Annotated in this window: 51 protein-coding genes (1 of these 51 running past the window's edge); 21 read left to right on the top strand and 30 right to left on the bottom strand. The window is 57.8% G+C overall.

Annotated features, from left to right (window positions below):
* On the bottom strand, window positions 1–316 hold the start of the coding sequence (locus KEHDKFFH_RS07745) for an alpha/beta family hydrolase (RefSeq protein WP_104321549.1). 332 nt of this gene lie to the left of the window's left edge; 316 of the gene's 648 nt are visible here — the first part of the coding sequence; it begins with the start codon at window positions 314–316; its stop codon lies beyond the left edge, outside the window.
* Between the two features lie 220 nt (window positions 317–536).
* Here KEHDKFFH_RS07745 and ccoN point away from each other — a divergent pair, with 220 nt between their 5' ends.
* The 9 genes from ccoN to KEHDKFFH_RS07700 all read left to right on the top strand — a co-directional run bounded on the left by ccoN (window position 537) and on the right by KEHDKFFH_RS07700 (window position 9,215).
* The gene (gene ccoN, locus KEHDKFFH_RS07740; RefSeq protein WP_104321391.1) at window positions 537–1,967 is read left to right on the top strand and encodes a cytochrome-c oxidase, cbb3-type subunit I; all 1,431 of its coding nucleotides are present in this window, start codon (window positions 537–539) and stop codon (window positions 1,965–1,967) included.
* A 15-nt stretch (window positions 1,968–1,982) separates the two neighbouring features.
* Window positions 1,983–2,591: a cytochrome-c oxidase, cbb3-type subunit II gene (gene ccoO / locus KEHDKFFH_RS07735; RefSeq protein WP_104321390.1), complete on the top strand. Its 609-nt coding sequence runs from the start codon at window positions 1,983–1,985 to the stop codon at window positions 2,589–2,591.
* A gap of 4 nt (window positions 2,592–2,595) precedes the next feature.
* Complete coding sequence (locus tag KEHDKFFH_RS07730; protein WP_064230202.1) at window positions 2,596–2,781, top strand: CcoQ/FixQ family Cbb3-type cytochrome c oxidase assembly chaperone; 186 nt, start codon at window positions 2,596–2,598, stop codon at window positions 2,779–2,781.
* On the top strand, window positions 2,778–3,668 hold the full coding sequence (ccoP, locus tag KEHDKFFH_RS07725) for a cytochrome-c oxidase, cbb3-type subunit III (RefSeq protein ID WP_104321389.1): 891 nt from the start codon (window positions 2,778–2,780) through the stop codon (window positions 3,666–3,668). Before KEHDKFFH_RS07730 ends, ccoP begins: the two co-directional genes overlap by 4 nt.
* 128 nt (window positions 3,669–3,796) lie before the next feature.
* Window positions 3,797–5,227, top strand: a complete 1,431-nt coding sequence (ccoG, locus tag KEHDKFFH_RS07720) for a cytochrome c oxidase accessory protein CcoG (RefSeq protein WP_104321388.1) — start codon at window positions 3,797–3,799, stop codon at window positions 5,225–5,227.
* Between the two features lie 44 nt (window positions 5,228–5,271).
* Entirely contained in the window at window positions 5,272–5,787 is a 516-nt protein-coding gene (locus tag KEHDKFFH_RS07715; RefSeq protein ID WP_104321387.1) for a FixH family protein, read from the top strand.
* On the top strand, window positions 5,784–8,231 hold the full coding sequence (locus tag KEHDKFFH_RS07710) for a heavy metal translocating P-type ATPase (protein WP_104321386.1): 2,448 nt from the start codon (window positions 5,784–5,786) through the stop codon (window positions 8,229–8,231). Before KEHDKFFH_RS07715 ends, KEHDKFFH_RS07710 begins: the two co-directional genes overlap by 4 nt.
* 49 nt (window positions 8,232–8,280) lie before the next feature.
* Window positions 8,281–8,529: a cbb3-type cytochrome oxidase assembly protein CcoS gene (gene ccoS / locus KEHDKFFH_RS07705; protein WP_422385689.1), complete on the top strand. Its 249-nt coding sequence runs from the start codon at window positions 8,281–8,283 to the stop codon at window positions 8,527–8,529.
* On the top strand, window positions 8,526–9,215 hold the full coding sequence (locus tag KEHDKFFH_RS07700) for a sulfite exporter TauE/SafE family protein (protein ID WP_104321384.1): 690 nt from the start codon (window positions 8,526–8,528) through the stop codon (window positions 9,213–9,215). Before ccoS ends, KEHDKFFH_RS07700 begins: the two co-directional genes overlap by 4 nt.
* Window positions 9,216–9,219: 4 nt before the next feature.
* On the opposite strand, the gene ttcA is transcribed toward KEHDKFFH_RS07700, so the two are convergent.
* A complete protein-coding gene (gene ttcA / locus KEHDKFFH_RS07695; RefSeq protein WP_104321383.1) occupies window positions 9,220–10,134 on the bottom strand; it encodes a tRNA 2-thiocytidine(32) synthetase TtcA in 915 nt (304 codons plus the stop codon).
* 72 nt (window positions 10,135–10,206) lie between these two features.
* On the opposite strand from ttcA, the gene KEHDKFFH_RS07690 reads away from it, so the two are divergent.
* The 3 genes from KEHDKFFH_RS07690 to KEHDKFFH_RS07680 are packed head-to-tail and all read left to right on the top strand — an operon-like array spanning window position 10,207 to window position 12,622.
* Window positions 10,207–10,851, top strand: a complete 645-nt coding sequence (locus tag KEHDKFFH_RS07690) for a TetR/AcrR family transcriptional regulator (protein ID WP_104321382.1) — start codon at window positions 10,207–10,209, stop codon at window positions 10,849–10,851.
* Window positions 10,852–10,879: 28 nt separating this feature from the next.
* Window positions 10,880–11,545 (top strand): DNA-J related domain-containing protein, encoded by a 666-nt coding sequence (locus tag KEHDKFFH_RS07685; protein WP_104321548.1) that lies wholly within the window; start codon window positions 10,880–10,882, stop codon window positions 11,543–11,545.
* Window positions 11,546–11,590: 45 nt separating this feature from the next.
* On the top strand, window positions 11,591–12,622 hold the full coding sequence (locus KEHDKFFH_RS07680) for a polysaccharide deacetylase family protein (protein ID WP_104321381.1): 1,032 nt from the start codon (window positions 11,591–11,593) through the stop codon (window positions 12,620–12,622).
* 4 nt (window positions 12,623–12,626) lie between these two features.
* Here the strand turns inward: KEHDKFFH_RS07680 and KEHDKFFH_RS07675 are convergent, their stop codons facing one another.
* From KEHDKFFH_RS07675 to KEHDKFFH_RS07660, 4 genes are all read right to left on the bottom strand, one after another.
* Entirely contained in the window at window positions 12,627–13,691 is a 1,065-nt protein-coding gene (locus tag KEHDKFFH_RS07675) for a MalM family protein (protein WP_104321380.1), read from the bottom strand.
* A gap of 63 nt (window positions 13,692–13,754) precedes the next feature.
* Window positions 13,755–15,380 (bottom strand): OmpP1/FadL family transporter, encoded by a 1,626-nt coding sequence (locus KEHDKFFH_RS07670; protein WP_104321379.1) that lies wholly within the window; start codon window positions 15,378–15,380, stop codon window positions 13,755–13,757.
* 38 nt (window positions 15,381–15,418) lie between these two features.
* Window positions 15,419–16,429, bottom strand: coding sequence for a hypothetical protein (locus KEHDKFFH_RS07665; RefSeq protein ID WP_064228978.1), 1,011 nt, complete (start codon window positions 16,427–16,429; stop codon window positions 15,419–15,421).
* A gap of 54 nt (window positions 16,430–16,483) precedes the next feature.
* Window positions 16,484–17,284 carry a C39 family peptidase gene (locus KEHDKFFH_RS07660; RefSeq protein ID WP_104321378.1) on the bottom strand — a complete coding sequence of 267 codons (801 nt, stop codon included), beginning with the start codon at window positions 17,282–17,284 and terminating at the stop codon, window positions 16,484–16,486.
* 249 nt (window positions 17,285–17,533) lie between these two features.
* Here KEHDKFFH_RS07660 and malT point away from each other — a divergent pair, with 249 nt between their 5' ends.
* Complete coding sequence (gene malT / locus KEHDKFFH_RS07655) at window positions 17,534–20,290, top strand: HTH-type transcriptional regulator MalT (protein WP_104321377.1); 2,757 nt, start codon at window positions 17,534–17,536, stop codon at window positions 20,288–20,290.
* Between the two features lie 12 nt (window positions 20,291–20,302).
* Here the strand turns inward: malT and KEHDKFFH_RS07650 are convergent, their stop codons facing one another.
* The 7 genes from KEHDKFFH_RS07650 to KEHDKFFH_RS07620 all read right to left on the bottom strand — a co-directional run bounded on the left by KEHDKFFH_RS07650 (window position 20,303) and on the right by KEHDKFFH_RS07620 (window position 28,993).
* Complete coding sequence (locus KEHDKFFH_RS07650; protein ID WP_104321376.1) at window positions 20,303–21,769, bottom strand: SLC13 family permease; 1,467 nt, start codon at window positions 21,767–21,769, stop codon at window positions 20,303–20,305.
* Window positions 21,770–21,820: 51 nt separating this feature from the next.
* Window positions 21,821–22,426: a DUF2238 domain-containing protein gene (locus KEHDKFFH_RS07645; protein WP_104321375.1), complete on the bottom strand. Its 606-nt coding sequence runs from the start codon at window positions 22,424–22,426 to the stop codon at window positions 21,821–21,823.
* 20 nt (window positions 22,427–22,446) lie between these two features.
* Window positions 22,447–24,195, bottom strand: coding sequence for an N-acyl-D-amino-acid deacylase family protein (locus KEHDKFFH_RS07640; RefSeq protein ID WP_104321374.1), 1,749 nt, complete (start codon window positions 24,193–24,195; stop codon window positions 22,447–22,449).
* 98 nt (window positions 24,196–24,293) lie between these two features.
* The gene (locus tag KEHDKFFH_RS07635; protein WP_104321373.1) at window positions 24,294–25,499 is read right to left on the bottom strand and encodes an efflux RND transporter periplasmic adaptor subunit; all 1,206 of its coding nucleotides are present in this window, start codon (window positions 25,497–25,499) and stop codon (window positions 24,294–24,296) included.
* Window positions 25,500–25,531: 32 nt separating this feature from the next.
* Window positions 25,532–27,913, bottom strand: a complete 2,382-nt coding sequence (locus tag KEHDKFFH_RS07630) for an ABC transporter permease (protein WP_104321372.1) — start codon at window positions 27,911–27,913, stop codon at window positions 25,532–25,534.
* Window positions 27,914–27,933: 20 nt separating this feature from the next.
* The gene (locus tag KEHDKFFH_RS07625) at window positions 27,934–28,665 is read right to left on the bottom strand and encodes an ABC transporter ATP-binding protein (RefSeq protein WP_104321371.1); all 732 of its coding nucleotides are present in this window, start codon (window positions 28,663–28,665) and stop codon (window positions 27,934–27,936) included.
* A gap of 7 nt (window positions 28,666–28,672) precedes the next feature.
* Complete coding sequence (locus tag KEHDKFFH_RS07620; protein WP_104321370.1) at window positions 28,673–28,993, bottom strand: TraR/DksA family transcriptional regulator; 321 nt, start codon at window positions 28,991–28,993, stop codon at window positions 28,673–28,675.
* Between the two features lie 143 nt (window positions 28,994–29,136).
* Here KEHDKFFH_RS07620 and KEHDKFFH_RS07615 point away from each other — a divergent pair, with 143 nt between their 5' ends.
* The 3 genes from KEHDKFFH_RS07615 (at window position 29,137) to KEHDKFFH_RS07605 (ending at window position 32,745) form a co-directional block, all read left to right on the top strand.
* On the top strand, window positions 29,137–29,469 hold the full coding sequence (locus tag KEHDKFFH_RS07615) for a phasin family protein (protein ID WP_064228968.1): 333 nt from the start codon (window positions 29,137–29,139) through the stop codon (window positions 29,467–29,469).
* Window positions 29,470–29,478: 9 nt separating this feature from the next.
* Complete coding sequence (locus tag KEHDKFFH_RS07610; RefSeq protein ID WP_104321369.1) at window positions 29,479–31,281, top strand: PHA/PHB synthase family protein; 1,803 nt, start codon at window positions 29,479–29,481, stop codon at window positions 31,279–31,281.
* A 99-nt stretch (window positions 31,282–31,380) separates the two neighbouring features.
* Window positions 31,381–32,745 carry a sodium:solute symporter family transporter gene (locus tag KEHDKFFH_RS07605; RefSeq protein WP_104321368.1) on the top strand — a complete coding sequence of 455 codons (1,365 nt, stop codon included), beginning with the start codon at window positions 31,381–31,383 and terminating at the stop codon, window positions 32,743–32,745.
* Between the two features lie 24 nt (window positions 32,746–32,769).
* On the opposite strand, the gene KEHDKFFH_RS07600 is transcribed toward KEHDKFFH_RS07605, so the two are convergent.
* From KEHDKFFH_RS07600 to KEHDKFFH_RS07530, 15 genes are all read right to left on the bottom strand, one after another.
* Complete coding sequence (locus KEHDKFFH_RS07600) at window positions 32,770–33,774, bottom strand: AgmX/PglI C-terminal domain-containing protein (RefSeq protein WP_192875759.1); 1,005 nt, start codon at window positions 33,772–33,774, stop codon at window positions 32,770–32,772.
* Between the two features lie 5 nt (window positions 33,775–33,779).
* Entirely contained in the window at window positions 33,780–34,280 is a 501-nt protein-coding gene (locus tag KEHDKFFH_RS07595; protein ID WP_104321366.1) for an ExbD/TolR family protein, read from the bottom strand.
* A complete protein-coding gene (locus KEHDKFFH_RS07590) occupies window positions 34,277–34,789 on the bottom strand; it encodes an ExbD/TolR family protein (RefSeq protein ID WP_104321365.1) in 513 nt (170 codons plus the stop codon). The genes KEHDKFFH_RS07595 and KEHDKFFH_RS07590 overlap by 4 nt, the downstream gene beginning before the upstream one ends.
* Window positions 34,790–34,814: 25 nt before the next feature.
* Window positions 34,815–35,522, bottom strand: coding sequence for a MotA/TolQ/ExbB proton channel family protein (locus KEHDKFFH_RS07585; RefSeq protein WP_104321364.1), 708 nt, complete (start codon window positions 35,520–35,522; stop codon window positions 34,815–34,817).
* Window positions 35,523–35,661: 139 nt separating this feature from the next.
* A complete protein-coding gene (locus KEHDKFFH_RS07580; RefSeq protein ID WP_104321363.1) occupies window positions 35,662–35,967 on the bottom strand; it encodes a hypothetical protein in 306 nt (101 codons plus the stop codon).
* Between the two features lie 15 nt (window positions 35,968–35,982).
* Window positions 35,983–36,462, bottom strand: coding sequence for a tetratricopeptide repeat protein (locus KEHDKFFH_RS07575; RefSeq protein ID WP_241956457.1), 480 nt, complete (start codon window positions 36,460–36,462; stop codon window positions 35,983–35,985).
* A 76-nt stretch (window positions 36,463–36,538) separates the two neighbouring features.
* Complete coding sequence (locus tag KEHDKFFH_RS07570) at window positions 36,539–39,424, bottom strand: tetratricopeptide repeat protein (protein ID WP_104321361.1); 2,886 nt, start codon at window positions 39,422–39,424, stop codon at window positions 36,539–36,541.
* Window positions 39,417–41,351: a coiled-coil domain-containing protein gene (locus tag KEHDKFFH_RS07565; RefSeq protein ID WP_241956456.1), complete on the bottom strand. Its 1,935-nt coding sequence runs from the start codon at window positions 41,349–41,351 to the stop codon at window positions 39,417–39,419. The genes KEHDKFFH_RS07570 and KEHDKFFH_RS07565 overlap by 8 nt, the downstream gene beginning before the upstream one ends.
* A gap of 20 nt (window positions 41,352–41,371) precedes the next feature.
* Complete coding sequence (locus tag KEHDKFFH_RS07560; RefSeq protein ID WP_104321359.1) at window positions 41,372–41,923, bottom strand: AraC family transcriptional regulator; 552 nt, start codon at window positions 41,921–41,923, stop codon at window positions 41,372–41,374.
* A 19-nt stretch (window positions 41,924–41,942) separates the two neighbouring features.
* Window positions 41,943–43,106, bottom strand: coding sequence for a DUF3570 domain-containing protein (locus tag KEHDKFFH_RS07555; RefSeq protein WP_479684616.1), 1,164 nt, complete (start codon window positions 43,104–43,106; stop codon window positions 41,943–41,945).
* Window positions 43,093–43,329, bottom strand: coding sequence for a DUF4266 domain-containing protein (locus KEHDKFFH_RS07550; RefSeq protein WP_104321357.1), 237 nt, complete (start codon window positions 43,327–43,329; stop codon window positions 43,093–43,095). The genes KEHDKFFH_RS07555 and KEHDKFFH_RS07550 overlap by 14 nt, the downstream gene beginning before the upstream one ends.
* An 18-nt stretch (window positions 43,330–43,347) precedes the next feature.
* Window positions 43,348–43,845, bottom strand: a complete 498-nt coding sequence (locus KEHDKFFH_RS07545) for a TlpA family protein disulfide reductase (RefSeq protein WP_104321356.1) — start codon at window positions 43,843–43,845, stop codon at window positions 43,348–43,350.
* Window positions 43,846–43,862: 17 nt separating this feature from the next.
* Window positions 43,863–44,507 (bottom strand): outer membrane beta-barrel domain-containing protein, encoded by a 645-nt coding sequence (locus KEHDKFFH_RS07540; protein ID WP_104321355.1) that lies wholly within the window; start codon window positions 44,505–44,507, stop codon window positions 43,863–43,865.
* Complete coding sequence (locus KEHDKFFH_RS07535; protein ID WP_104321354.1) at window positions 44,477–45,229, bottom strand: SH3 domain-containing protein; 753 nt, start codon at window positions 45,227–45,229, stop codon at window positions 44,477–44,479. The genes KEHDKFFH_RS07540 and KEHDKFFH_RS07535 overlap by 31 nt, the downstream gene beginning before the upstream one ends.
* A gap of 22 nt (window positions 45,230–45,251) precedes the next feature.
* Window positions 45,252–47,927: an HzsA-related protein gene (locus tag KEHDKFFH_RS07530; protein ID WP_479684615.1), complete on the bottom strand. Its 2,676-nt coding sequence runs from the start codon at window positions 47,925–47,927 to the stop codon at window positions 45,252–45,254.
* Window positions 47,928–48,124: 197 nt separating this feature from the next.
* Here KEHDKFFH_RS07530 and KEHDKFFH_RS07525 point away from each other — a divergent pair, with 197 nt between their 5' ends.
* The 3 genes from KEHDKFFH_RS07525 to KEHDKFFH_RS07515 are packed head-to-tail and all read left to right on the top strand — an operon-like array spanning window position 48,125 to window position 53,429.
* Window positions 48,125–49,360, top strand: a complete 1,236-nt coding sequence (locus KEHDKFFH_RS07525; protein WP_104321352.1) for a hypothetical protein — start codon at window positions 48,125–48,127, stop codon at window positions 49,358–49,360.
* A gap of 31 nt (window positions 49,361–49,391) precedes the next feature.
* Complete coding sequence (locus KEHDKFFH_RS07520) at window positions 49,392–51,857, top strand: LamG domain-containing protein (RefSeq protein WP_192875758.1); 2,466 nt, start codon at window positions 49,392–49,394, stop codon at window positions 51,855–51,857.
* A 12-nt stretch (window positions 51,858–51,869) separates the two neighbouring features.
* Window positions 51,870–53,429, top strand: coding sequence for a general secretion pathway protein GspF (locus KEHDKFFH_RS07515; RefSeq protein ID WP_104321350.1), 1,560 nt, complete (start codon window positions 51,870–51,872; stop codon window positions 53,427–53,429).
* A gap of 21 nt (window positions 53,430–53,450) precedes the next feature.
* Here KEHDKFFH_RS07515 and KEHDKFFH_RS07510 read toward each other — a convergent pair whose 3' ends face one another.
* A complete protein-coding gene (locus KEHDKFFH_RS07510; RefSeq protein WP_241956455.1) occupies window positions 53,451–54,464 on the bottom strand; it encodes an FAD:protein FMN transferase in 1,014 nt (337 codons plus the stop codon).
* A gap of 217 nt (window positions 54,465–54,681) precedes the next feature.
* Here KEHDKFFH_RS07510 and KEHDKFFH_RS07505 point away from each other — a divergent pair, with 217 nt between their 5' ends.
* Window positions 54,682–56,295, top strand: a complete 1,614-nt coding sequence (locus KEHDKFFH_RS07505) for an alpha-glucosidase family protein (protein ID WP_104321349.1) — start codon at window positions 54,682–54,684, stop codon at window positions 56,293–56,295.
* Between the two features lie 31 nt (window positions 56,296–56,326).
* The gene (gene malK / locus KEHDKFFH_RS07500; protein WP_104321348.1) at window positions 56,327–57,442 is read left to right on the top strand and encodes a maltose/maltodextrin ABC transporter ATP-binding protein MalK; all 1,116 of its coding nucleotides are present in this window, start codon (window positions 56,327–56,329) and stop codon (window positions 57,440–57,442) included.
* Between the two features lie 116 nt (window positions 57,443–57,558).
* Here malK and KEHDKFFH_RS07495 read toward each other — a convergent pair.
* Window positions 57,559–57,671, bottom strand: a 113-nt coding sequence (locus tag KEHDKFFH_RS07495) for a transposase (RefSeq protein ID WP_146084194.1), incomplete at its 5' end; no start/stop codon positions are given.

Genomic DNA, 57,671 nt, shown 5'->3' with positions numbered 1-57,671 from the left:
TCGCCATGCGGCCGCCCATGGACTTGCCTCCAACCAGGATCATGCTTGTGCTCCCAAGCTCTGCACGAACCTGGTCAATTACCCGGGAAAAATACTCCAGCAATACCGGTTCCCGGTCGGGTGGACGTTTCTTTCCATCCAGGCGTCGTTTCTGCATGTAAGGGAACTCAAAACGAACCGTTCCAATACCCTCACGCTCAAGCGCCACAGACAGCTCTTCCATGAACGGCGAGTCGGCCGGCGCGCCCGCACCGTGCGCCAGAATCAGTACGACTTCCGAATGACTTTCATAGCCTTTGGTCTTAATCAACTCCACGGAATTCACCTCATCCAATTAAGCGACTATCATTGCATTCAGGCAACACACATTCCCTGCGCTGAAACAACTCCAAGAACGGCACTAAAAAGGAAGCCATGTTGCTGATTTCGGCGCATTTGACGGATGTCAGGAGTTGACCTGAGTCATTGCAAACAGCTAATCGTTTCTCCATACTTGCGCCCGCATATTTCCCCACTTTAAACCCATTGGTAAGGCTATGAGCACAGTAAATGCAAACCTGACATACAACTACAAGGTGGTGAGACAATTCGCCATCATGACAGTGGTATGGGGTATTGTAGGTATGGCGCTGGGTGTGCTGATTGCAGCACAGCTGGTCTGGCCGTCCCTCAACCTCGACCTGCCCTTTACCCACTTCGGCCGTCTCAGGCCGCTGCATACCAATGCCGTTATCTTCGGCTTTGGTGGAAGTGCCTTGTTCGCCACCTCCTACTACGTGGTGCAGCGCACCTGTCAGGCCCGTCTGATCTCCGATGGCCTGGCGTCGTTCACCTTCTGGGGCTGGCAGGCGATCATTGTCTCGGCAGCTATTACCCTGCCGCTCGGCCTTACCTCTTCCAAGGAATATGCCGAACTTGAATGGCCAATCGATATCGCTATCGCCATTGTCTGGGTGACTTACGCGCTGGTGTTCTTCGGAACCGTAATGAAGCGCAGCACTCCCCACATCTATGTAGCCAACTGGTTCTACGGCGCCTTCATCATCACGGTTGCCTGCCTGCACATCGGGAACAATATGGCGCTGCCCGCCAGTGCTTTCAAGTCCTACTCCGCCTACGCGGGCGTCACTGACGCCATGATGCAGTGGTGGTACGGCCATAACGCGGTAGGCTTCTTCCTGACCGCCGGGTTCCTGGGCATGATGTACTACTTCGTTCCCAAGCAGGCCAACCGTCCCGTTTACTCCTATCGTCTGTCGATCGTTCACTTCTGGGCCCTGATCGCAACCTACGTCTGGGCCGGCGGTCATCACCTGCACTACTCCGCACTTCCGGACTGGGCGCAGACCGCAGGCATGGTTATGTCCCTGATTCTGCTTGCACCGTCCTGGGGCGGCATGATCAACGGCATGATGACCCTGTCGGGCGCATGGCACAAGCTGCGCACTGACCCCATTCTGCGCTTCCTGGTGGTTTCACTGTCGTTCTACGGCATGTCCACCTTCGAAGGTCCGATGATGTCCATCAAGACTGTGAACGCGCTTTCCCACAACACCGACTGGACCATCGGCCACGTTCACTCTGGTGCCCTTGGCTGGGTTGCCATGATCAGTATCGGCGCGGTTTACCACCTGATTCCCAAGCTGTGGGGTGTTCAGGCCATGTTCAGCACCGCCCTGATCAATGCGCACTTCTGGCTCGCAACCGTTGGCACCGTGCTGTACATCGTTGCCATGTGGGTAAACGGCATCATGCAAGGCCTGATGTGGCGTGCGGTCAACCAGGACGGCACCCTGACCTACAGCTTTGTTGAAGCTCTGGAGGCCTCCTACCCGGGCTACTTTGTCCGGTTCCTTGGTGGGGTTATCTTCCTGTCCGGCATGCTCATCATGGCTTACAACGTGTACATGACTGTTCGCCAGAAAGATGCGGTTGCGCAGGACAACGCGGCAACACAGCCGGCGTAACGGGAGAGAGATCAGATGAAACACGAAATAGTTGAAAAGAACCTTGGTCTGATGATCGTACTGATTGTCCTGACCATCAGCGGTGGTTTTCTTGCCGAGGTAGTGCCCCTGTTCTTCCTGAAAGAGACCAATGAGCCGGTTGAGGGCCTCGAGCCCCTGTCGGCACTTGAGCTGGAAGGCCGGGACATCTACATCCGTGAAGGCTGCCATGTATGCCATACCCAGCAGATCCGTCCGTTCCGGGCGGAGACCGAGCGGTATGGTCACTACTCCGTTGCGGGCGAGTTCGTGTACGACCGTCCATTCCTTTGGGGTTCCAAGCGCACCGGCCCGGATCTGGCCCGCGTAGGCGGTCGTTACTCTGATGCCTGGCAGCGCCAGCACCTGTACGATCCGCGTAGCGTTGTGCCCGAGTCGAACATGCCGGCCTTCCCGTGGCTGTTCGAAGACCGGGTAGATCACTCCAAGACTGCCGCAAAGATGGAGACCCTCCAGACGCTGGGCGTGCCCTATACCGATGAGCAGATTGCAGAGGCTTCTGCCCAGGTAGAAGGCAAATTCGAAATCGAGGCTCTGGTCGCGTACCTGCAACAGCTGGGTACAGTGATTTCAGACAAACGGTGAACCCATGGATATTAATGAGTTACGCGGTATTCACACACTTCTGGTAATGGCGGTTTTCCTGGGAATCGTCTGGTGGGCCTACAGCGCCCACCGCAAGAAGGCCAACGACGAGGCAGCTCACCTGCCCTTCGACGATGACGACGTGGAAAAGCGTACGCTCGAACAGGAAAAAACGGAGAAAAAAGAATGAGTACCTTTTGGAGCATCTGGATCAGCGTGATCGTGCTCGGTACCGTGTTCGGCTGCTGGTGGCTGCTTTGGGCAACCCGCAAGAGCCAGACGACCGATACCGAAACCGACCGCACCATGGGCCATTCCTTTGATGGCATTGAGGAGTACGATAACCCGCTGCCCAAGTGGTGGTTCTATCTGTTCCTCGCTACCTGTGTTTTCGCGCTTGGCTATCTTGCGCTTTATCCGGGCTTGGGCAACTGGAAAGGCCTCTTGGGCTGGACTGCAGTCAATCAGTGGGAAGCGGAGGTCGCTGAAGCTGAAGAGAAATACGGCCCGATCTACGCCCAATATGGCCAGACCCCGGTTCCGGAATTGGCGGAAAACAGCGATGCCATGAAAATCGGCCAGCGTCTGTTTGCCAACAACTGTGCGGTTTGCCATGGCTCGGCAGCTCGTGGCCAGGTTGGCTTCCCCAACCTGACTGACGACGACTGGCTCTGGGGCGGAACACCTGAAGCAATCCTGGAGACCCTGCATAATGGTCGTATGGGTAACATGCCCGCCAAGGGCACCATGCCCAGCATGACCAACGAGCAGGTAGACCAGGTTGTGAACTATGTCCTGAGCTTCAGTGGTCGGGAAAAAGACGCCGAAGCTGCCAAGGCAGGCGAACAGGTCTTCGCGCAGGCGTGTGTGGCCTGCCATGGCCCTGAGGGCAAAGGTATGCAGGCTTTGGGCGCCCCCAACCTGACTGACAATACCTGGCTCTATGGCTCGACCTATGAGTGGATCAAGGAGACCGTTATGAACGGTCGCCAGAACCAGATGCCTGCCCAGGATCGTCTGCTTTCCGACGATCAGATTCAGATTCTTGCGGCTTACGTCTATAGCCTCTCAAACTGAGTCAACCGGCCGGGGGCAAGCCCCGGCCCGGTCTTTTCAACCCTGTGTCTGCACTGCGGGCACAGGCTTGAAAAGATCAGCAGCCTAAAAGCCTGTTGCCCCGCATCATCATTTTTCTGGAGGTAACGATGAGCAGTGAGATTCCGGTCAAACAGGTTGACCCATCCTCTGGCCCCTCCGACAACAACAATAAATCCGGAACCGTCGAACTATACGCCAGCCGTAAGAAGATTTACGTCAAGGAAGTCAAAGGCTTCTTTCAGCGCATCCGTAATGTCAGCCTGACACTGCTGATGGGCATGTACTTTGCCTTTGTCTGGTTCACCCTGGACGGACAGCCACTGATTCATTTTGATCTCCCTGCCCGTGAGTTCCATTTGTACGGAGCCACGTTTTACCCGAAAGATTTCATCCTGCTCTCGGGAATGCTGATTATCTGTGCCTTTGGCCTGTTCTTCATTACCACGCTATTTGGCCGGGTCTGGTGTGGCTACACCTGCCCCCAGACTGTCTGGACCTTCATTTTCATGTGGGTTGAAGAGCGCATTGAAGGCAGCCGCAACAAGCGGATGAAGCTGGACAAGGCTCCGAGCTCCGCTAACAAGATTGCCAAGAAATCCGCCAAGCATGGGGTCTGGCTCCTTATTGCCCTGGCTACCGGTCTCACCTTTGTCGGGTACTTCTATCCGATCCGGGAACTGATCGCAGATCTGTTCACCTTGCAAGCCAATGGCTGGGCCTATTTCTGGGTTGCCTTCTTTACCGTCGCCACCTACCTCAACGCAGGCTGGATGCGCGAGCAGGTTTGTCTGTACATGTGCCCCTATGCCCGCTTCCAGTCGGTCATGTTCGATCCCAATACCCGTGTGGTCTCCTACGATCCCAACCGGGGCGAGCCACGGGGTGGCCGCAAAAAAGGTGTGGATCCGGCGGAGGCCGGGCTGGGTGACTGCATCGACTGCGGCCAGTGTGTCCAGGTATGTCCAACGGGCATTGATATCAGGGACGGCCTTCAGTACGAATGTATTGGCTGCGCCCTGTGTATTGATGCCTGTGACGAGATCATGGACAAGATGAATTACCCAAGGGGGCTGATTCGTTACACCACAGAGAATGAACTGGAAGGCAAGACCTCGAAGCTCCTGCGTCCACGAACCTTTGGCTATGGTGCGGTCCTGTCGTTGATGATTGCGGCGATTATTTTCACGATCGCCACGCGAGTGCCGGCCCAGATGGACGCCCTTCGAGATCGCGGCGCCCTGTATAGCTTCAATGGCGAAGGGCGGATTGAGAACTCCTACACGCTGAAAATTGCCAATATGACAGAGGTTCCCCAGACCTTCACTCTGGCAGTCACCGGCCTGGAGGGGATCCGGATTCTGACCGACACCTCGGTAACCGTTGAAAGCGGTGAAAACCGCTCACTGCCGACCGTCGTCGACGTACCGCCGGAATCCATTGCCGAATCCAATTACGATATCGTGTTCAGGGCACAATCCGAGACAGATTCTTCGCTGAGCCTTGAAACTGAAAGCCGATTTGTCGGTCCAACGCGCTGATTTTCGATAGCGCGAATCTGGCCGTTAATACGAGACATTGATTTATGACAACTGAAACACCCGTAGCACCCTGGTACCGCCAGCCCTGGTTCTGGTTCCTGCTGATATTTCCGGGCGCATCCATCATTTACTGCGCCGTCGCAATTACCATCGCGATCAACACTGAAAATGCGATGGTAACAGACGACTGGTCCAAGGAGGGCCGTGGAATCAACATGTCCATCGCCAGGGACCAGAAAGCAGCAGACCTTGGCATGGTGGCTCAGATTGACTTTCAAAACAGAAACGTCACGGTCAACCTTGATACCTTAGAGGGTCCGGCTGACTTCCCATACCTGATTCTCAACCTGTTCCATCCAACACTTTCGGACAAAGACCGCACTGTCCAGTTCCAGCAGATCGCCCCGGGACGATTTGCCGGGAAACTTCACAGCGACATCGATGGCCGTTGGTACTACGACCTCCGTGGTCCGGCCAACGAGTGGCGGCTCAAGGGCGAAGCCTGGTTACCCTCTGAAAGCGGTATAACGGTCAAGGCCGGGGAGTCTGCCCAAGGTTGACCAGCCTGGATTGCTTCCACTGCGGTGAACCGGCAGACGGTGAGCCGCCCATTACCCTTGAGCTCGATGGCACAACTCGCCACTTCTGCTGCCAGGGCTGCAAGGCGGTTTGCCAGACCATCCACAGTGAGGGTCTGACCGGTTTTTACGATTTCCGGACCAAACCGGCTGTCACACCGAAGCAACTGACGACCGCCGAAGTAAATCGCCTGAGGGAGCTTGACCATCCCCTGGTTCAGGAAACCTTTGTTGTCCCGGTCAAAGGCGCACAGGAAGCTCAGTTGCTGATCGGTGGGATCACCTGCGCAGCCTGTATCTGGCTTCTTGAAAACCACATGAAGCAGCAGCCGGGTGTCGTGTCCTTCTCGGTGAATCACACCACACAGCGGGCCCGGCTGGTCTGGTCCCAGGATCAGGCGCCCCTGAGCGACCTTCTGATTGCCATCCATGAACTTGGGTATACAGCGCGCCCCTATCAGGCAGACGAAGCAGAGCAGGCCCTCAAGGCCGAGCACCGATCCATGCTTATCAGGGTCGCCATCGCAGGCATAGGCTCATTCCAGAGCATGATGCTGGCATTTCCCCTGTACTTCGAACTGGTTAACGATTTGTCACCGGAATTTGTCAGCTTTTTCCGCTGGTTCAGCCTTCTGGTGGCCACCCCTGTAGTTCTCTATAGTGCTGCTCCCTTTTTCCGTAACGCCCGCCGGGATATCCAGAGTCGACACCTGACCATGGATGTGCCGGTTGCCATTGCAATCGGGCTGGCCTACCTCGCAAGTGCCTGGGTAACCATTTTTGGCGGCGAGGAAGTCTACTTCGAGTCCGTGTGCATGTTTACATTCTTCCTGCTCCTGGGTCGATATATCGAAGTGCAGGCCCGCTACCGTGCGGGCCTGACCGGTAACGCCCTTGCAGGGTTCCAGCCGACCGTTGCCACACTGGTGAACGGTGATGATACGGACATTGTTCCGGCCCACCAGATTCGGCCCGGTAATATCGTTCGGGTTCGGCCCGGTGAGACTCTGCCAGTGGATGGAGAGATCGTCCGGGGCGAGTCCACCCTTAACGAGGCGGCGTTGACGGGCGAGTATCTGCCCGAAACCCGCCGCCCAGGGGACACGGTTCATGCTGGCAGCGTAAACGGCGAGAACCCGCTCGATGTCCGGGTCGTCAAGGCAGGCGCACAAACCCGCCTTTCGGGCATTCTCCGGGTGTTGGACCGGGTGCAATCCGAAAAGCCCGAGGTCGCGATGATGGCCGACCGGATGGCGGGCAAATTCGTCGGACGGGTACTCATACTGGCACCGGTGGTCTGGATTGGCTGGTGGCTTGCCGGCGCCGACAATGCCTTCGACATCACCCTGTCGGTGCTGGTGGTAACCTGCCCCTGCGCACTGTCGCTGGCAACCCCGACCGCCATCACATCGGCGACAGTCAGGCTTCGTCGCCTTGGGTTTCTGCCGACTCGGGGCCATACCCTGGAATCAATGAACACCATCGATACCGTGGTGTTCGATAAAACCGGAACATTGACCCGCGGAGAACTCAGTCTCACTGGTACGAATGTTATCGGCAGTATGGATAAAGAGACCTGCCTGAAGCTCGCCGCCGGCCTCGAGAAGTATTCCGAGCATCCGATTGCCAAGGTATTCCACCGGCGAACCACTGCTGCTGTTGAACATGTGGAAAATCATATCGGCGGGGGACTTTCAGGGCAGTTTGGCGACATGCGGCTTTTTATCGGTCACCGGGGGTTTGTAGAGAAGCACACCGCTGCGCCAGCCCCACAGGCAGAACATCATCAGGGCATGGAGATCTGGCTTGCCTCAGATCGCGAATGGCTGGCCGGCTTCAGCCTCGACGACCAACCTCGGGACGACGCCCTGGCGGCCATCAAGTCTCTTCAGGAAGCTGGCATTCGCACTATACTGCTGAGCGGGGACCGCTCCGGACATGTTGAGCAGGTGGCCGGCATGTTGGGCATTGATGAAGCAATCGGACAGGCCTCTCCGGAAGAAAAACTGGCAGTGCTGCAGAAGCTGGAATCCGAAGGCCGGCATATCATGATGGTTGGCGACGGGCTGAACGACCTGCCCTCCATGGCCGGTGCCGGAATCTCGGTTGCCATGGGCACAGCTGCAGACCTGACACAATTGAAGGCCGATGCGGTTCTATTGAACGGCCAGCTACTGCAACTGGTCGAAGCCCTGAAAGCCAGCCGTCAGACACGGCGCATCATCCGGCAGAATCTCTGGTGGGCACTTGCCTACAATGTCTGCGCGTTGCCCCTCGCGGCGGCAGGCATGGTGCCGCCCTGGCTGGCAGCGATTGGCATGTCTCTCAGTTCCCTGGTTGTTGTGTTAAACGCGCTGAGACTCGGCAAGGCCCCAAAGCAACCGAGTCAGCACAACCCGGCGGTTGGCGCCCAGGCCCTGTCCTGATACCGTAACCCTATACTTTTTTCTGCGAGGTTTCGCCGTGCAAATCGTAATGTTCCTGGTACCGGTGATGCTTATCCTGGTGGCCCTGGGCATCGTGTTGTTTTCGTGGGCGGTCAAGAACGGTCAGTACGATGATCTCGAAGGCCCGGCACATCGGATACTCTACGACGATGACAAGGACATGATCCCGGACGACGCCCGCACCGATAAACCGGCTTCAGAGGAACAAACCTCAGAGCAAACAGCTGAAGTCAGCAAGACCGCCAATCCGGATGAGGATAAGTCCCAGAAAGGATGAATCCGGAACTCTACCTCAGTTACCCGAGCGCCTTCCTGATCGGACTGCTCGGCAGCACGCACTGCCTCGGCATGTGCGGCGGCATCAGCGCTTCCCTCTCCATGGCCCTGCCCGTGGGCCGGGGATTCCGTTTCCGGCAAACGGTCATGCTCCTGGCCTTCAACTTCGGGCGAATCGGCAGCTATGTGCTGATCGCCACGCTGGTTGCGCTGGCCAGCACCTCGGCCGCCAGCCAGTGGACCGCCGTGGGCCTTGTGCTTCGCACCCTGGCGGGGATTCTGCTGATTTTCATGGGGTTGTCCATGGGGCAATGGTGGCAGGGAATTCGCTACGTAGAACGGATCGGAGCTCCAATCTGGACACGCCTTTCACCCCTGACCCGTCGCTTCCTGCCAGTGAATCACGGCGGACAGGCACTTGCGCTTGGTGCGCTCTGGGGCTGGCTGCCCTGCGGATTGGTTTACAGCACATTGGGCTGGGCGGCATTGCAGCCTACGGTGGGCTCTGCCGCCCTCACCATGCTGTTTTTCGGGCTCGGCACCCTGCCCTCCATGCTGGCCACAGGGTTCGCGGCCAACTGGATCCGCGGCTTGCAGAGCCACCAGTTGTTCCGCAAAGTCACTGGCGGCCTGCTTATCCTGTTCGGCCTCTGGACACTGCCCTTCCTGCATCTCGCCGGACACTAACCGGCTAGATATTCAGTACATCCAGACGCCCGAAGTCAGTTGCTGTCTCGGGTTCTGCCGTCTGAACGGCCTGGCGCTTGCCACCGAGGCGCTTGCCTTCCTTGAAATCGTAGAGATTGGTATCTGCCAGGTGCGAGGGCTCCACATTGCACATGGCGCGGAACATGGTCTCCAGCCGACCGGGGTGCTGTTTATCCCAGGTCTGGAACATGTCCTTGATCACCTGGCGCTGAAGATTCTCCTGGGAACCACACAGATTGCACGGGATGATGGGAAACTCCCGAAGACCCGCATAGCGGGCTATGTCTTTTTCCCGGCTGTAAGCCAGCGGCCGGATAACCGTGTTGCGGCCATCGTCACTGTGCAAAACCGGAGGCATGGACTTCAGCTTGCCTCCGTAGAACATGTTCAGGAACAGGGTTTCCAGCAGGTCGTCCCGGTGGTGGCCAAGGGCTATCTTGGTAACCCCGTGCTCCTCCGCAAAATTATAGAGAATTCCGCGTCGTAGCCGGCTGCACAGACCGCAGGTAGTCTTCCCTTCCGGGACTTTTTCCTTAACAATACTGTAGGTGTCCTTCTCGATGATGTGATACTCGATACCCATGGAGGACAGGTATTCGGGCAACACCTCTTCCGGAAAGCCGGGTTGCTTCTGGTCAAGGTTGACGGCAATCAGCTCGAAAGAAACCGGGGCGCTCTTCTGCAGGTTGAGCAGAATATCGAGCATGGCGTAGGAGTCTTTGCCACCGCTAAGGCAGCACATGACTTTGTCGCCGGCTTCAATCATCGAGAAATCGGCAATCGCCTGCCCGACTTCACGGCGCAGACGTTTCTGCAGCTTGTTCAACTCCAGTTTCTGGCGGCGCTCCCGCTCTGGGTTGAAGGACTGTTGGGAACTGGCGATCATTGCTTCGGACATACCAACTACGTTCATAAGGCAAGTGGACGTGGGATTATACGCGTCACATGGATTCAGGGACAGGATACCGACATGGATATGTTGCAATCGAGTGAAGAGGTCGCGGGCAAACGGGAACAGAACCGGATCCGTAACCGCAGGGCGATCCTGACTGCCGCCCGAGAGTGCTTTCGAGAGCAGGGCTACGAAAACTCGACCATCCGCGACATCGTTCGCCGCACGGGCCTTGCCGCCGGTACTTTTTACAATTATTTTTCCAGCAAACAAGACATCTTTGCAGCCCTGCTCACCGATTTCCTGACCAACCTGAACGACAATCTCACGCGCCATCGGCGCTCGGCCAATACCACCGAGGATTTCATCCACTACGCCTATCTGGCCCTTTTCACCGTGACCGCCAGGGATCCATTGGTTTATGAGCTGGCGCATCGCAATGATCGCGCGCTTCGGGAACTGTTCGGTTCGGATATTCTCGGTTTGACCATGCTATCCCTGGAGGACGATGTCCGCGAGGCGATGGAGCGAGGACTGCTTCCCCGGATTGATCACGAATACCTGTGCGCCGCTTTTTTCGGCGTCGCCTACGAGACCAGCCTGACGCTGGCAAAACGCGCGCACAGCAACCCGGAGTCGGCGGATGCTGAAGCGTTGACCGCAACCCGGTTTTCGAGCGCTCTGTTCATGGGCGGCCTTCCCGGGCTGGCTGCACTTCCCTGATGGCCGGGAGTGACCTAACATGGGCTCTATGACAGACAGCCATTCCCCGATAAATACCTCTTACCCCGGAGCAGCGAATGAAGATGACTGCCTGGAGCAGCAAATTCAGCACCTGCTGGTAGCCGTTGAGCATGAACTCCGGTCAGCACCGGCAGGCATGAATGAATTATCGCTGATCAAGGCGCTTCAGAAACCGCCATGGAAACTGCTTGGCGACGTTGTTTTCAACGAACCAGAAAAGCTCTACCCGGTTCATTTTCTGTTGTTCCATGTACTTTACCGTCTCCGGGACCAGTTGTCCGAGGCCGGAGAGAGCCTCACGATTTCGCCTCTCATCATACGTATCGAAGCGCAGACTGTGGTCAGTGGCGAGGGGGTGCCCGACAGTGTCGACGCACTTCGCCATTTCTATCTGGACCTCTCTCAGTACCGCCTACCAGAGGAAGCTATTCAACAGATGATGAATGATTTCTGGGCAGGTGCCCCTGGCCAGGCACCTGCCCAGTCCGAAACAAGGGAAGCAGCGGAAGCACTGGGCTTCAAGTCTGTTCCCACCGACTTTCCAACGGTCAAGAAGCGTTTCCGCCGGGCAGTGATGCACGCCCACCCTGACCGCGGCGGCAAGACCGAAACCATTCAGCATCTCAATCAGGCCTTCGCGGTACTGAAAGCCCATTTCCGCCAGGGCATCTGACCGGTCTGTTCGAGCTGGCCGGGGAACACAAACACAGGAGACGATATGCCGTTCAACGCATTCCTGAAATTTTCCGTGCTCGTCGCTGTTATGACGACGGCCATCTCAGCCCGCGCAGACCTGGTTGTCCTGCAGTACCACCATGTCAGTGATTCAACGCCGCCTGCCACCAGCACATCGGTGTCTCTGTTTGAAGGGCAACTGGACATGATCTCGGATCTGCAGCTGGAAGTTGTGGATCTGCAGAAAGGCACCGAAAGAACACTGGCTGGCACCGATGGACAAGGTAATCGCATCGCCATTACCTTCGATGACGCCTACGACTCCGTCTACCGCACGGCGGCGCCGCTGCTGGCTGACAAAGCCTACCCCTACACGATTTTTGTAAACACCGAAGCCGTTGGCCGAAACGGCTACATGACCTGGGATCAGATTCGAGAGTTGGCCGAACGTCCCGGCGTAACAATTGCCAATCACAGCGCGGACCATGGGCACCTGGCTCGGAAGCCAAACGAAAGCGAAAGTGACTGGCAGGCCCGGGTTACCAACAGCCTGGACTCGGCCCAGGAGGCCCTTGCCCGGAAGCTGGACGCGCCGGCGCCCATGTTCGCGTATCCTTACGGAGAATTTGACGAAGCCCTCGAGCGCAAAGTTGCCGAGCGTGGCTGGTACGGGTTCGGTCAGCAGTCCGGCGCCATCGGCCAAACAACAGGGAAAACCCGATTGCCTCGCTTCCCGATGGCGAACGCCTATGGCCAGCTGGGGAGCCTTAAAAACAAACTACGCAGCAAAGCCTTCCCTGTTGATTCCGGCAAACTTCCAGACGGCGTGATCTCGGAGAATCCGCCCACCCTGATGTTCCCGCTCGTTGACCCCATTGATGCTGACCGGCTGACGTGCTTCGCCTCCGGTCAGGGACGTATCGACTTTGACGTGATTAACGGCAACGTGGAGGTGCAGGCACCAGAAACCTTCAACAGCCGACGATTCCGCTACAACTGCACCCACCCTGCCGGCGATGGCAGTTTTTACTGGCTCTCCCAGCAGTGGCTGGATCTGAGCAAACCTGAGGACTGAGGCCTCATTCCTCGACCTGCATCAGGCCAATTTCACCGCGCGTGATGTGAGGGGTTTTCTGGGGGCCATCGCCGGATTCCATTACCGTCTGGCCCTCCAGATCCTGCTCCCGGGTAAACAGCACCAGCCAACGCTCCCCCTGGCGCGGAAACGCGGGAACCCATGCTTCCAGGTAACCGCGCCGGTGCCAGTTCTCCGGGGTGAAATCCATAACCAGGTCTGTTACCAGCCTTAACGGTGCCATCGTCTCATCCAGAAACACCAGGGAGGGCAAGAACACTCCGTCTTTGGCATAGGAGCGCAGGCGTATGACCAGACTGGCGTGCTTATCCGCGTCCGGGAGCGCAATCAGTTGATAGGGGCTGGTTCCCGTAAGAAACGGATGGGTTACTGAACCGTCCGAAAGGGTGACGCCGAACTCTCGTCCCGATTGCCACTTTTGCCGACCGCGCATATCCATTGACTCGCAACAGGTGGCTGAAAACCGGGTAAAGAAGTCATCGGTTGGAGCCTCGATGCCAAGGATGGCGAAGGCGTCCGGGTCATAACCCTCTACCGGAGTCTGGTCTGCTCCATCGGGCCCCGCATGATAAACGCTGGCTTCGGTGATCTGTACAGGGGGCGCAACCAGCCCTTTCTCAAGGTCAGAGCGGGTATCCGGCCGGTAATAGCTGACCCGTACATTACCTTCGGCGTCGCGCCAGGTGAAATAGGGCTGCCGCTCCCCAGGCCGAACGTAGCCATCTTTCTCAAGCTCGCCGGCATCCGGATAGTTTTCGAGTGTGTACTCGGTGTTTTCCTGCGGTCCTGACTCCAGGCTCGCCCCATTATCTGCCTGCGCCGGGTGTTCCTCGGATTCCGGATCGCGCTGCTCTTCAGCTACGTCTTTAGCTACCTCTTCAACTACCTCTGCAGACTCACGATTCAAGTCTTTCTTCTCGGCTCCGGTGATCGGTGAGTATCGAACCCTGCCCTGCTCGTCTACCCAGGTGAAATAGCCTTCCCGTTCCGACACCGTAGACCCGCCAATCTGGCAGCCTCCGAGAACTGCCGCCAGAGAAAGGCACAAGGCTGATTTCCGTAAAGAGCCGTTAATCACTGCGAATGACTACCCTCTGGTTAATGGCACCACTCAGAACTTGGTCCGGAAACTGAGGCCCGCCATCACAACCCGTAGCGAGGTTTTGACATCCAGGCCTGCATAGGGGTTGTAGATAATGTTAGTGATGTTATCGCAGTTCAGGTTACAGCTGGTGTCCGCGGGAATCGACTCCACCGAATGAAGATAACTGAGATTCATGTCGATTTCGGTGTCCTTGTCCCACTGGTACCCCATACCGATGCTGTAGAGATTTGCGCCACCGAATGGCGCCATAACCTGTCGCTGATCATCCGGGATAACGGAATCCCGTATTTCCACGCCAGCACGCAGGTCCAGACGGGAAGACGCATGAAACTCCATGCCAAACGCCCAGTTCCACTGGCTCTTGAAACCCAGGGGCAACCTCAGGGTATTCGGCGTGGCATTGTCCGGCGACAGGATCCTGGCCGCATTGAGAAACTCCAGGTTGCGGTCAAACCGGAAAACGAAGGCATCCCACTGTTTGTAATCAGTCCAGCCAATGTCGGCGTTGAGGGTCAGTTTCGGGTGCACGTCGACACTGATACCGGTCTGGAAGTGCTGGGGGTACACCAGATCCATACTGACATTACCGGATTCCTTTGGCGCACCGGAAGGCAGACTGAGGATAGCCGAGGTGATAGCACCCAGAACGGATCCGTTGACGCTCTGCCAGAAGCCTGACCAGTCGTCGGTGTACTGGATCTCGAAGGTGCCCTTCATGTTCATCTCGGCTTCCGAGGTGTAGCTTGCACCCCAGCTGAACCAGTCCGTCGGCTCCCACATCACACCCAGAGTATAGGTGGGTGACAGGGTTTCCTGAACATTGATGTTCAGGGCGCCAATGTCATCCCAGGGACCGACGTTACCACCACAAAGCGCCAGCCAGGGCTGAAGGGGCTCATCGCCACTCTCACAGTTGAACGCATCCTGCAGAACTTCCGCCACCCCCAGCAGCATATTGGGCGCGCGCATGTACTGGTCCGCCGCGATGCCCATGTGAGACAGGTGTATGCCTGCCCCTACAGACCAGTCATCGTTGATCTCGTAACCGACCGTTGGTGAAAGATAGGTGGTGCGCTGCAGCGCCGTGGCTTGGGGCTGGTAACGGCCTGGATCGTCCTTGTCGCGGTAAAAACCGGCCGCCAGCGGCAGGTAAAAAGCATTACCGAAGGTCAGTTTGGAACCAGGCGGATTGATGCTGATCCCCGCTGAAGGCGCAAGGGCCGGCCCGGGCGGCGCACGCAGAATACCGTATCCTGGCAAATACAGAGCCACATTGTTGGTGTGACTGTGGGTATTGGCAACGGGGTCCCGCTGCTTCCCCGTCTGAGGATCAATCTCCAGCCCGTCAATGCCGAAAATCTCATAGCCTTCCGGTGCGGTGAAGTCCGCATCAATGTCCAGATAGACGCTCATCAGGTTCACTTCCAGCTGGCGCCCGTCCAGTTTGGTCAGGCCCGCAGGATTGTAGTGAATCGCCATGATCCCTGGCGGATCGGCGGTCACGGCGTTACCGAGCGCCAGTGCCTTGGGATGAATGGTCAAATTCTGCGCCAGCTGGGCCTGCGCACCACAGGAGATGGTCGTGGCGATCAGTGCCGCGATAATCTGACGGTTGTGGCTTTGCTGTCCCATGAAGTTCGTCCCTTCCCGTAGATCGTCAACGACACCAATCACTCTTTAAGACCGGAGAAGTTTATGGGCAGGGAGACCCCTAGGGAGAAGTCCGGCGCATCCTCGGTCAGGCCAATACCCAGGCTGGTGTTGACGATGGTGGTGTCGCTGACACGGGTGCCCAGTGACATGCTCAGGAAACCGGTCATCTGGTCCTGGGCAACGGCCTGGTCGCCATTGGAGAAGGTCAGAATGGTTTCATCGCTGTAGCTGAGCTGAGCTGAGATGCTCAATGAAATATCGTAGGAAAGCGAGTAGGCAAATCCAGCGGAACCGGACAACCCGAAACCGGGGTCCACTTCGGTCAGCAAACGTGCCCCCCGAACCTGCTGAAGGTCTTCCGCTGGCAGGTTGTAGGTGGCACTCACTGAACCGAACACCACCACCGGATCCAGAACCTTCGAAAGACTCGCCCCACCCCCGATGGAGTAGTAGCCGCTGCCAGTGGACAGCTGCTCATTGATGTCTATCTCGTAGGGGCTGACACCGGTCTTGGTGGACAGGGTTCCGAACAGAGTGGTCGACATCTTGCCCGGAACGTAGGCAAATGGCTGCCAGCGTCCGGTGAAAGAGATATCGCCAAAATCATAAACGTTGAGCTCGTCCTGGGTATCGTATTTAACCACCAGCGGAATACGGGTACCCACCGTCAGGTTGTCCAGCAGACCATAATCGTAGGAGAAGGAATTGGTAAAGCTGTGGGTTGCCGACGGCACTACGTCCAGGTTTCTCACTGATCCATTGGTGATGGCCAGGTCCAGTCGCTGGTCTGCGGTGTAGGAATAGTCGAAAGAATAATTCAGGGAGTGGGAACCCTTCTTCTGCAACGAATAGTTCTTCTCTGCAGCCTGGAACACTTCTTCAAGCTGTTGTGAAGCGTCCTCGTCCCCTTCCTGTTTAGCCAGCGCTTCCCGCGCCTGGTCCACACTCCCTTCCTGCGCCAGGGCCATGCCCGGAAGCAGACCTGCCGTGGAAACAAGGATAAAACCTCGCACAAACCAACGATTCATCCTGACTCCCTTATTTTATTTGTAGTGTTCCTGATCCGGGGACTGCCCGGCGAATTAGTTACGACGGTAGTGCAACTGCTTTCGAGTGTTTTCTACACTGCCATCGGGATTGTTTTTCTGGCGTTCCAGCAGATTCTGGATCCGCCTCTGGGTGGACTCGTGAAACGCCGGTATCCGTTCCAGCGCCAGAAGGGTCATTGTCTGATCATCCACGAAGCGAAGGTCTTCCTCCTTCAGCTCGAGGTTGTCCAGTGGCTTGTCACTGCCTGGGAAGACAATAAAGAGCACGTTGTCGTCCCATTTCTCCTCGAACTGGGCGAGGGTGAAGGAGATATTGCCGACCGAAGGATCTGCCAGGTAGGCCCGCCCGTCCCGGATCGTCCGTAACACCACGAAATGCTTGAAGCCCGCGTGATGGATCGGCACGATTGCCGGGTGATCAAGGTCCTTGAGGTCATCAATGGTGGCCCGGAAGCCACCTGACGGGTAGCCGAGTGCCGTAACCAGTCGCTTCATGTCGAGCATGGAAAAAGCGCGGCGCTCAACAATTCGCTCGCTCTCGCCGTAATGGAGCAACCCCTCCATGACCTGTCGCTCTGACAAAGTCCGCCCCAGGTAGAAGTTCAGTACGGTAGTCAGCGCTGCGCTTCCGCAGCTGTAGTCATAGGCCTGACGCACAATATTCCGGAATTTCTGCTCGACCAGGGGCTCGACCCGGACCTCAGACCGCAGCTCAATCGGGCTCGAATCCACGTCCTGCTCGATAACGATCTGGCCCTTCTCAAAAGGCTCCACCACGGTCGCTTCCTGCACCATGGTGAATGTAAGAATGGATCCAGCGAGCACCAGCAGCATGTCAGACGAAGTCCCTGTTTTTATTGGCCACGTTATTAATCGGGTTACATGTTGTTACGGTAAGATACCGAAAAGCCTGCGCCCTTAAAGATAACTGTGCCTCAAATCTGTCGCTGCAGGAGGGGCCTTGCGGGGCGGATTTGAGAACTGGTTCAAGACGCTGGCCGAGAAGGCCTCGGGAGTTGACGCACCGGCACAAAGCCGGTATCAACACCAGTCCAGACACTCAATTTCCTGATGTAGATCCTGATGACAACAACACTGAATCCGGGACAGATCACCTTTATCACTGCCAAGAACCGGAGCCCGGTGTCACCCCCCGCGCTGCTGCCAAGAGAGAAGTTCAACGATCTGCTGCATGGCCTCGAGCCGGTGAGTCTGGTTCTGGTTCATGCACCGGCCGGCTATGGCAAAACCACCACCATTGCCGAGCGACTGGCAAGTCTCGAGGCCCGTTCGGCCTGGTTCCGTCTGGAAACCAGTGATAACGCACCGGGCCGCTTTGCCGGATATCTGGCCAATGCACTGGCCAGAGCTACCGAGGGGAGCTGCCAACAGGTACTGGAACGACTCCAGACAGAAGGTTATGACAGCCTCGAATCTTTCCTGACTGATCTGCTCGCCGGTCTGCCCCAGGATGATGAGCCGCTATATCTGGTACTTGATGACTATCACCTGATCACCAACGGCGAAATCCACGAGGCGCTGCGCTTCCTTCTACGGCATCTTCCGGGGTACCTGACTCTGGTTCTCATCAGCCGCACCATGCCGCCTGTGGGGGTAGCCCAGCTCCGGATGCAGGGGCGTCTGACCGAAATCACCAGCCGGGACCTTGGTTTTGAAGCGGACGAAGCCCAGCAGTATCTCCAGAGCCGGCTGCCGTTCGAGATTGCGAGAGAGGATATTGAGCGGGCTGTCAGACGGGTTGAAGGCTGGATTTCCGCCCTGCAGCTGCTTTCCGCTTCATCTGCAACCAGTGTCGAATTCACCGAGTTTGTCGATCAGTTGGAACACGGAAACCAGAATATCTTCGATTACTTTGATGAGCTGGTGGGAAACGACCTGAGCGAACAGCAGCGGCGGTTTCTCATGCGTACCAGCATTCTCGACCGATTCAATGCGGGAATGGTGATGCGTGTTATGGACGATACCGACGGCCAGGCGCTGCTCAGTAGCCTACTGTCCATGGGGCTGTTCATAACGCCCGTGGACAACTCCGCGCTCTGGTTTCGCTACCATCCGCTGTTCTCGGTGTATCTGCGTCATCTGCTGACCTGCACCACCCGTGAGAACCAGAGAGATCTGAATCAACGGGCCGCCGATGCCTGGCTCGAGCTGGACCATGCCGAAGAAGCTGCCAAGCATGCCATTGCCGCGGAAGATCCGGAGCGCATCACCCGGGTGCTCACCATCCACGGGCGAAAATTCTTTACCGAAGGTCAGTTTCATCTGCTGCAGCGCTGCCTCGATACGCTGCCCCAGGAAATCATTGCCGAGGATCCCACGCTGACCCTGCTCAGGGCATGGGTTGCCCAGGGCCAGTACAAGTTTGATGAAGTGGAAAACTGGTTGTCAGCGGCGGAAGCCCGTTTGCAGGCATCCATGAACGAGGACACCCAGCGGGCCGTTCATGGCGAGTTCAGCGCCATCCGCGCCCAGGTAGCCATGAATTATGGGGATGGCGACCGCGCCCTGACGCTTGCCCGGGAAGCCATCGAACAGGAAGCACGTTACCTGCCCACATCCCGGGTGGCCGCGGCCTCGGTTATTGGTGAAGCACTGTTTGTGCGCGGAGAACTCGAGGAAGCCCTGGCTCGCATGCAGGACACCGAGCATCTTGCCCGGGCCCATCAGGCCCACCAGAACGTTATTTGGGCCCTGTGTCAGCAAAGCGAAATCAGTGTCGCCATGGGCCTGCTGCAAAAGGCTTACAACATTCAGGAACGTGCTTTCCAATACGCGGAAGAAAACCAACTTAACCATCTGCCGATCCTGGAATTCCTGTTCCGTATTCGAAGCCAGATCATGTGGGAGTGGCACCACCTGGAAAGTGCCGAGCGTTGCGCGCTGCAGGGCATAGAAATTCTTGAGGCACAGGGAGAGCGCTGGTACGTCCAGAGTTACACGTCCCTGGCCAAAGTCGCTCAGGCGCGGGGCCGGCAGAGCCTATGCGCAGATTACATTGCCAAGATCCAGAAAATGCTTGCCGCCGAAGACTACCACCTCGACTGGGTGGCCAACGCCCAGGCCACCATGCTGTCGTACTGGGATGCCGTTCGGGATCATGACTCAATCCAGCGCTGGCTCACCATTGCGCCCCCTTGCGAGCCGGCAAAGGCCACCAACCATTTCAATCAGTGCAATGGCCGCAACCAGGCCCGGGCGTTGATCAGCCTGGGCCAGTACGAACTGGCCCGACCGCTCCTGGAAGAACTGACCGCGGTAGCGCGGGAATTTGGCCTGAAAACAGATCTGAACCGCAACCACATTGCCCTTGCCTACCTCTACTGGCAGCTGGATGAGCGCGAACAGGCTCTCGATCATATGAAAACAGCCCTGGAACTGGCGAGTACCACCGGTGCTGTCGGCAGCTTCCTTCGGTTGGGCAAGGAACTGATAGTTCTGCTCAAGGCGCTGATCAACGACGAAGCCATTGAAGGCATGGAACTTCAGAGGGCGGAACGCCTGATTCAGCTGGCCCAGCAACAACGGGACTTCAGCCGCGCCATCCGGATCTCGCTGGATGAGGCCATCATCCAGGACATCATCGACCGGCCGGACGTGCCGGAACTGATCCGCACATCTCCTCTTACCCGCCGCGAGTGGCAGATACTCAGCCTGATACATGCCGGTCTTTCCAATGACCAGATTGCCGAGCACCTGAAAGTGGCCTCGACAACGGTCAAGACCCATATCCGAAGCCTTTATCAGAAGCAGAACATCAGCCATCGTTCAGAGGCCATCGAACTGGCCAAAGACCTGCTGAGCAAGATCCAGGGAGACTAATGTCAGGCCCGGTTACATGGAGAAAACCACCCCAAGAAGCAGATAACTGACCAGCGTTACCACGACAATGCCCATCAGATTGAGAGCAAACCCGGCTCTGATCATGTCGCTGATCTGCATGTGACCACTGGAGAACACGATGGCATTGGGTGGCGTGGCCACCGGCATCATGAAGGCACAGCTGGCTGCAATGGCGGCAGGCACAGTGAGTAGTAACGGTGACACGCCCTGACTCAGGGCCAGCGCCCCCAGCAACGGCAGAAACGCAGCCGCCGTTGCGGTATTGCTGGTAACTTCCGTCAGAAAGATGATGATGCCCGCCACCAGAACAATCATGACAAGGGTTGGCAGGGCGCCGGCCACACCGAGACTTTGTGCAATCCATTCCGCCAGACCGGAACTGCTGATCACGCCGGCCATAGCCAGCCCTCCCCCGAACAGAAGCAGCACACCCCAGGGAATGCCCTTCGCGGTCTCCCAGTCGAGCACGAATTCGCGGGACCGGGTATCGACCGGCATGAGGAACATCGTAATCGCCGCCGCGATGGCAATACCAGTGTCGCTCAACCAGGGCATGAGGTTCTCGGATAGCAGAGGCCTGAAAATCCAGGCGGCGGCGGTTATCATAAACACCAGGGCTACCAGCTTTTCGCCCTTGCCCAGCGGCCCCAACGCATCAAGCTCCTCCCTTATGGCCTTGCCACCGTCGCCGGAGCTGCCCAGCCCGAAGTCGCGCCGGGTCAGCCACCACCAGGCCAGGGCCAGCATGACAACCGTCACCGGAACCCCCAGCAACATCCACTGGGCAAAGCCCACAGAAATACCCTGGTTTTCGCTCAGGTAGGCCGCCAACAAGGCATTTGGCGGAGTGCCAATAAGTGTGGCGATACCACCGATACTGGCGGAATAGGCGATAGCCAGCAGGAGTGCTGTGGCATAGCGGCGAACGCCCTCGGGATTGTCATTGCTGTCCATCATCGCCACCACCGACAGACCAATCGGCAGCATCATGATGGCCGTTGCGGTATTACTGACCCACATGCTCAAAAAGGCGGTCGCCAACATGAACCCGGCAATCTGCCGCCGGGGTTTACTGCCAACGGCCTTCAGCGTCATCAGGGCGATCCGGCGATGCAGGTTCCATCGCTGCATCGCAAGCCCGAGGGTGAAGCCACCCAGGAACAGGAAAATGATCGGATTGGCATAGGGCTCGGTGGCTTCACCAACCGTCCCGAGCCCGAGCGCGGGAACAAGCACTATTGGCAGCAAGGCAGTGGCGGGAATCGGAATGGCTTCGGTAGACCACCAGGTAGCCATCAGCAGCATCAACCCCAGCGCCGCCCAGGCTTCCGCGGCCATGGTTTCCGGCGGTGGGAGTATGATGGTTGCCAGCAGAAACGCAGCCCCGAGGATCAAGCCAATGAGCTGGCTGCGGGGCAGCCCCTCGTACTGGTTGTCAGCGTTGAGCTCTTTGGGCATACAGTTCTATTCCGTTATTCAGACATTCAACATCAGCAGGCGAGCGAAACGTCAGAGCGCCTGAAGCTGGCGATCATGAAAACGCCCGAGCAGGATAAGAGCCAGAATGGCGCCGGACAGGGCCCAGGCCATATCCGACTGGGTATCCCAGACGTAGCCCTGAGTACCCAGGAAGGCCTCGGCGGCTTCGTCACTGAGCAGGGCCACCCACCATTCGATCAGCTCGTAAAAGGCGCTTACCGCCAGACAGAAACAGACGATGAAAAACGCCGCCCAGCGGCGACTGGAGAACACGTCGAAGCGAATGACCACTTCCCTGGCGACCATTGCCGGTATAAACCCCTGTGCCAGGTGGCCCAGCTTGTCGTAGTTATTGCGCTCCCAATCAAACCAGTCTCGAAACCAGTCGAACAAAGGCACTTCCGCATAGGTATAGTGCCCTCCAACCATCAGAATGATGGCATGGACCAGAATCAGGAAATAAACCAGCGGCGTCAGCGGATAACGGAAGAAACACCAGACGACCAGCACAAAACCGATGGCCGCAGGCAGAACCTCAAGTACCCACGTGGTCCGATCCTTGGGCCCGATGGCAGACCAGACAAATACTGCAAGAAAGACCACTACCCAGACTGCGGATGCAAATCGCTGGTTCATAGGTTTCCTTGTGTCCGTGATTATCCAGACGCCCCGGCGCGCAGGAAGTGTCCGTATCCAGGCTCCCTGCCCAATGCAGGTGCCACCTCACCATCCGTTACCGCGGATCGGCCATTGATCAGTACTTCTCTGACACAGCCAGGGACCCGGTTAACCATTCTTTCCAGTCCGAAGTTTTCCATCTCGCCCCATTCAACCTGCTCCAGATCCTGATCAAGGCCACGGGGGTCAAGTACCGTTATATCGGCCCGGTCCCCCACCCTGATATGACCGGCATCAATACCAAGCCAATCGGCCTGTTCGCCGGTCAGCCGGTGTACAGCGCGTTCCAGCGACATGACTGGCTCACCCTCGCCATGGCTTTCGTGAACCAGCTTCAGAAACCTTAGAGGCAGGTTGTAGAAGGCCATATTCCGGATGTGCGCCCCGGCATCGGAAAAGGTGATCAGGGCACCGGGATTGGCAACCATTTTCCTGAGCCGATCCTTTCTGTGGTTGCCGACCGTGGTAAACCAGCGCAGCGAACGGCCATGGGCAACCACCATGTCGAGAAAGAAATCGACTACATGGATGCCACGGTCAGCGGCGAGCTCAGCAAAGTTGCGCCCGACCACGCCTTTATCCGGGCAATCGAGAATCACGGCATCGCCGAAATCCCTCTGCCACACCCGGGGCGAAAGCTTTTCCTTGTAGAATTTCCTGAATTTCCGACGGTACTGCTCGTCCTTCAGAAGTTCGTTGCGCTCCAGTTGATCCCGTATATCGAGGGCCATTTCACCGGCGCCGAATTCTTCAAACAACACAATATCCATGCCATCGGCATAGACTGTGAACGGCGTTGGCAGCAGCTGCCAGCGAAAGTTGCCACCAAAGCTGTTGGCCAGCCAACCCACCAGGCTGGCCATGGGCTTGACCGTGGGATTACCCTTCAGATCGATCATGGCAATCAAGGTTGTTTTCAGGGGCTTCCTCAACCAACCCAGGGTTTCTTTCAGGTACTGGGTTACCTGCAGGGGATTGGCCGCATTGGGCGCGCCCTGATGCACCCGTCCGTAACGGCGCAAAAGGGCATTCAGACGGCTGATCTCACGCCAACGGGCATAGGTGCTCGGCAGGCTCTTGGACCATTCCCGGTCACCATCCACCTTGTCCCATTTCAGGCACATGGTGGAAAGTCCGAGAAAGCCCTCCTGCAGGGCCTCCTCCAGCAAGGCTTCCATTCGCTCCTGTTCATCGGCGGTCGGAGTCACGCTCCGGTCGGTGGCACGATGAAGCCCCATGACCGCCGTCCTGAGATCACTGTGACCGAGAAAGCTGATGACATTGGGACCCAGTGGGTGCTGGTCCATGAACGCCACCCATTCTTTTGGTGTCTGCCAGGACTTGTACTGCTGCAGAATGGGCAGCACTTTCTCCCTGGGAACCGTTTCCACCCTGGTGAAAATATCCGAAGCGTCCTCCGGATCGGAGCAGACCATACTCAGGGAACAGCTGCCGATCAGCACAGTGGTGACACCGTGACGCACAGACTCAGACAGGGACGGCGCCACCAGCAACTCGGCATCGTAATGGGTATGGGTATCGAGAAATCCCGGCGTCACCCAGCAACCGCTGGCGTCAATCGTGCGCGTCGCAAGGCTGGTGTCGGGCTGCTCATCAAATACCCCGGCAACCCGCCCGTCCTTGACGCCAACATGGGCGATGCGTGAAGGTCGGTCGGTACCGTCAAAGTAACGACCACCAATAATGAGACTGTCGAACTGGTTCACCGTGCCAGACTCCTTTTTGTTGTTTTATGCCGTCAGTCTAGCCAGCGAAACGTGATATGTCCTCTCATTTCAACGGGCGGATCCGGCAATACGGGCCATTAACGAACCCTGACCTGGCTTCCATGTTCCAGCTGGCGATCCGGGTGCCGGACCACACGGTCTGCCTCGCCAAGACCATCCTGAATCACCGTATGGAATCCGTTTGTACGTCCCACCGACACGTTTGTGAGAACCGCTCTGTCATCGACAACGCGGAATACCTGATGCTGGCCATCACTGACAAAGATGGCAGATTCCGGAACCTGCAGAACAATGTCCGACCGCCAGAGCAGAAACTCGGCATCCACCCGATAGCCGTCTCCCAGGCTCTGCCACGCATCCGGGGGACTGGTGATGTCCGCAACGACCTGTACCCGTCTTTCCTCCACTCCAAGGGCCGAAACATCCTCGAAGCCCACCGGCTCAACCCTTCGGACAACGGCATCCAGGGTGCCGCCACCCCATCCAGTGAGGCGCGCCTCGATACCGGGCCGGAGGTTCACGGCATCAAAGCTCAACACATCGACAACCACCTCAAGCGCCCCGGGATCTCCCAGTTCCAGAATGGCTTCACCGGCCTGAATCACGCCCTCACTTTTCCGGACTATACCGAGGACTGAGCCATTCACCGGAGACCTTACTGGCACACGTTCCACCGCGCCATCCCCATTAGCCCGCGCAGCAGACACTTCAAGACGGGTTCTGGCCGCTGCCAGCTCATGGGCCATGACTTCCTCGTCAAAGCGAGCGGAACGCAGAATGGCCTTTGCCCTGTCCGCAGCGGCCTTCGCCTGCTGCAAACGCTCGTCGGAAACAAAGTGGTCATCACTCAGAGCCTGCAGGCGGGCCAGTTCCCGAACGGCCAGATCTGCTTCCGCCTCAGCGGCTGCGACTTTCTGACGGGTGGAATTGAGCGCTGAACGGGCCGATTGTGCCTTGGCCTCTGCTTCTGCCCGGCTGCGGGCATCAAGGGTGCTGGCAGGCATTGGGTCCACCTCTGTCAGCAACTCTCCCGGGATGACCGGATCCCCCACCTCCAGCAAGACCCTGTGCAAGTAGCCGGCAACCGGGGAAGACACCACGTAACGGTCCCGCACCCGGGTTTTTCCTTCTTCCTTGATGGTGATTTCCATGGGTCCACGGGTTACCGGCGCCAGATCCACCCAAACCGGATCGGGCCGGATCGTGACCACAACTGCAGCAATGGCGAGCAAAACAAACACGCCCCAGAACAACCATTTCCCCGCAAACCCTTTTTTCGCCATAACCTCAGTTCACTCCCTGGTTGCTTCCGCACCTATTCCCGTGTTTTCAACACTGCCACCAGATCCAGCGCTTTCAGGCGCCACCAGGCAATCACCCCGGAAGCGATTGCCGAAACCACCACGACCAGCGCGGACATGCCAAGCGTCTGGGTAGTTATGGTCAAGGGCACCCGATACAGCTCCGTTTGCATGGCAGTCACAATCATGAGCGCCAGCCCCTGGCCAATCAGCCAACCGAGCGGAATGCCCAGTAACAGCAATAGCGCAACCTCTCCCAACAATATATGCGCAACCTCATTATGGGTGTACCCCAGCACCCTCAGGCTCGCCAACTCCCGACCTTTCTCGGCCAGCGAAATCCGGATGGTGTTGTAGACCACCCCGAAAGCAATGATTCCGCCCATCAGACTGTTGAAAAAGTTGAACGTCAGGAAGGTTCTCGCCAGGGTGTCATAGAAACTGTCCAGCATGGCCTGGCGGATGCTCAAGCCAAGCACCCCCGGTGTTTCGCGAAGGCTGTTATAGACTTCAGAAGCCCTGTCGGGGTCCAGGTTTATCATGGCCTGATTGACCAGGGACCCGTCACCCAGCTCCCGGTTCAGGGCATCCAGGTCCATATAGGCACCGACCCCAAGAAACTCGCTGGTGATACCGGCGACCGGAACCATTACCGTTCGCCGGTCACCTTCGAGGAGCTCCAGCTGCAGAACATCCCCTGGACCAACACCCAGCTCTTCAGCCAGATAATCGGTCAACAGCAGTCCCTCCCTGGGTAGCAAGACCGGTTGCAGATCGCTGTCGATGACAAATTGCAGTCTCGCATCGGAGGGTATTCCGGTGACCGCACTTCGCCACTCCCTGTGACCGGCAACCAGACGGGCCGGCACTGAGCGGCGACCCTCCACGTACCGGATCCCGGCTTGCCTCTGCAAGCCGTACAACGCCGTGCTATTCACCGGATCAATGAAGGTCGCGGCGAGATCCTGTTGCTGAACCCGTGCAAACTGCGTGTGCACCATCAGGGATACCGAATCAAACTGGAAGTTACCCACCATCACGATGGCGGTTGCCATGGCGACCCCACTCATGGATAACAGAGTCCGGACCGGGCGACGGGAAAGCTGGCGCACAATCATTCGGGATGGCTGGGAGAAGCGGATTCCTGACAGCAGCTTTTCCACTACGGTCACCCTGTACCTGGCGGGGCCTTCGGGCCTCATGGCTTCGGCGGGAGGCAGGGAGGCCGCCTGTCTGATGGCTCGCCAGGCACCGAGCCAGGCCACCGCGATGGTCAGAATACCCAGTAACAGAAGCCATAGAGGGTCGATACGGAACAACAACCCGGGGAATCGGTAGTAATCCATATAGAGCTCCCCCAGTGACCTCCCCAGCCAAAGCCCCAGGGCAAGGCCGGCCAACAAACCGATAACCGCAATCACGATGACCAGTTTGCTGTAGTGCCAGGCAATCTGGCGATTGCTGTAGCCGAAGGCCTTGAGCACGGCCACAATGTCCCGCTGGGTGCTGATCAGACGGCCGATCACCACGTTCAGCAGAAACATGGCCACACTCATGAAAATGAGTGGAAACACCGTCGCCATGGTTTTCAGCTGATTCAGCTCGTCACTCAGGAAGCGATGAGAGAACTGATCATCCCGGCCAAAGGCTCCCGTCGCCCCGTAACGGGCCAGGATTCGATCCAGGGCATCGACCACAGAGGCAACGGAATAGCCCGGTCTGAGTGTTAAAACCAGGCTGTTGAATGCACCCCTCATGTCCATGGCGGATTCCAGGGCCTCCCTGTTCATCCAGAGAACACCATACCGCTGATAGTCCGGCAGCATGCCGCCAGGCGGAATGACGTATATGAACTCCGGTGACTCAACAATGCCGGTCACAGTAAGTGCCTGGCGACGACCGTTGATGATTGCCTGGAACTGATCACCCAGTTCTAACTCATGCGCTTCGGCAAAGCTTCCGATGACTGCGACTTCCTGGCTGCGACCTGTGCCCGGAAGCCGACCCTGACGGATGAACAAGCGATTGACCTCGGGCTGCCCCTCCGGAGGAATAGACACCAATCGGGTCGACACCGGGTCCGGGAAGCCCGGCATTTCCAGTTTTGCAGCTCCCTCAACTCTCCCCTCGTACCTTGCTATGGCAGGTAATGAACCTATTTCCTTGAGGGCGTGGCGAGGCGCACGTTTAACGGGGGCAAACACATCGGCAAACTGGTGCTGATCGTAGTACTGGGCTCTGGTCGCCAGTAAGGATGAATAGTTCACCAGCGACATCACACAGACACCCACGCCTCCGGCGATCACCAGCGCAATAGCCAGTACCTGCCCCCGCATCTGCCAGAGCTCGCGCCGTAACTTGATATTCAGAACCGTGTGCAGACCTTTCGTGGCCATTTTTCTTCCATCTGGCCCCGTTACCAGGACAGCGTCCGGGGATCCTGGCGACGTTCGTTATGACGCTCACCACTGATATTGCCGTCGGAGAGCGTGATTACACGATCCCCCATGCCAGCGATGGAGGCATTGTGGGTGATAATAACGGTGGTGGTGCCCGTTTCCCGGTTGGCTTTTTCCAGAGCTTCAAGAACCAGCACACCAGTGGCCGAATCCAGAGCGCCGGTCGGCTCATCGCAAAGAAGTACTTCCGGTCGTTTGGCAATGGCCCTGGCGATGGCAACCCGTTGCTGTTCACCACCGGAAAGCTGGGCGGGAAAATGGTCGATACGGCTCTTCAATCCAACCAGCTCAAGAGCCTCTTCGGGAGACATCGGATCGGATGCAATCTCGGTGACTGCCGCAACATTTTCCCGCGCTGTCAGGCTTGGAATGAGATTGTAAAACTGGAACACAAAGCCAACATGCTCACGCCGGTAACGGGTCAGTTCGCGGTCTCCGGCTGCACTGAGATCAATATCCCGATACCGGACCTCACCGGACGATGGCACATCCAGCCCGCCAAGAATGTTCAGAAGTGTGGATTTGCCCGAGCCGGAAGCGCCCAGTATGACGACCAGTTCGCCGCCATAGAGATCCAGATCCACCCCACGGAGTGCATGAACCTGAACTTCTCCCTGATCATAGGTTTTCGTAAGGCCCCGGGTCTGGAATACCGCGGAGCCGGTCCTGGCTGCCTTTCCTGGCTCCATGGGTCAGTCAGTCTTCGGCACAGTCCACGCAAACCGTGGTGTAAGGCAGCACCTGCAAACGGCGGGGGTCGATGGCCTCGCCGCAGGATTCGCATTCGTCGCCAACACCGTTCTCTATCCGCGCAAGCGCGTGTTCAATCTGAGCGAGTTCAGCACGGGTTTCCGTTTCAAGCGAATCGACCACCTCGTCATTCTGGGTCTGGGTAGCCTGCTCCTCGAAATCCTTATCCAGCGCGCCACCCTCTCGATGCTGGTGAGCTTCATAACGGGAAAGCCTGGCCGTCAGGTCTGCCCTCAGTGTTTCAAGTTCGGATTTCCGGTCGGTCATGTGGCGCCTCCTGCCTTGCCGGGAAAACATGTTCCTACAGTAAAGCATAAGCTGAACCCGGGATTGATGCTTGTCAAAATTGCGTCATGCGGAGTGAGGCAGAATAGAGACCCATCAAACCTGTATGCAAAGGAGTTGTGACTATGAACACCGAGCTTTTCGAGAAAGCGACGCGACTGAATGAAACCCTGTTTGAGCAGGTAGGCAAGGCTGCGGAAATGCAGATGAACGCCTTCCGCCGCTATGCCGATGTCACCATGGAGCAGGCTAAAAAGGTGTCTGAAGTACGTGATCTGGAGGGCCTGAAAAGCCTGACCGGTGATCAGGCGGAAACCCTGAAATCCCTGAGCGAGCAGTTCACGGCAGACTGGAAAGCCTGGCAGGATTATTTCAACGAGAGCCGGGAGCAGATTCAGAAGGTGTTCGAAAAAACGCCGGAAGAAACCACCAAAGCCAGCCCGAAAGCTGCCAAATAAGGGATAGCCATGTTCGGTCTGGATACGCTCGGGAAAGCTGTCGGTCAGCTCGTCAACGGCTTCGAAACCAACGTCCGCCAGGGACAGCAGCAAATGGAGAAATTGCTGGGAGATAATGGCGTCCTAGATGCTGCAACCCTATCCACGATAACGGAAATGTCGGATGCCTATCGGACAATGGCGGAAGATCTGCTACTGCACCCGCTCCGGTTTGCAGGAGCGGAGCTGGATCTGGCCCGCAAACATGCCGCGCTGGGGTATTACACCCTCGCCCGGCTGGTGGGCAAGGACAAACAGCCTGTTGTCGAACCAGAGCCCGACGACCGGCGTTTCCAGGCCGAGGACTGGCACAAGCATCTGACTTTTGATGTTCTCCACCAGGCCTATCTGATCAACTCGCGAGCCTTTCTGAACTGGGCAGCCGGCATGGAGGGAATTCCACCGGCAGGCCGGGACCAGATGCTTTTCTACGCCCGGCACCTGACCAGCGCACTGTCACCTTCGAATTTCCCGGCCACGAATCCGGAAGTGCTCAGGATTACCTGGGAACGCAAAGGGATGAACCTGATTGACGGTGGCCGCCAGCTGATCGAAGACCTGCGCCAGAATCCGTCCCTATTCAATGTTGGCATGACTGATCGCTCCGCCTTTGAGGTGGGACGTAACCTGGCAACCACCCCGGGCAAGGTAGTGTTCCAGAACGAACTGATGCAGTTGATCCAGTACTCGCCGACAACTGAAACCGTCAGCAAACGACCATTGCTGATTGTTCCGCCCTGGATCAACAAGTATTACATTCTGGACCTGACCGCCAGAAACTCCTTTATCAAGTGGCTGGTAAACCAGGGACAGACCGTTTTCATTATTTCCTGGCGCAATCCAGGCCCCTCCCTCCGGGATAAGGGCTGGGAAGACTACATGGAGCTCGGGCCACTGGCTGCCATGGATGCCGTTACCGAAGCCACCAGCGAAGAACAGATGAATCTGATCGGTTATTGCATCGGTGGCACCCTGCTGGGCTCAACGCTTGCCTGGCTCAAGAAAAAAGGCCGTAATCCAGTAGCCAGTGCTACCTATCTGACTACCCTGCTGGACTTCTCGGACCCTGGCGGAATCGGTGTCTTCATCAACGATCACTCGATCCGGGGCATTGAGAAAATGCTGGAGCGCAAGGGCTACCTGGACGGTCGCGCCATGGCGTTCACCTTTAACCTGCTGCGGGAAAACGAACTGTTCTGGTCGTTCTGGACCAATAACTACCTGAAAGGCCAGAAACCGGCGGCTTTTGACCTGCTGTACTGGAACACCGATGGCACCAACCTGCCGGCCCGGATGCACAGTTTCTACCTGCGCCAAATGTACCTGAATAACCGGCTGGTGCAGCCAGACTCCCTGAGTCTGCTCGGTGAGTCCATCAATCTGTCCGAGATCGAGGTGCCCTCATTCTTCCTGTCCGCCCGACAGGATCATATCGCCAAATGGAAAACCACGTACAAGGGTGCACTGGCCCACGGTGGCGATGTCCGCTTTGTGCTGTCTGGCTCGGGCCATATCGCCGGCGTGATCAACCCGCCCTACAAGGAAAAGTACGGCTACTGGACCAATGACACACTGGTGCCGGATGCAGACACCTGGTTCGAGCAATCCGAACACCATCCCGGATCCTGGTGGCCCCACTGGCTTGAGTGGATTGCGCGTTTCTCGGACGGTGACGTACCCGCTCGTATCCCGGGCGAAGGGAAATTGCCTGCAATCGAGAACGCACCGGGTAGCTACGTCAAAGTCAAAGCTGCAGAGGCAGTTAAGCAGTAGACTTTTGGGTGGCTCGCGCTCCTGCCAGCCACCGCTTCTCGCCCCGCACCCGCCGTTGTGGCACTATTGCCCGCTCGATGACTGGCGGAGAAGCACCCGATGTTTTATACCACCCTCGCGGCGATTGCGGTCGCCATGATTCTGTTCGCCTGGCTGGGACTCAGAGCCCGGCTCGCAGACGGCGGTCTGGATGATTACGTAACGGCACGGAACAGTCAGGGAGCCAGGGCTTTGGGGCTTTCTTTCCTCGCCTCCGGGATGGGCGGCTGGATCCTGTTTGCCCCGCCGGAAGTAGGCGCACTGGTCGGACCTCTGGCACTGGCAGGCTATGCCCTCGGTGCGGCTCTGCCGTTCATCGTGTTCGCCTTCTGTGGCCCCGCCATCCGCCGTTTCCTGCCCGAGGGGCGCAGCATCGGCGAGTTTGCCAACGCCTGCTATGGCAATGGCGTGCGCCGCTATGTCTCGATGATCTCGGTACTTTACATGCTCTGCTTCCTGACCGCCGAGCTCACCGCCATCGGTGCCATTACTTCACTGCTCTCCGGCATTGACGGTGGCGTCGTGGTCATTGGTGTTGCGGTTACCACGCTGATATACACGGCTGTCGGTGGCCTCCGGGCAAGTATCGTTACCGATCAATGGCAGGCATTATTGCTGATCGGCCTGCTGGCGATTGTCAGTTTTGTCGCGCTTGGCAAACTCCCGGACGCAGCTCCCGCAGCCTTGCCCGACATCCCAACCTCTGCGGCCCTCAGCGTGGCGCTGACTCTGGTGATTGCCGTAACCGCCGCCAACCTGTTCCACCAGGGATACTGGCAGCGGCTGTGGTCAGCCCGGGATACCGATGCCCTCAGCCGTGGCGCGCTGCTCGGCGGCGTGGTCACCATCGCCGTTGTCGCCGTTGTGGGCGGGTTAGGCATCCTGGCGGCCCTGAGTGGTGCTGACCTTGGCAACCCCCCGATTCCGTTCTTTGCCTTGCTGGCCGATGCCCCGGCCTGGCTGGCTTTACCGGCTCTTATTCTGGCCATCACCCTGGTCGCTTCCTCGGTGGATACCCTGCAAAATGCGCTCGCTTCCCTGGCGGTTACCGAAAAACAGGGGCTTTCCATAGTCAGTGCCCGGTGGTTTACCGTGCTGCTGATGATTCCGGTGGTGCTGGTCGCGCTTCAGGGCATTTCCGTGCTCCGGCTGTTTCTGATCGCCGACCTGCTGTGTGCCACGGCGGTACTGCCTGTGCTGATGGGACTATGGGGTAAAATGACCACAAGGGCGGCGATTCTGGGCTGTCTGGCGGGTCTATTCGGGGCGATTCTGCCCGGCTGGATGTCCGGCGGCAGTTTGATGGCCGGCCTGGAAGCGGCGAGTTTCCCCGACAGCATTCCAACCCTGATGCCATTCGTGGGTGCTCTTGCAGGCTCCGGTTTGGTCAGTCTCGCAATCGCAGTTTCGGCCCCGAAACGCTAGGAATACGCTTTGCTGTCCAGTTGTTTAACTGGACAGCAATTCGATCGGATATCTGATTTTGGTCTGGTCGACCCCCGGCCGCGCCCCGAAATCAACTAGCCTCAAACGGTTACAGATCTTGCTCTCGAGCGCCGGCTCATTGAGGGTGGACTCCACGACTGAACAACTGGATACCGCACCGTTGGGCTCAATGACCAGCTCCGGCGTGATACTCCCCTGAAGCGAAGGCTTCCGTCGCAGCTCCCGGTTGTAGATGCTGTAAATCGCGGACTTGTTGGCGTCCATGGTACGACGCAACTCCTCCTTGCTCCGGGTTCGGGCGGCGGTTTCCTGCTGCTCCTTGCGGGCCGCCTCTTTGACTGCAGCCACCCGTTCGGCTTCCGCAACTTCCGCGCGCTGGCGCTCAGCCAGGGCGACCTGACCGGCCTCCCGATTGAGCACCTCCTCGTTCACGCCACTGCTCTTGGCACTCGCGGTAGCGCGGGAGGCCAGCGTATCACCGGTTTTGCGAGCAATAGGCTCAGCTGTATTGGCAACCGGGCCATCCAGCTTGACCGACTCCGCCAGCGAGCTGAGCTTTTTAAGTTCGTTCCCCATGGCCAGAATACCGGTATTCTTTGCCTTTTCCCGCGCCTTGGCGACTTCCTCGGGCTTGGGTTCCGGCTTTGGCTCTGGTTTTTCCGCTACTTCTGGTTCAGGTTCAGGCTCCGGTTCCGCAACCACCGGTTCGGGGACCGGCTCCGGTTCGGGTTCCGGCTTCGCCTGCTCCACCGGCTTTTCCTCAGGCTTTGGAGGCTCGGGCTCAGGTTCAGGCAGTGCCGGTTTTGGCGGCTCTTTCTTCTCAATGATCAGTTTTGCCAGCTGGGGCGGCAACGCTTCCTGTTCCTGCCTGTCCCGCTCAGGCAACTCTATCCAGCTGACATAGCCTGCGAACGCGAGGAACAGCGGCACCACCACAACGGCCGCAGCCAGCAACCGCTTCCGCTCGCCGCGCTCCTGATTCCAGGGCAATCCGTACCGGTAATCCATAATGGTCAGGCTCCCTGTTCCGTACGCTGGTTAACCGCCAGGGAAATGCTGGCGTAACCGGCGTCCACACAGGTGGACATGATTTTCTTGAGCAGCTCGTAAGGCAGTTCCCGGTCCGCAAGAATGGTAATTGGGCGGCCCGCATCCGGTGCAGGAGCCGACGAACGGCTGGCCTGATAGTCCAGTTCCTGTTTCAGAAAGGGTTCGATCTGCCCGTCAAAGGTCTGAAAAGCGTCGCGTTTAACCACCAGTCGACCGTTAATCAGGATGTCCCTGTCCGTCACGGTCAGCGCCAGCACATCGCCCGGGGGTTGCTGGGCAGTGGAATCCGGCAATTTAATGGTGCTGTTCTGGTTCAGTACCTGTACGTCGGACGAGGAGTTCACCATCAGGAAGAACACGAGGATGGTGAAGATATCCATCAACGACACCAGGTTCATCTTTCCCTGGCTCTTGTTACGCCGGTAATGGCGCTTCAAACGACGGGCTTTGGCGGATTCTTTCATGAACTCACCTCCGCGGATCCCGAAGCCAAGGCAGGGGCATCACCCAGCGAGATTTCCGGGAACAGCTCTGCCTCTACGACACTGCCAGCCACAACGGCTTCGTAGGAGCGCACCGTATCCATCACGGAAACCAGGGACTGGTAGGACGTCTGCCGGGACGGCATGATAATCACATCCTTTTTATCCGGCACCCGACTCTTGATTTCCTTCATGACATCCTTGAGCAGCGCAAAATCATACTCGCCCTCACGCTGAGGGATATTCTTGATAACCCCGCCCTGGTTATCCGCAACGACCAGCCGATCTTCATAGATCACCACCTGGATCTGCAGTTCTTCGGCCTGCTCCGCGGACAGGCTTTCACCGGTCGGGAAGTTCAGTTCCAGAACGCTGGTGTGGGCAAACACCATATTCAGCAGCAGTACCGGCACCAGCACAATCATGAGATTCATGAAGGGCGTAATGTCGAGATCGGCCTCACTTTGAAGGCGACGATGTTTCCGTCTCATGGCCTGACATCCTTCTGGCTGATTATCAGGCCGGGCTACCGGCCGGAGTCGCTACCTGTGCCGGTGCAGCGGCGTTCTGGGCCTGTGGTTGGGCGACCGGTTTGTTACCGGAACCGTCGCTGAGAATGTTCAGGACCTTGATGCCCGCCATCTCGAAGCTATCTACGATCTCATTGGTTTTGGTCTGCAGCAGCGAGTGGATCAACAGCATAGGAATGGCCGACATAAGGCCGAAGGCGGTGGTGTTCATGGCGACCGAGATACTCTGGGACAACAGGCTCGCCTTCTGGGCCGGATCCGCTGCGGCTACTGCGGTAAACGCGGCAATCAGACCGATAATGGTACCGAGCAGACCCAGCAGCGTGGCGATGTTGGCCAGCGTTGCCAGGTACTGTGTGCGCTTTTCCAGCCGGGGCATCACATCCAGCAGCCCCTCTTCCATGGCGTATTCGATCTCTTCGCGACCCTGGCGGCGGGCCAGACGCTGAAGGCCGAAGCCGATCATGGTCGACATGGCACTACCGGATTCCTGGGTGTAATTCAGGGCGCCTTTCAGATCGCGCTTGGCAATCATCTGGTGCAGGCGATTGAAGTCCCGACGGTTGGTCAGTTTCTGGGCGGAAAGGTAGACGTAACGTTCAATGGCAACAATGAGTCCGATGATCAGCACAATGGCGATCGGAAACATAAAAAAGCCACCTTCCTGGAAGAAGCGAACGGCGGTATCGATCATTTTCTGGGCACTCCATGGTCCGGTTTTCAGATCAGTCTATGCGCGGCCTGACCTTGTGCGGGTAAGTTCGCGAAAGTCTGTGTGAGGGTTTGTTTAATCTTGCGCAGCGACACACTCAGGATGCGACAGGCATCACACTCTATTCCCCGGCTGCTGCCTGGGTCTGTTTGATGAAGGCTTCGTGATACTTGATAAATCGCTGGAACTCATAGCGCTCCAGGGGCCCAAGGCCCTGATCAACCATCAGGCGTTCTTCTGGCGCACGCAACTCGTCCACTTCCGGTGGCTGCCAGGGCACCAGATACATCACCGTGGGCACTTCCTGATCGCCACGGATTCGTGTGCCTTCAATGGTTACCACCCCCGGGGCATCCTGGGCGTAAAGCATGGGCGCCGTGGGCAACAGCGCACAAACTGCAAGAGCGATCAGCGCGGGATGTTTCATATCATCTTTTCCACATCAGATTCTGTTTTTCGCATCGAAGATCCAGTCTTCCAATCTCGGGTGCGGCTCACTGGCAGCCGATTGATAACGCTCATAGAGGTCAACCGCATCCGCAGGATTACCCAGGTAGATATCAAGCAGGAAGGCCAGATTAAGGATTGCTGGTGCGTAATTCGGATCCACGGCCAGGGCAGCCCGGTAATAGCGCTCTGCTTCATCAAATTCCCCGGCGTTCCTGGCAATCACGCCCAGATGATTCAACGCCTGGACATGTTCGGGATTCACCGCCAGCGCGCTCTCAAACCATTGTTTCGCGGTATCGGTATCCCCTTCCTGGAAAGCAATGATGCCGAGGTTGGCCATGGGGCCGGCCTTGTCCGGATAGTCGCGGGCCAATTGCTCAAAACGGGTCCGGGCTTCGGCAAGGTCGCCCTGCTCCATGGCCTGGACCGCTTCGCTGAATGAGGCTTCAAGGACAGCCTGCTCGGCTTGCACATCAGACTCTTGCGGCGTCGGGGCCGTCGCGCATCCAGACAGAGCGACTATCACCGAAAGACAGAGTCCACAGGCCTTAATCGATTTCATAGACAACCCCCGAGGTCAGTTCTTCTTTCCGGTAGCGCCCCGGCAACAGGACTTTCAAGGCCTCATAGCTGCGCTTGACCCACTCATCAAAAATGCCCTCCCGGGCCCGCCGGATGTTCTGCTCGTGGATATCGATGGCGTTGTCCTCAAACGGGTAGGCCTGTTCTTCCAGCAGCAGCTCGTACTGGGCCAGTTCAAGCTCGCTCAATCCGGTGGGCCGTTCGGAATCCATCAGGTCGGCACCGAGGCGTCCATAAATATGGGCGATCTGGTAACCGGCCTCGGTAGCGAACGACGAGAGACCGTAGCTGGCGGTTTTCTTGTAGGCATTGACTGCCCTTTCGAGTGCATCGGTCTTTGCTGTCATGCTCTGGTTCAGCGGCAGAGTCAGGCGAATGCTGTCATACCGGGCAAGGGCATCGCGGGCGAGCATTGCAGAGGCTGACGCCGCAAGATAGCGCATGCGATCATCCGCCTCGTCCGGGTTTCGATCCACCGTTTCCATCTGCTTGCGCAGCCAGTAATCCCGTTTTTCGGTATCCCCCTCTTCCTGGTAGAGCTCGGACAGCCGATTGGCCGCCTCCATGTAGACATCCGCCGGCTCGGGATGGCTGTTAGCGTAACTGCGCCAGGTGTCGATCGCCTTTTCCCGGTTGCCGGCCTGATCGTACAACTCTGCTGCAATCAACAGATTTTCCCTTCGCTCTTCCGGCGTCGTCGCCAGGGCCACCATTTGCTGAAGTTCGTCGGCTGCTCGCTCCCACTGCTCCGTTTCACGGTAGGCCAACGCAAGTTTTGCCGGGACCGTATCAATCAGTTCGTGGGTCGGGAAAGCCCTCCGGAATCCGTTCAGCACACTGATAGCCTGATCCCAAAAACTGGCGGTGATAAGAAGTGAGGCAGCATCGTATTCCGCATTTGCCCGCAGAACGGATTCGGGAACGGCCGTGCCGACTCGCAGGAATTCGCTGACGGCCGCCTCCACATTGCCGGCGTCAGCTAACTGCTCTGCCTGCCGATAGACCGCTGCGGCCAGATTTTCACGAACGCCGCTTCTGCGTTCATCGTCTTCAACCATTGTCGCCAGGGCGTCACGGTAGGCCAGCTCCGCCTCCCCGTGTCGACCCAGTTCGGACAGGCTGTGGCCAGACAACAGCAAGGCTTCCGTCGTTAATTCGGCCGGAGGCGCCGGTTGCCAGGTAACAAGACGAGCCGCCATGTTGACCGACTCTTCCCAGTTGTCCTGGTCAAACTCCCGCTGCAGTGCAATGTAATACACCGCCGGTGCCCGGGAATCACCTGGGAAAGCATTTGCAAACCTAAGTCGATTCAACTGCTGTAGCTCCTGATAAGCCATCTGCTCCGATACGGGTTCGCTTTCCCAGGTCTTTGCGTACTCCCGGAAGGCCAGTACCGACGCATAGCCCGCCTCCGGTGCTCGCTCGGGGACCCGGTCGCCGGGATAGTCATAAGCTACCCGCTCAAAAGCGGCGATGGCCGCCGGCCAGTCTTCCAGTTCCAGATAGGTCTCACCCAGGAGGAAGAGACGCTCGGGTGTGCGGGGATGATCCGGGAAAGTAGCCGCAAATTCGGCATAATAACTGGCGGCCTTGCGGTAGTGATCGTCCGCCTGCTGATTATCCGGGGCCTCCCCTGCCAGCAGGTACTGACGGTCTGCCAGTTCCGGCAACAGCTGTTCCAGCTGCTGTTCGATAAAGCTGATCGCCGAAGGGCCCGCTGACTGCCAGTAATCGCTGTAGAGTCCGTAAAGGCTGACAAAGCCGGCCTTTCGTTCAGGGATGGTACGGGTGAAACCGGCCAGCTCCAGGGTATCAATGATCCGGATGTGGTAGCGCGGCGCCCAGGGGCTGGACGGATGGTCTTCTATATAGGCTTCAAAGACATCGATGGCGTCACTGTATTGTTCCCTCTCGAGCAAGAGCTCGCTGTAGCGGTCGTAGACCAGGATTTCATAGGGACGCCCACCCGTCTGGCGGAACAGCGCCTGGAGGGTCTCCGCGCCGTCAAGGTAAGACAGTGAAAGCCCCACTACCCTGAACAGATCCTCGATCAGGGTCTGGCTCCGCTGATCCACATCCGCCACCGGCTTGCCCTCAGGCATCACCAGATCGAGCACCTCTACGTAGCTGAACAGGGCCTCCTGGTATTGCGCCTGCTTGAACAGGCTCCAGCCTTTCATGTAATGCGCGTTCACCAGAAACGAGGCGTCGGCCATGCGTTCCTGGCTGGCCAGGGTCACCTCGTCGAACGCCTGCTCGGCTTCCGGGTACCGGCCATCGATGAACAGCAGATCTCCCCGACGGAACTGGGCTTCAATCCAGTATTCTGAATCGGGGTAACGTTGGACCAGGGCAGTCAGGGCCTCCAGCTGTTGAGGCGTCGCACCCCGAAGCTCCCAGGCCCTGGCAAGCTGATAGTAGATCTGGTCATTGCCTTCGCGTTCTGGATATTCCGACAGCAGGCGCTGGTAGGCTTCAATAGCACCGGAGAGCTCATCGACGGCGGTATCGGCCATTTTCCGCTCCGCCCGCTGGAACTCCAGATCGGCCAGCCGATGCCGGATGGTGACCTGCTTCCGGGGATCGTCCACAAGTGGCAAAAGTGCCTTGTAGCTGTCCATCACCGACTCGATTGAAACATCGCCCGCCGGGTCGCTGCCAGCTTCTAAACTTCCACTGGCTTGCCGGGTTTCGTTCGCCGGAAGCGCTGCCAGGGTGCCCTCACGGACCCGGGGCATTTCCTCGTCGCCGGCAGGCATCATCGACTGCAACATCTGGCAGCCACTGATCATGACAAGGGCTACGGCGATGACAAGTCCCCTCACGGTCTTTCCAGGCATCCGGTTACTCATCCCCGACACCTGCACTTTGGGATGCGCGGAACAGCTGGTCCGCCAGCCTCGCCTGGGCATGACGGGAAGCCAACAGGTACCCGTTCAGCTCCTCCTGCTGGGCTACAAGCATGCTGTCTACCTGACTCAAGAGGGCTTGCCGGGCATTGACCAATGCATCGGCAACCTCTTCCCCAAGGGTCGCGAGTTCCCGTTCACTGGCAGCGATGCGTCGAGCCAGTTCAGCATGGCGGGCGTCGTCGGCCATCAGGGTTTCAACCCGCTGCCGCTGGGCCTGAAAGCGATCCATTTCGCGATTCAGCTCCCGCAACTGTTTTTGCGCCGCCCAGCGATTCACGCCATAGTCATCCGCAATCCACCAGTCGAAGTAGGCACGCATCCTCTGATAGGTCGCACGCTGGCTGGCCGTGGTCGCGTCGTCAGGCAAGCCCGCCAGAGTTTCTTCAACCTCATCGAGCTTGTCTCTCAGCGCCTTCTGTTTGGACGTCATGAAGAAACCGGCGTCTTCCTCCGTCAGTGCCTCAGAAATCTTCTCACTGAATTCCTGGTGCAACTGCTGCCACTGGTCCGCCTGCTGGTTTTCCAGCGCCCGACGGGTTTGGGCAATACGAACCTGACGCTGCTGTTCGCGGGTTTCCAGCATTATCCGGAAGGACTCGAACCGTGACTGCCGCTCGGCGATGAAGGACTGCATCCGGTAAAGTTCGTTCAATTCCGCAAGGGCCTGCTGGAAGGTTTCCGAAGCCAGCACTTCGGCCATGCCGAAATCGACCGGCTGAACCCGCAGTCGTCCGTGGGAATCTGTGAGAATCCCGTCGCTATCTCGGCTGAAATCGAGCTGGGCCATGAGAGTCTCTTCAGTGAGCCGATTCCGGATGTCATCGAGCTCCTCGATTCGGGCCTGGTAATGGCCGGCTGCCTGTTTAAACGCGGGTAAGGCTTGCTGCGTTCTGTTCATCTGCTCAAGTACATAGGCTCGGGCAAACGGAACCTGCTGCCGCCACGGCAAAAACAGATCCCGGTTCGAGAGGGTATCGAGGGCATCGAGTGCCCGCTCCGGCCTGCCCTGCCCGGCCGCGGCTACGGCGTAGTCGAACAGGGCCTGATCGGCGAACAGCCCAGTCAGGGGCATGTTCCCAAGAATCTCCAGGGCCCCATCGAACTGGTTATCCCTGAGGTACAGCCGGGCAAGTGACAGGCGGGCCCTGCCCAACAGTCCCTGGCGTTCGGCCTCTGGTTCGGCAGAGTCGGTAGACTGTTCAATGATGGCGATGAGTGCCTGCAGTTCCGCCTCGGCCGTGACAGCGTCTCCTGCAGCCAGGGCGGAAACGGCCGAATTGTACCGGAGGTAAAGGGACCAGATATCCGTGTCTTCCAGTTGCGCCTGGAGCGACGCCAGTTCCGATTCGTCTCCAGTCCTCGAAGACATCATGGCCAGTCGGGCTCGCAGATAAACCCACTCTCGGAACAGGTCATGGTTGGCCTCAGCCAGGATGTCACCATCTACACGCTCGAGATTCTCGCTGGCCAGTTCATGATCACCTTCCAGGTAGAACACCTTGCCCAGATAGAACCAGGCCTGATTCCGAACATCGGTCGAAAGTGTGCTGCCCGCTCCGTCAGCACCGAGCAGTTCCGTGAACAATATGCTGGCCTCACGGGTCATCCCCCAGGACAGCATGAGCCCGCCCTCTACCAGAGCCGGGTGATCACCATGACCATCAATACCACCTTGTTCCCGGGCAACCGCCAGCTGGGTCAGAGCCTCAAAGGCGTTGCCCTGATGGTATTCATAGAGTACCCAACCGTACCTGAGGTCCTGCGCACGCTCCGGTTGGGGCTCATCGGCCTGGGCCGGCGCAATCATCGTCAGCCATAGCAAAGCACCGGTGAACAGTACCGGGTGCGCTCGAAACGGCTTGCTCACTGTCAATCCCACGACGCGGCTTACTCCCACTCCACGATGGACACGGAGGGCTGATAATCGGAAGAGCGATCCTCAACACGGATCTCCAGAGCAGCTGTGCCAGTACCCTTTTCAAATTCCAGGGACGCGGCCTGCTTGTAGGGCCGCTGATCCGGACCGATGCCTTCAACGAACGCGGTCATCTGGTGAACTCCGGTTTTCAGGTTGCCCACATACAGCCGCTGCATGCCGCCCCGTTCGAGTGCTTTTACCTGACGCTCCGTGTAGAGGTAAGAGGCAACGATCTCATCGTCGACCTTCAGCTTCACCGCATCCAGCTTCAGGAACTTTCCGGCATCCACGCTGAGAAACACCGCAACCTGGGTATTGGCCGGGAACAGCAGATCCTCTTCGAGGATAAACAGGTCCCGGTTCAGGCGGATCACCTTCTTCTTGAGAGCCTCCACCTGCTCGGCGACGGCTGTATCATCCTTCTCAGCCCCGGTGTTGGTCTGGGCGAATGCGGGGGCCGTCAGGGCGAGGGTCAATGCCGCCAAAAGCGCCGGGATTCGATGGTTCAAGCAAGTGGCCATGGTCGTTCTTCCTGCATGCTCAGTATTCAAGAATCAACGACGCCCGGGTTACGTAGGCATCGAAGGAATAAAGGGGTTCTTCGCCGGGGAGAAAATCTCCGGCTGCGGTGACATCCCGGAAGTTGTCATAATCAAAATTCAGCCAGTCCACCAGGAGACTGAACTGCAGGCGATCGATGCCCGGAAGAGACGTCTGCTTCCATTCGTACACCGCGCCTACCGCCAGGGTTGTTCCTGAAAGCGAGCTGAGTTCCTTGTCCCGGGCAAGGTGTGTCTGGGAGTTCTCGAACGGGAAAAGGTCGCTGTAAAAGTCCGCCTCGTTCTGGCTGTAGTAGCGAACGGAACCCTCAAGGGTCCAACGCTGGGTCAATCCGTGAACGTATCCCAGCTCGACCGTGTGGGCGTTGATGCCCCAGGTATCGGAAAAATAACGGTATTCACCGCGAATTGAGGCGCGATACGGCAGATAGTAAAGCGCTCGCATGGCCACGGAGGTGCTGGTTCGTGTTTCCGGATAACGCTCCGGTTGATACAGGAACGCTGTGGAATCGTTCGGGTCGATGTAGCGGTTTTGTCGGTAAGGGTTCTGCAGGAAGCCCTCATCCGTGACTACCTCAAGGTCCAGGCCCACCAGACTGTTGCGGGTGACAACCTGGCTCAGACCCAGCTGATAGTTGCGACGATCGGCTTCCTCGCTGAAGGAATCGTTACCAACCCGGCCAACCTCATCCCAGCCACTGGCATAACCCATGGTGACCGTGGACATACCCCCGAAGAACTCCTGACTGACAGAAAAATAAACGGTATTGGCTTCGTAATCGTTTTCGGTACTGTTGGTAAAGCCAAGGCTCAGAATGGATTTGTCGTGCAGGTAATCAACGCCAAAGGTGTACTCGTTCCGCTCTTCCTCATAGGGGCTCGCCGTTGCAAGGACATCCACCGAAGCGGCCGAAACAGAGTCGACGTAGTACTGCCCCGAAAACGAAACCGACGAGCCAATACCCTTGCGCACCAGAACTGATGGGCCGTCAATGACCATACCACCACCATCGTAGCGGTGGTAGAGAACATCCACGTTATCCACTGGCAAGGTCGCCGCAATCGCCTGATGCCCGAACGGCACCAGCGCCAGCAACAAAAGCAACCCGGACCGCACCAACTGTCTTCTGTCAGTTGCAGCCACAACCACCTCCCGAACCGCCTTCCGCTCCCCGTGCAGACTCCCGGGCCTGATAGACGTGGTGCATATAGGAATCCGCTTTGCCATGACGACTGAGACTCATGACCGGATCCGCCAGATTATCCCGTTCGTAAGGTTTCACCCACGGCTTAACTGAACTGCATCCAGAAACCGCAAACGAGGCGGCCAGCAGCGCGGAGACAGTGAAGATCGACAAACTACGCATAAACGTCCCGTCCGAAAATTACTCGCGCACCAATTCGCGAATCTGCTGTTCGTACTCGTCTTCGTAGCCCGGCTGGTATCCGTAGTGGAGATAACGGGCATTGCCATTGCGATCAATCATTACGGTGGTTGGCATGGCCTGCACTTCATACAGTTCACTCACCGAGCTCTCCGGATCGTAGAGGATCGGGTAATTCACGGGCACCTTGTCCAGGAAGCGATGCGCCTCCTCCCGATTTTCATCCACATTGACCGCCAGAATCGTGAAACCGAGATCCTTGTATTGGCTGTACAGCTCATCCATCAGGGGCATTTCCTGGCGGCAGGGCCCGCACCAGGAGGCCCAGAAGTTCAGCATCACCACTTCACCACGATGATCCTCCAGCCTCAGGTTCTCCCCGGAACGGCTTTCCAGGGTGAAATCCGGAGCCGGAACATTGATTGCTTCTGCGCCTGCCAGTGGGCTCAGGCAGGCCAGGATGCCCGCTACTGCCAGTGATTTTATGGATGCTTTCATAACCGTTGCTCCTGTACTCAGAAAAAGACCGACAGGCCAGTGCTTACCTCGGTGTTCATGGAGGTCTTCTCGGCCCCCAGAACATCGATTCGGTAGTAGTGCTGGCGCACCCCAAGGTGGACTGCGACGCTGTCCGTCAACAGCACCTGATAGCCCGCCCCGGCATTCAGGGTAAACCGGGTATCACCGGCAAAATCGGTGGCTCCGGCCCCTGCGATCAGGTAGAAATTGGTGTTGAACGCATAGTTCTCAGTGAGGAAGGCCTCGCCCGGCAGCACGTTGTAACCCAGGTTGATATTGTAATAGCTGTAATCCCGCTCACTGTCGGTGAGCACCTCCACGTTGCCGGCCAGCTTCTCGAAACTGGTTTCGCCGCCCTCCGCAAAGCCCACTCCCGCCTCGAAAAAGAAGGACTCACTGAGGTGGTAGGTGAGCTTGCCGCCATAAAGCAGCGACGACTCGAAGTCCTCGATATTGAGCACGCCCACAAAAGCGCCAATTTCAAAGTTCTCGGTGTCAATCAGCGCCTCGGTGACCGGCACCGGGGTAACATCCGGCTCGATCAGCGGCCGATCATCCTGGGCCTGGGTTGCTGTGGCTATGCATAGCCCTGCCCCGAGACACAGCGTTTTCAGAAAAAGATGCTTAGTCCGATTTTCCATTCTGTCGCTTCTTCGTTGGTGGACCGGGTAGTGAACACTTTGTAGTCCTTCACTTCGGCACGGATGAAATATCGATCGGTGATGTAGGCGCGGATGCCAAGCCCTGCATGGCCAATGCTGTTATCCCGTACTTCGGGCTGAGCCAGAGTGGCCTTGGGATCAACCCAGATATGCCCGACCCCCAGGGTAAAAAAGGGTGATACCCGCCAGTCAGGAAATGGCTGATGCACCAGATTCGCATTAACCATTCTAATTTCCGAGGCGCTGCCCAGAATCTGAGAAGCCCAAAGCTCGGCGGACAGGTTTCTGGTCATCCAGAAGCCGCCGTAGCCTGCCGTGACAGCGGCACCGTCAAACTCCCCCATCATCAATCCGGCTTCCACCCGCCGGCTTTCAAAAGCCTCAAAATCCGGCACCTGAAGATCCACACGATTACCCGTGGCATCCACCGTCTGCGCAATATCCGCAACCGCTATCCAACCCTCCCGGCCACGGGTATCCGTCACTTTGATCCAACTTGTCTTGCGCTGGAGAATGGTTAGCCATTCCCCTTTTTCGCTGGTATGAAAAATCGGATAGCCCGTTGCCGGTCCGGTTCGCCAGGACACATAGGGCTCCACCACCTGCACTTTCAATGCATCGTCTTCAGCCTGCCCCCACAGCCAGCCAGCCCAGCTCTGGGCCGGCAACAACAAAAGAAACATAAGAATGGCGATGGGCATGGTGCGAATTTCAGTCCTTGGATCAGTCTTCCGGAGCGTCGAACGGATTGTTGAAATACTGGCCGCCAATATCCAACCACTCTGCAATCAGTCGCAGTTCGGCGGGCGAGAGGAAATCCCTGTGTGATCCGTCGTCGGCGAATACGTCGAAGAAACGACTGGCACGAGCACCGTTGACGGACATTGAAGCCTGCACCGGCACTGTTACCAGGATGGGTTGTTCATCTCCGTTGGTGTCCAGAATGGGATTGCCTTCTTCGTCCCTCAAAACCTCCCCGGAGTCCACGAGCACATCGATCAGGGCGCCGTTAACCAGTTCCTGCTCACTATCCGGGAAGAGCAGTTCTCTGTAGGCGTTGAAGTGTAGCGGTTCATCGGGTGACGGGCCATCGCCCAGATCCAGTTGTCCAGCCGGCACTTGCTGAGCGTCCGCCGCATCGGTGTCCGTATGGCAACTGGTACAGGTGTAGTCATCCACGACCGCCATGGTGTCCGGATCCAATACCTCCCGATTGACGCTCCACAGCGGATGAATATGCTGCTCGTAGTTGATCACAATCCGGCAATTCGGCGCCCAGTCGGTGGCACATACGCCGGATATCGGCGGCGGTGTCTGCAGATCGGCATAGGCGTAGGCAAAGCTGTCAGGCTTGGGATCCACGGCATCTCCGGACCATTCATCGGCATAGATTACATCCGGCGTCGGCCGGCGAATCTCGTTGATGCGGGCAAACACCTGAGCCATGGTTTCACCCATGTCGGCAAACAGAGCCGGGTCGGTATTCGGGAACGGAAGGCTGGTGGTTGCGGCCCCACCCCACACGGACGCTCGACCGGCATCCGGTCTGCCATGGGGTGTCGGACTGTTCGGGTTGTGGCACCCTGAACATTCAAGGGTCTCGCCGGGGCGCACCGTGAGCCAGTTCTGGTGCCGGTTGCCCATAGCGCCACCAACACGCTGGCCTTTCTCATCAAGAATACGGATGGCAAAAGCAACATTGGCGGGCACCGCCACCTTCACTGACCCATCAGGCTCTATCGGCACGTAGCCCAGTATCTCCCGCATTAGCTGACCCCGGCTGCGGCCAAAGGCGCTGTTGTCGAAATCCCGGACATTCTCATCGGGAATGGCCACGGGTTTTTCCAGGCGAAGGAACCTGGCAGACCGATCCTCCGGCGGCGTTTGCAGCGGATCGGCCATTGCAGCAATACCAGCCGGCGTGGTGTCTACTCCGTCAATATCGTAGACACTGCGAATGTGCAGAATCCCGTAACCGGCATCCCCGAGAGCGCCCTCATCACCGGTAAACTGGGACTCAGGAATAAATCCCTCCAGGGGCCGCTCCTTCATCAGTACTGCTTCATCGAACTGAATACCTTCAACAGGTGGGACGACTGGTCGCTGGGTTTCACTGGTGATATCGAGAAGCCAGAGACCGTAGACGGGCTCTGCGGGCTGATAATCTTCAGATTGAAGGCGGTCTTCCGTGCAGTTAACAATCCGGTCGGTTGCTGTTTCACGCAACCGGCAGGGTGTCCAACTCACCAGGTAGCGGTTGGTACCATCCAGCAGTGGTGAAACCGATGCATAGCTGCCTTTCAGCGACAGCTGCCCATCCAGGCCTACACCGGGCACAAGCGAGCGCTGACCAGAACCTTCGGTCCCGTCGATGCGCAGGTTGGCCTCAACAAACTGGTCAACATCGACTTCTGCCAACACGGACGCATAATCATCACTCTCAAATGGCCTTAGCTGAACCAGCAGATTGCCACTGTCTGACTTGCGGGGCTGCAGATATTGAATATCGTTGGTTTCTGGTACCGAATCGTGAGAGTGACGACCGAAGAGATAGCTCAGGCCGGTACCGTCAGGGTTCACGCGATAGAGGTTTACACCGTTGTTGCGGGTCTGGCCGGCATTGTCCCAGCGGCTGAACACAATGGTGCCGTCGTCCGCCACCATGGGGTCGAGGTCGTGGCTCTGGTTGAACGTGATCTGCTCAATATTCTGGCCATCATCGTCCATCACATGCAGAACAAACGCAGGGCTGTCACCCTCCTCGTCCAGGCCGGAATACTGGGGTTTGCCTTCATCCAGCAGCACCGCCTTCGAAATCCGCTGACGGGTGGAAGAGAAAACGATCCTGCCATCGGGCAGATAGGCGGGCGCAACGTCCTGGCCAGCACGGGCAGTGACGTCCGAATCGATGATCCGGCGCAGGATGTCGGTACTAACATCGTATTCCCAGATATTCCAGGTTGGCTGATCCTCGTCATCGGCATCTTCGATTTCCGGGGCGCGCATGGCGAACAGCAATCGCAAGCCATCGTGGGAAACGTGGAGATCTTTCACGTCATAACGCAACTGGCCGTTGTCATCGAGGAATTGCGGCCCGGCGAACGCCCTGGAAGCAATATCCCGTGTTTCGGCATCTGCGGTCGCACTGGCCTTCAGTAACAGCCTTGCTCCGGGACGGAAGGCGCTCGGGTCGGCAAGGTTATCCTCCACCAGGGCACCGGTGTTCTCGTCAAAAAGCAGTGCCCGTTCGACATAAGCCACAGGGTTCTCGACAACCACCGGGTCCGCCTGCTGGCTGTCACTGCTTGAAAGACAGCCAGACAGAGCTGCAAGCAAGCCAAGTGCGATGGCGAGGCGAGCACTGAGTGAGACAGAAAGACTTGGTGACTTAATTTCCAACGCGACAAACCCTGTTCCGGATGACATTCCATGACATAAATTAAGTCGGTTCCGAGGGCAGGCTCCAAGGCTTTTACGTAACCTAATGTAATAACGTGGCCTACAGCTCAAAACGGAGGATATAGCAAGCCGTAAACTTTTAACAAATGTCAAAAAGCATTAATGTGCGATTGCTAACGATCACCGAGGGAAAGGACATGACCGGCCGGAACAGGATCATAAGCCTGATCAGCAAGGCTTGCAGTACCGCAGTTCTCATTGCGCTGGTGTCTGGGCAGGCAAGCATTGCTCAGGCCGGCCCCAGAGAACAGGCCAAACGAATTCACGACCGGATTGCCGGCGTGCCTCCTTCCGCCGACGTCCTTGACGACATGGAAAGCGATATTATCTCGGGCAACACCATTGACGCCGCCTTCACTGCCATGGAGGACAGCGCCTTCTACGACGTCACCCTGAAGAATTTCGCCGCCCCCTGGACCAACGAGGCGATGTCAAAGTTCGTGCCCCTCAATGATTATATCGCCACGGTGATTGGCCTGGTGCGGGACGGGGAAGATTTCCGCAAAGTCCTGTATGACGATGTGCTGTATATTGGAGATCCTTCACTGAATCTGCCGAACTACTCCAACAGCAACAACAATCACTACGAATCCCTGGAGAACAGCGGGGCCAGCCTCAAGAACAATCTGATAAGCGTGAATCAGTCGACCTACACCGGCCTGCCGCCCTCTGCCACCGCGGGCGTCATTACGTCAAGAGCCTCAGCCCGAGCATTCTTCAGTGCCGGAACGAACCGGGCCATGTTCCGCTTCACGCTGATCAATCACATGTGCAACGACCTGGAACAGGTTGCGGACGTTACTCTGCCACCAGACCGCATTCGCCAGGATGTGTCCCGCAGCCCGGGTGGTGACAGCCGGGTATTCCTGAATAACTGCGTGGGCTGCCACAGCGGCATGGACCCCATGACCCAGGCGTTTGCCTACTACGACTACGAATACGACGCCAATGCCGACCCTGATGGGGAGCTGGGCAGGCTGGTCTACAACGCCATGGGCGAAACGGATCCGGAAACAGGCTCCAGAGTTCAGGCCAAGTATCACATTAATGCTGCAACCTTTGAGCAGGGCTATGTGACACCCGACGACCGCTGGGATAACTACTGGCGCCAGGGCGCCAATCGTCGTCTGGGCTGGGATCAGTCGCTCCCGGGATCGGGCTCCGGTGCCAAGAGCCTGGGTAGAGAGTTCGCCCATTCCGACGCCTTCGCCGAGTGCCAGGTCAAGAAGGTGTTCGAGAATGTCTGCCTGCGACCTCCCTCAAACAGCGCAGACCGTTCACAGGTAAGCAATATGGTTGCCAGCTTCGCAAGCCAGGGTTACGACCTGAAGCAGGTATTCGCGGAATCCGCTGTGTACTGCATGGGGGAGTGAGGACGCTATGAAAACACCTAAAGGAATTTCCATGAGCTCCCTCAAATCAGTCATCGCCGTCACTGCCCTGGCCTTCCTGCTTTCGGCCTGCGGTGGCGAATCCACGGAACAACTGCCGAATACATCACAGAATTCAGGCACGGTTACCTACAACGGGCCGGCTCCCTCGACCGATGATGTGGCCAACTTCAAACGCACCGTATGGGACAACCTGGTCACCCAGGATAAATGCGGCGCGTGCCACGGCTCCAATGGTCAGGCACCGACGTTCGTCAACGAGCAGGACGTGAACCTGGCTTATGCCCAGGCGAACTCCATCGTTAACCTGTCTGATCCATCCCAGTCCACGATGGTGACCAAGGTCGCCGGTGGCCACAATTGCTGGCTCCAGAGCACGTCAGCCTGTGTGGACATTCTCACCACCTATATTTCCAACTGGGCCGGCGGTTCTGAAGGCTCAGCCAAAACGGTTGAACTTCGTCCTCCCACAATCAAAGATCCCGGCGCCACGGTTTCCCTGCCCAGCGACCCTGGTCTGTTTTCCACCACTGTGTATCCAGAACTCAGACAGTATTGCAGCGACTGCCATGCTGACGGTGGCCAAACTCCCTATATTGCCAGTGCTGATATCGCCACAGCCTATGGCCAGGCGAGAAGCCGCATAGATGCAATGAATCCCGGCGCATCCCGACTGGTTGAGCGCTTACGCTACGACTTCCATAACTGCTGGGATGACAACTGTGAAGCCTCGGCCGATTTGATGGAGCTGAAGATTCTCGAAATGGTCCAGGATCTGAACGCCCAGCCTGTGGACCCGGCAATGGTTGCCAGCAAGGCGCTCAACCTTCAGGCAGACGGCCTGCTTGCAAACTCCGGCGGCCGCTTTGAAGACAACGTGATTGCCCTTTACGAGTTCAAATTCGGGGAAGGCCAGACCGCCTTTGACACCAGCGGCGTGTCGCCTGCACTGGATCTGACTCTGAGTGGAAACGTTGACTGGGTTGGCGGCTGGGGCATCGACCTTGGCCCAGCAGGAGAAAATGAGCAGGGTTTCATGGTTCCTGCCGGCAAGGCCCAGGGCAGTACCACCGCCAGCCGGAAGCTGCACACCCTGTTGACCGCTTCCGGCGAATACAGCATCGAGGCCTGGGTCGCCCCGGGTAACATCACCCAGGAAGATGCCCGCATCGTGACCTACTCGGGCTCATCCACCACTCGCAACGTTACACTCAGCCAGTCGCTCCAGCGTTACGAAGTACTGCATCGCAGCACCACCAGCGATGAGAATACGCCTTTCGCGACCCAGGACGCCGACATGCTGCTGCAGGCAACCCTCCAGCACGTGGTGGTGAATTACACCCCGGCGACCGGGCGCCAGATTTTTGTGAATGGCGTTCCGACCGGCGATGTCGACCCGGACGACGGCGGACTGTTGACAGAATGGGACGACAGCTTTGCCCTGGTACTGGGCAACGAGACCGATGGCAACTCCCCCTGGCAGGGTGCGATCCGGATGGTTGCCATCCACAATCGTGCGCTGACACCAGAACAGGTCCAGGCCAACTTCGAGGTGGGTGTTGGCCAGAAGTTCTATCTCCTGTTCGGAGTCTCTCACCTGATCAACCTGCCCGAGAGTTTCATCGTGTTCGAAGTCAGCCAGTTCGATAGCTATGCCTACCGGTTCACCAGTCCCTTCTTCATCAGCCTTGATGACACCGCCGAGCCATCAAACATTCCTCTGCGCGGCATGCGACTGGGCATCAATGGCAAAGAAGCGACTGTCGGACAGGCCTGGGCCAATCTGGACGTTGTCCTGGACAGCGGCAGCTATGAACCGGGCACCGGGCAGCCGCTCTCCTCTCTGGGCACCATCATTGCACTGGAAAACGGGCCCGAGAGCGATGAGTTTTTCCTGACGTTCGACCAGCTGGGCGGTAACAACTTTGCCCGTTCGGAGCCTTCTCTGCCGCCTCAACCGCAACCCGCTGACCTGCCATCGTCATCGGAGATCGGCTTGAAAACGTTTGACGAGATCAACGAGTCCATGTCGCGGATGACCGGCGTTCCCACAACCAACCAGGCTGTATTCAACACATACACCACGGTAAAGCAGCAACTGCCCACGGTAGAGACGATCCAGGGATTCCTGTCCTCTCATCAGATGGCGGTTACCCAGATGGCCATCCAGTATTGCGATGCCCTGGTCTCAAATGCACAGCTTCGGGACCAGATGTTCCCCGGGTTCGATTTTTCCGCCCCGGCCAGCACGGCCTTTGATCACGGCGGCAAGAGCCTGGTTACCGGGCCGCTTCTGTCCCGTTTCGTAGGCAGCAATCTGACTTCGCAGCCCGCAGACAACGATATACAGACCGAACTCAGCAGTCTTATGGATAAACTGACCAACTGTGGCGCCGGATGCCCAGCAGACCGCACGGAAACAGTCGTCAAGGCTAGCTGCGCCGCTGTGCTTGGCAGCGCCACCACCCTGGTTCAGTAAAGGAAGCCGATCATGTTTATACGCAAATCACGCAAGAAGCCTTTGGCCAACGGCAGCCCACTGCTCCATGACGATCACGGCAAACCACGGACCCGCCGCGAATTTATCGCCCAGGGACTGATGGCTGGCTCTGCGACGGTGTTCGGTGCCTCTCTGTTCAGCCTGTTCGGTAATCCCAGAATGGCGTCCGCGGCGCTCTCTTCAGACCTGGAAACGCTCAAGCAAAGCTGCGGCATAGCGGTTCAGGGTGCCGGCAAGATTCCATTTATCTGCTTTGACCTGGCAGGCGGAGCCAACATCGCCGGCTCCAATGTGCTGATGGGCAAGTCGGGCGGGCAAATGGACTTCCTGAGCACTGCAGGCTACAACAAGCTTGGCCTGCCGGGTGACATGCTGCCCAACGACCCGGCGTTCGTGAACACGGAGCTGGGCCTGGCGTTCCATTCCGACAGTGGTTTCCTGCGCGGCATCCTGCAGAGCACCAGTGCCGGCACCCGGGCGGCAATCGACGGCGCCATTATTGCGGCTCGCTCGGAAAACGACACCGGCAACAACCCCCATAACCCGATGTATGGCATTCATCGCGCCGGTGCCGACGGCTCCCTGCTCTCTCTTGTCGGTTCACAGAGTTCGGAATCCGGTGGTAACTCGCTGGCACCGATGAACCTGATCAATCCTGAGGTACGTCCCACGAAGATTGACCGGCCCTCAGACGTTACCGGCCTGGTGGACGTGGGCGACCTGATCGGCATTCTGGACCAGCAAGATGCTGTCGCCGTCATGGAATCCATCCAGCGCATCAGCGACGCCAAGATGAACCAGGTCAATACGGGCATCTCGACGGATGAAGTCGTCAAGGACCTTGTCCGCTGTGGCTATGTAAAGAGTGCCGATCTCGCCGACCGATTCGGCAACCCGGCGGATCTGGATCCGGAGTTGGATCTCGAAATCGTTGGCCCCACTGGCATCTTCAGCCGCGATGAGTTCAACAGCAACCGCGAATTCCGCAAAACTGCATCTGTGATGAAGCTGGTTCTGAGCGGCTATGCCGGTGCCGGCACGATCACCATGGGAGGCTACGACTACCACACGGGTGAGCGCGGAACCGGCGAACGTCGTGACGAACAGGCAGGCCGTTGTATGGGGGCCTGCTTGGAATACGCAGCCCGGGTGGGCATGCCGCTGATGCTCTACGTATTCAGTGACGGCTCGGTGTCGAGCAACGGCCGGATTGACGATTCCATGGACGGTCGTGGCAAGGGCGAATGGACCGGCGACAACCAGCAGACGGCCGCCTCTTTCTTCCTGGTTTACAACCCGGCAGGCCGCCCTGCTCCGATTCGCAGGCAGATCGGCTTCATGCGCTCTGATGCGTCGGTGGAAACTGCCTCCAGTCCTGCGGCCAACAACGTCAACCAGTTGGTTCAGACCGTGCTGCTCAACTACATGGCATTGCACGGTGAACAAAACCAGTTCGGAACCCGCTTCAATGGCCACGGACTGGGCAATGGCACATCTCAGGACAGCCTTATTGCGTTCTCGAATGTCGTAAACGGCACTATCGGAAATTGACGGAAACTGCTCGTTCCGCCCCTAGTCTGTTTGGGGCGGAACGAGCCCTTCTGACACGTGCATCATGCGCTGATCGTCGATAACCACAACATCAATACCCGGCAAACGCTCGATCATCTCCAATCCCTTCGCAGGTCCGAGAACAAACACCGCCGTGGACAGGCCGTCGGTTGTCAGCGCGTCCTCGCCGATAATGGTCACGCTCTGGACGCCCTGAACCGATTTGCCGGTCTCAGGCGACAGGATGTGATGGACTCTTTCTCCCGCTTCATCCACGAAGAACCGCTCGTAATCCCCGGAGGTAGACACCGCCACGTCTTCCAGCGGCAGAACCACCGCATTGCGCCGTTCTGAGCGGGGGTCCCGAATGCCCACGTACCAGGGTCGGCCCCGCTTGTCTCCCAATAGCCTCATATCGCCACCGGCACTGAGGCGGGCATGGCGGATACCAAGGCTCACAAGGCGCTCGATACCCAGATCAACGGCATAGCCCTTGGCAATGCCGCCCAGGTCCACCCGGATCCCTGTCTGGCGGAATTCGACGGTTTGGGCATCCCGATCAAGAATCACATCCCGGAAATTCACCCGTGGCAGGCCAGATCGGAGCTCCTCCTCCGTCGGCTTTTTGCCGGCTCTGAAGTCGTACAGGTAACCAACCGAGCCAAAGGTGATGTCGAAGGCGCCATCACTGAGAATCGATACCTCCCGCGCCTTGTCAAGCACCTGGAACAGACCGTCACTGACGGTAACGGGACCATTGGCGGCATTGCGGTTGAGTCTGGAGACTTCCGAGTCCTCCCGGTAGCGACTCATCTGCTCATCGACCTGATGAAAAACCGCCAGCACCTCTTGCCCAACCCGGTCCGCCAGCGCTTTATCCTCAGCCCAGAACTCCAGTTCGACAGGCGTGGTCATGGCGGTATCAGAGAACCGATACCAGTCAGCGCTGGCCGTGCCCGCAAAGCCGGCAAGCCAGAGGCAGGTTACCAACACCGGGGCCCGCCATAACCACTCTCCAAATCCTGTATTACTCATTCCGGGTTCACCATGTCTGTTTTCCACTCCTCATCACCATCGTTGGCTCACCCCTCCTACTCCCCCCTCATCCCCCCGTCTACGCCAACAAAAAGTGGCGCAGGAGGATGAAGGGAAGGCGCGCCAGACGCAGTATGGATCGAGTCTATTTGGGTGGAATCCTATGACCACCTCAACAATAACAACTTCTCACCGCCAGAAGTACAAGCGAGGCTACATGATCAAGAACCCGGACTGGTGGCGTGGCGCCGTCATTTACCAAGTTTATCCGCGAAGTTTTTACGACTCCAATGGCGATGGTATAGGAGACCTGCCCGGGGTCACCGCAAAGCTGGACTACATCGCCAGCCTGAACGTGGACGCTATCTGGCTATCCCCGTTCTTTACCTCCCCGATGAAAGACTTCGGCTACGATGTCTCGGATTATCGCAACGTGGACCCTATCTTCGGAACTCTGGAGGATTTCGACGAGCTGATTGCCGAGGCCCACAAGCGGGACCTGAAAATCATGATCGATCAGGTGTTGAGCCATTCCTCAGACCAGCACCCCTGGTTTGTCGAAAGCCGTGCCAGCCGTGACAACCCGAAGGCAGACTGGTACGTGTGGGCCGACCCGAAATCCGACGGCACGCCGCCGAACAACTGGCTGTCGGTCTTTGGTGGCTCGGCATGGGCCTGGGACAGTCGCCGAAAGCAGTATTATCTGCACAACTTTCTCACCAGCCAGCCGGATCTGAACTTCCACAACCCGGAGGTTCAGGAACAGGTTCTGTCAGATGTTAAATTCTGGCTGGACCGCGGCGTCGACGGGTTCCGGCTGGATGCCATCAACTTCTGCTTCCACGACCCCAAACTGCGGGATAACCCTGCCAGCAAGGCTGTTGCAGAAGGCTCTATTGGCGTGCGCAAGGAAAACCCCTACGCCTACCAGTTCCACAAGTACGACAAGACCCAGCCGGAAAACATCGAATTTCTGAAGCGCCTTCGTGCTCTGCTGGACCAGTACCCGGGCACCACCACGGTAGGCGAAATCGGCGACGACAATTCCCTTCAGACCATGGCCGATTACACCAGCGGTGGCGACAAGCTGCACATGGCTTACTCCTTCGATCTGCTGACAGAGCAGCACGGTGCGGATTTCTTCCACAAAACCGTGAACACCATCGAAGGCAAGCTGACCGACGGCTGGCCCTGCTGGGCCATCGGCAACCACGATGTAGCCCGTGTTGCCACTCGCTGGAACGCCACATCGGAGCAGCAGCTCAAGGCCTACATGGCCATGCTGCTGACCCTGCGCGGCAGCGTCTGCATCTACCAGGGTGAAGAACTGGGGCTGACCGAGGCCGAACTGCAATACGAAGACCTTGTCGATCCCTACGGCATTACCTTCTGGCCGGAATACAAGGGCCGGGATGGTTGCCGTACGCCCATGGTCTGGCACCACAAGGAATCCCACGCCGGATTCTCCGATGCGCGCCCCTGGCTGCCGGTTTATGATGATCATTACAATGCGGCTGTCGCTGTCCAGCATGCTGAGGATAATTCCGTGCTGGCCGCCTACCGGGCGTTCCTGGGCTGGAGAAAGGATCAATCCATCCTGCTCAAAGGGGACATAGAGTTCAGCAAGAGCCCGAAGAATACCCTGGTTTACACACGCAGTCTGGGTGATGAAACCGTGATGGTGGCACTGAACTTGAGCGAAAGCGCCGTCACCATTCCAATGCCCGGCGTTGGCTCACCTGAACCGGGTACCCCGGATTTCGTGGGCGGCCAGTGGCATGGCAAGGATCTGACACTCGGGCCCTGGGGCATCGACATCGCCCGGCTCTGACATTCAATGACCTAACAAGAAGACACGAGATATGGCCAGCGTCACTTTACGCAATATCTGCAAGAGCTATGACGAAGCCCAGGTAACCCGAGACGTTAACCTGGACATTCAGGACGGAGAATTCGTGGTCTTTGTCGGGCCCTCCGGCTGCGGCAAATCCACCCTGCTGCGCATGATCGCAGGCCTGGAAGACATTACCTCCGGCGACATGTACATCGGCAACGACCGGGTTAACAACCTGCCGCCCAAGGAACGGGAAGTAGGCATGGTGTTCCAGTCCTATGCCCTCTACCCCCACATGGACGTGGCGGAAAACATGGCGTTTGGCCTCAAGCTGGCCAAAACCAACAAAACTGAAATCAACCGTCGGGTTCAGGATGCCGCCAACTTGCTGCAACTGGACAAGCTCCTGGAGCGCAAGCCCAAAGACCTCTCCGGCGGCCAGCGCCAACGCGTAGCCATCGGCCGGACCATTGTCCGGGAGCCCGAGGTATTCCTGTTTGACGAGCCGCTGTCAAACCTCGATGCCTCCCTGCGGGTCCAGATGCGCATCGAAATTTCCCGCCTGCACAAGCGCCTCGGCGCCACCATGGTGTATGTGACCCACGACCAGGTAGAAGCCATGACCATGGCAGACAAGATCGTGGCCCTGGACAACGGCACCATCGCCCAGGTGGGCAAACCCATGGAGCTCTATCACTACCCTGCTACCCGTTTTGTCGCCGGCTTTATCGGCTCGCCGAAGATGAACTTCATTGATTGCACCGTCGTTTCCGCCAGCAACCAGTCCGCCACAGTCGTCATGCCTGGCGATCACCACCTGGAACTGCCGGTAAACGGCGCGGAACTCTCCGAAGGCGAAACCGTAACCCTGGGGATTCGCCCGGAACACCTGAGCGAAGATCAGGAAGCCGACATGTACCTGCAAGGCGAAGTGCACGTAGTGGAACGCCTGGGCTACCAGACTCTGGTACATCTGGACGTCAACAACGTCGAAGGCGTAATCACCATGCGCACCGACGGCTCCAACCCGATACAGGAAGGCGCCCGAATGACCCTGGGCATGAACGCCAACAAATGCCACCTGTTCCGCCAGGACGGCACCGCCTGTCCGCGCCTCTATCGCGAGCCCTGCATCGACTTCTAACCTACTCCGAGGGGCCATCCGGCCCCTGTCTGATTCGATCTGTCGTCACCCTTAACGGGGTTACTCTTTGGCCGGTTCCGTCACGTACCAGCTTTTTTTGGGACCAAAAAAAAGGTTCATCGCGCTTTACCGGGAAACGCTGCTTTTATCTTTAGGAAGAAGTAATCGTTGTCCCGGTAGCCATAAGCCATCCGCTTGATCACCTTGATCTTGTTGTTCATTCCCTCCA

This window comes from Marinobacter maroccanus (assembly GCF_002933275.1).
GTDB classification, from domain to species: domain Bacteria; phylum Pseudomonadota; class Gammaproteobacteria; order Pseudomonadales; family Oleiphilaceae; genus Marinobacter; species Marinobacter maroccanus.
This window is presented reverse-complemented; position numbering and strand designations above follow the sequence as displayed.

What these genes read in the sequence shown, in the direction of transcription:
- KEHDKFFH_RS07730 (WP_064230202.1), top strand. Translation starts at nt 2,596, where the DNA reads ATGGATATTAATGAGTTACGCGGTATTCACACACTTCTGGTAATGGCG.
- KEHDKFFH_RS07610 (WP_104321369.1), top strand. Translation starts at nt 29,479, where the DNA reads ATGTTCGGTCTGGATACGCTCGGGAAAGCTGTCGGTCAGCTCGTCAAC.
- KEHDKFFH_RS07580 (WP_104321363.1), bottom strand. Translation starts at nt 35,967, where the DNA reads ATGAAACATCCCGCGCTGATCGCTCTTGCAGTTTGTGCGCTGTTGCCC.
- ttcA (WP_104321383.1), bottom strand. Translation starts at nt 10,134, where the DNA reads ATGTCCGAAGCAATGATCGCCAGTTCCCAACAGTCCTTCAACCCAGAG.
- KEHDKFFH_RS07520 (WP_192875758.1), top strand. Translation starts at nt 49,392, where the DNA reads ATGAGCTCCCTCAAATCAGTCATCGCCGTCACTGCCCTGGCCTTCCTG.
- KEHDKFFH_RS07635 (WP_104321373.1), bottom strand. Translation starts at nt 25,499, where the DNA reads ATGGCGAAAAAAGGGTTTGCGGGGAAATGGTTGTTCTGGGGCGTGTTT.
- KEHDKFFH_RS07625 (WP_104321371.1), bottom strand. Translation starts at nt 28,665, where the DNA reads ATGGAGCCAGGAAAGGCAGCCAGGACCGGCTCCGCGGTATTCCAGACC.
- KEHDKFFH_RS07540 (WP_104321355.1), bottom strand. Translation starts at nt 44,507, where the DNA reads ATGGAAAATCGGACTAAGCATCTTTTTCTGAAAACGCTGTGTCTCGGG.
- KEHDKFFH_RS07600 (WP_192875759.1), bottom strand. Translation starts at nt 33,774, where the DNA reads ATGGATTACCGGTACGGATTGCCCTGGAATCAGGAGCGCGGCGAGCGG.
- KEHDKFFH_RS07560 (WP_104321359.1), bottom strand. Translation starts at nt 41,923, where the DNA reads ATGGCCACTTGCTTGAACCATCGAATCCCGGCGCTTTTGGCGGCATTG.
- ccoG (WP_104321388.1), top strand. Translation starts at nt 3,797, where the DNA reads ATGAGCAGTGAGATTCCGGTCAAACAGGTTGACCCATCCTCTGGCCCC.
- KEHDKFFH_RS07715 (WP_104321387.1), top strand. Translation starts at nt 5,272, where the DNA reads ATGACAACTGAAACACCCGTAGCACCCTGGTACCGCCAGCCCTGGTTC.
- KEHDKFFH_RS07505 (WP_104321349.1), top strand. Translation starts at nt 54,682, where the DNA reads ATGATCAAGAACCCGGACTGGTGGCGTGGCGCCGTCATTTACCAAGTT.
- KEHDKFFH_RS07685 (WP_104321548.1), top strand. Translation starts at nt 10,880, where the DNA reads ATGACAGACAGCCATTCCCCGATAAATACCTCTTACCCCGGAGCAGCG.
- KEHDKFFH_RS07570 (WP_104321361.1), bottom strand. Translation starts at nt 39,424, where the DNA reads ATGAGTAACCGGATGCCTGGAAAGACCGTGAGGGGACTTGTCATCGCC.
- KEHDKFFH_RS07585 (WP_104321364.1), bottom strand. Translation starts at nt 35,522, where the DNA reads ATGATCGATACCGCCGTTCGCTTCTTCCAGGAAGGTGGCTTTTTTATG.
- KEHDKFFH_RS07545 (WP_104321356.1), bottom strand. Translation starts at nt 43,845, where the DNA reads ATGAAAGCATCCATAAAATCACTGGCAGTAGCGGGCATCCTGGCCTGC.
- ccoO (WP_104321390.1), top strand. Translation starts at nt 1,983, where the DNA reads ATGAAACACGAAATAGTTGAAAAGAACCTTGGTCTGATGATCGTACTG.
- KEHDKFFH_RS07605 (WP_104321368.1), top strand. Translation starts at nt 31,381, where the DNA reads ATGTTTTATACCACCCTCGCGGCGATTGCGGTCGCCATGATTCTGTTC.
- KEHDKFFH_RS07515 (WP_104321350.1), top strand. Translation starts at nt 51,870, where the DNA reads ATGTTTATACGCAAATCACGCAAGAAGCCTTTGGCCAACGGCAGCCCA.
- KEHDKFFH_RS07645 (WP_104321375.1), bottom strand. Translation starts at nt 22,426, where the DNA reads ATGAACCAGCGATTTGCATCCGCAGTCTGGGTAGTGGTCTTTCTTGCA.
- KEHDKFFH_RS07680 (WP_104321381.1), top strand. Translation starts at nt 11,591, where the DNA reads ATGCCGTTCAACGCATTCCTGAAATTTTCCGTGCTCGTCGCTGTTATG.
- KEHDKFFH_RS07630 (WP_104321372.1), bottom strand. Translation starts at nt 27,913, where the DNA reads ATGGCCACGAAAGGTCTGCACACGGTTCTGAATATCAAGTTACGGCGC.
- malT (WP_104321377.1), top strand. Translation starts at nt 17,534, where the DNA reads ATGACAACAACACTGAATCCGGGACAGATCACCTTTATCACTGCCAAG.
- KEHDKFFH_RS07700 (WP_104321384.1), top strand. Translation starts at nt 8,526, where the DNA reads ATGAATCCGGAACTCTACCTCAGTTACCCGAGCGCCTTCCTGATCGGA.
- KEHDKFFH_RS07510 (WP_241956455.1), bottom strand. Translation starts at nt 54,464, where the DNA reads ATGAGTAATACAGGATTTGGAGAGTGGTTATGGCGGGCCCCGGTGTTG.
- ccoN (WP_104321391.1), top strand. Translation starts at nt 537, where the DNA reads ATGAGCACAGTAAATGCAAACCTGACATACAACTACAAGGTGGTGAGA.
- KEHDKFFH_RS07590 (WP_104321365.1), bottom strand. Translation starts at nt 34,789, where the DNA reads ATGAGACGGAAACATCGTCGCCTTCAAAGTGAGGCCGATCTCGACATT.
- KEHDKFFH_RS07690 (WP_104321382.1), top strand. Translation starts at nt 10,207, where the DNA reads ATGGATATGTTGCAATCGAGTGAAGAGGTCGCGGGCAAACGGGAACAG.
- KEHDKFFH_RS07660 (WP_104321378.1), bottom strand. Translation starts at nt 17,284, where the DNA reads ATGCTGCTGGTGCTCGCTGGATCCATTCTTACATTCACCATGGTGCAG.
- KEHDKFFH_RS07665 (WP_064228978.1), bottom strand. Translation starts at nt 16,429, where the DNA reads ATGAATCGTTGGTTTGTGCGAGGTTTTATCCTTGTTTCCACGGCAGGT.
- KEHDKFFH_RS07535 (WP_104321354.1), bottom strand. Translation starts at nt 45,229, where the DNA reads ATGCCCATCGCCATTCTTATGTTTCTTTTGTTGTTGCCGGCCCAGAGC.
- ccoS (WP_422385689.1), top strand. Translation starts at nt 8,281, where the DNA reads ATGTTCCTGGTACCGGTGATGCTTATCCTGGTGGCCCTGGGCATCGTG.
- KEHDKFFH_RS07670 (WP_104321379.1), bottom strand. Translation starts at nt 15,380, where the DNA reads ATGGGACAGCAAAGCCACAACCGTCAGATTATCGCGGCACTGATCGCC.
- ccoP (WP_104321389.1), top strand. Translation starts at nt 2,778, where the DNA reads ATGAGTACCTTTTGGAGCATCTGGATCAGCGTGATCGTGCTCGGTACC.
- KEHDKFFH_RS07525 (WP_104321352.1), top strand. Translation starts at nt 48,125, where the DNA reads ATGACCGGCCGGAACAGGATCATAAGCCTGATCAGCAAGGCTTGCAGT.
- KEHDKFFH_RS07615 (WP_064228968.1), top strand. Translation starts at nt 29,137, where the DNA reads ATGAACACCGAGCTTTTCGAGAAAGCGACGCGACTGAATGAAACCCTG.
- KEHDKFFH_RS07620 (WP_104321370.1), bottom strand. Translation starts at nt 28,993, where the DNA reads ATGACCGACCGGAAATCCGAACTTGAAACACTGAGGGCAGACCTGACG.
- KEHDKFFH_RS07650 (WP_104321376.1), bottom strand. Translation starts at nt 21,769, where the DNA reads ATGCCCAAAGAGCTCAACGCTGACAACCAGTACGAGGGGCTGCCCCGC.
- malK (WP_104321348.1), top strand. Translation starts at nt 56,327, where the DNA reads ATGGCCAGCGTCACTTTACGCAATATCTGCAAGAGCTATGACGAAGCC.
- KEHDKFFH_RS07550 (WP_104321357.1), bottom strand. Translation starts at nt 43,329, where the DNA reads ATGCGTAGTTTGTCGATCTTCACTGTCTCCGCGCTGCTGGCCGCCTCG.
- KEHDKFFH_RS07595 (WP_104321366.1), bottom strand. Translation starts at nt 34,280, where the DNA reads ATGAAAGAATCCGCCAAAGCCCGTCGTTTGAAGCGCCATTACCGGCGT.